At 64.6% G+C, this 55,184-nt stretch carries 58 protein-coding genes and 1 tRNA gene (2 of these 59 only partly in view); 52 read left to right on the forward strand and 7 right to left on the reverse strand.

Annotation, left to right across the window (positions count from 1 at the left end; all coding sequences use genetic code 11):
* Window positions 1–199 carry the 3' end of a methyl-accepting chemotaxis protein gene (locus BRAD285_RS12230; RefSeq protein WP_006615658.1) on the forward strand. Its footprint begins 1,901 nt before the window's first position, so 199 of the gene's 2,100 nt are visible here — the last part of the coding sequence; its start codon lies beyond the left edge, outside the window; its stop codon occupies window positions 197–199.
* Between the two features lie 306 nt (window positions 200–505).
* Window positions 506–1,732 (forward strand): CaiB/BaiF CoA-transferase family protein, encoded by a 1,227-nt coding sequence (locus BRAD285_RS12235; RefSeq protein WP_006615657.1) that lies wholly within the window; start codon window positions 506–508, stop codon window positions 1,730–1,732.
* A 162-nt stretch (window positions 1,733–1,894) separates the two neighbouring features.
* Here the strand turns inward: BRAD285_RS12235 and BRAD285_RS12240 are convergent, their stop codons facing one another.
* Complete coding sequence (locus BRAD285_RS12240) at window positions 1,895–2,131, reverse strand: hypothetical protein (protein ID WP_006615656.1); 237 nt, start codon at window positions 2,129–2,131, stop codon at window positions 1,895–1,897.
* A gap of 19 nt (window positions 2,132–2,150) precedes the next feature.
* Window positions 2,151–2,822, reverse strand: a complete 672-nt coding sequence (locus tag BRAD285_RS12245) for a TetR/AcrR family transcriptional regulator (RefSeq protein ID WP_006615655.1) — start codon at window positions 2,820–2,822, stop codon at window positions 2,151–2,153.
* Window positions 2,823–3,030: 208 nt separating this feature from the next.
* On the opposite strand from BRAD285_RS12245, the gene BRAD285_RS12250 reads away from it, so the two are divergent.
* Window positions 3,031–4,266, forward strand: coding sequence for an acyl-CoA dehydrogenase family protein (locus BRAD285_RS12250; protein WP_006615654.1), 1,236 nt, complete (start codon window positions 3,031–3,033; stop codon window positions 4,264–4,266).
* Window positions 4,267–4,544: 278 nt separating this feature from the next.
* Window positions 4,545–5,603: a phosphotransferase family protein gene (locus BRAD285_RS12255; protein WP_006615653.1), complete on the forward strand. Its 1,059-nt coding sequence runs from the start codon at window positions 4,545–4,547 to the stop codon at window positions 5,601–5,603.
* 241 nt (window positions 5,604–5,844) lie between these two features.
* On the opposite strand, the gene BRAD285_RS12260 is transcribed toward BRAD285_RS12255, so the two are convergent.
* Window positions 5,845–6,129 (reverse strand): hypothetical protein, encoded by a 285-nt coding sequence (locus tag BRAD285_RS12260; protein ID WP_006615652.1) that lies wholly within the window; start codon window positions 6,127–6,129, stop codon window positions 5,845–5,847.
* A gap of 972 nt (window positions 6,130–7,101) precedes the next feature.
* Window positions 7,102–7,887, reverse strand: coding sequence for an SDR family NAD(P)-dependent oxidoreductase (locus BRAD285_RS12275; protein WP_006611817.1), 786 nt, complete (start codon window positions 7,885–7,887; stop codon window positions 7,102–7,104).
* Between the two features lie 144 nt (window positions 7,888–8,031).
* Here BRAD285_RS12275 and BRAD285_RS12280 point away from each other — a divergent pair, with 144 nt between their 5' ends.
* Together BRAD285_RS12280 and BRAD285_RS12285 are read left to right on the forward strand one after the other, a co-directional pair.
* Complete coding sequence (locus BRAD285_RS12280) at window positions 8,032–8,739, forward strand: histidine phosphatase family protein (RefSeq protein WP_006611818.1); 708 nt, start codon at window positions 8,032–8,034, stop codon at window positions 8,737–8,739.
* A 337-nt stretch (window positions 8,740–9,076) separates the two neighbouring features.
* A complete protein-coding gene (locus BRAD285_RS12285) occupies window positions 9,077–9,844 on the forward strand; it encodes an SDR family NAD(P)-dependent oxidoreductase (protein WP_006611819.1) in 768 nt (255 codons plus the stop codon).
* A 171-nt stretch (window positions 9,845–10,015) separates the two neighbouring features.
* Here the strand turns inward: BRAD285_RS12285 and BRAD285_RS12290 are convergent, their stop codons facing one another.
* A complete protein-coding gene (locus BRAD285_RS12290) occupies window positions 10,016–11,248 on the reverse strand; it encodes a serine hydrolase (protein ID WP_006611820.1) in 1,233 nt (410 codons plus the stop codon).
* Window positions 11,249–11,422: 174 nt separating this feature from the next.
* On the opposite strand from BRAD285_RS12290, the gene BRAD285_RS12295 reads away from it, so the two are divergent.
* Window positions 11,423–11,498: transfer RNA gene (locus tag BRAD285_RS12295), tRNA-Trp, on the forward strand.
* A gap of 104 nt (window positions 11,499–11,602) precedes the next feature.
* Here BRAD285_RS12295 and BRAD285_RS12300 read toward each other — a convergent pair.
* The gene (locus tag BRAD285_RS12300) at window positions 11,603–12,835 is read right to left on the reverse strand and encodes an ABC transporter substrate-binding protein (RefSeq protein ID WP_006611821.1); all 1,233 of its coding nucleotides are present in this window, start codon (window positions 12,833–12,835) and stop codon (window positions 11,603–11,605) included.
* A 422-nt stretch (window positions 12,836–13,257) separates the two neighbouring features.
* Here BRAD285_RS12300 and secE point away from each other — a divergent pair, with 422 nt between their 5' ends.
* The 11 genes from secE to BRAD285_RS12355 all read left to right on the forward strand — a co-directional run bounded on the left by secE (window position 13,258) and on the right by BRAD285_RS12355 (window position 31,664).
* On the forward strand, window positions 13,258–13,449 hold the full coding sequence (gene secE / locus BRAD285_RS12305) for a preprotein translocase subunit SecE (RefSeq protein ID WP_006611822.1): 192 nt from the start codon (window positions 13,258–13,260) through the stop codon (window positions 13,447–13,449).
* A complete protein-coding gene (gene nusG / locus BRAD285_RS12310) occupies window positions 13,449–14,006 on the forward strand; it encodes a transcription termination/antitermination protein NusG (RefSeq protein ID WP_006611823.1) in 558 nt (185 codons plus the stop codon). Before secE ends, nusG begins: the two co-directional genes overlap by 1 nt.
* A gap of 234 nt (window positions 14,007–14,240) precedes the next feature.
* Window positions 14,241–14,669: a 50S ribosomal protein L11 gene (gene rplK, locus BRAD285_RS12315; protein WP_006611824.1), complete on the forward strand. Its 429-nt coding sequence runs from the start codon at window positions 14,241–14,243 to the stop codon at window positions 14,667–14,669.
* Between the two features lie 6 nt (window positions 14,670–14,675).
* The gene (gene rplA, locus BRAD285_RS12320) at window positions 14,676–15,368 is read left to right on the forward strand and encodes a 50S ribosomal protein L1 (RefSeq protein WP_006611825.1); all 693 of its coding nucleotides are present in this window, start codon (window positions 14,676–14,678) and stop codon (window positions 15,366–15,368) included.
* Window positions 15,369–15,447: 79 nt separating this feature from the next.
* Window positions 15,448–16,416, forward strand: a complete 969-nt coding sequence (locus BRAD285_RS12325; protein WP_035646298.1) for a 2-hydroxyacid dehydrogenase — start codon at window positions 15,448–15,450, stop codon at window positions 16,414–16,416.
* A gap of 583 nt (window positions 16,417–16,999) precedes the next feature.
* Window positions 17,000–17,518: a 50S ribosomal protein L10 gene (rplJ, locus tag BRAD285_RS12330; protein ID WP_006611827.1), complete on the forward strand. Its 519-nt coding sequence runs from the start codon at window positions 17,000–17,002 to the stop codon at window positions 17,516–17,518.
* 60 nt (window positions 17,519–17,578) lie between these two features.
* On the forward strand, window positions 17,579–17,959 hold the full coding sequence (gene rplL, locus BRAD285_RS12335) for a 50S ribosomal protein L7/L12 (RefSeq protein WP_006611828.1): 381 nt from the start codon (window positions 17,579–17,581) through the stop codon (window positions 17,957–17,959).
* A gap of 546 nt (window positions 17,960–18,505) precedes the next feature.
* Window positions 18,506–22,624, forward strand: a complete 4,119-nt coding sequence (rpoB, locus tag BRAD285_RS12340) for a DNA-directed RNA polymerase subunit beta (RefSeq protein ID WP_006611829.1) — start codon at window positions 18,506–18,508, stop codon at window positions 22,622–22,624.
* A gap of 135 nt (window positions 22,625–22,759) precedes the next feature.
* Complete coding sequence (gene rpoC, locus BRAD285_RS12345; protein WP_006611830.1) at window positions 22,760–26,959, forward strand: DNA-directed RNA polymerase subunit beta'; 4,200 nt, start codon at window positions 22,760–22,762, stop codon at window positions 26,957–26,959.
* A gap of 338 nt (window positions 26,960–27,297) precedes the next feature.
* Window positions 27,298–29,361 carry an FAD-dependent oxidoreductase gene (locus tag BRAD285_RS12350; RefSeq protein ID WP_006611831.1) on the forward strand — a complete coding sequence of 688 codons (2,064 nt, stop codon included), beginning with the start codon at window positions 27,298–27,300 and terminating at the stop codon, window positions 29,359–29,361.
* Window positions 29,362–29,576: 215 nt separating this feature from the next.
* Window positions 29,577–31,664, forward strand: a complete 2,088-nt coding sequence (locus tag BRAD285_RS12355) for an ABC transporter ATP-binding protein (protein ID WP_006611832.1) — start codon at window positions 29,577–29,579, stop codon at window positions 31,662–31,664.
* Here BRAD285_RS12355 and BRAD285_RS12360 read toward each other — a convergent pair.
* Entirely contained in the window at window positions 31,580–32,818 is a 1,239-nt protein-coding gene (locus BRAD285_RS12360; RefSeq protein ID WP_006611833.1) for an NAD(P)/FAD-dependent oxidoreductase, read from the reverse strand. The genes BRAD285_RS12355 and BRAD285_RS12360 overlap by 85 nt on opposite strands.
* Before the next feature lie 823 nt (window positions 32,819–33,641).
* Between BRAD285_RS12360 and rpsL the strand changes: the two genes are divergently transcribed.
* From rpsL to BRAD285_RS12530, 34 genes are all read left to right on the forward strand, one after another.
* The gene (gene rpsL / locus BRAD285_RS12365; RefSeq protein ID WP_006611834.1) at window positions 33,642–34,013 is read left to right on the forward strand and encodes a 30S ribosomal protein S12; all 372 of its coding nucleotides are present in this window, start codon (window positions 33,642–33,644) and stop codon (window positions 34,011–34,013) included.
* A gap of 30 nt (window positions 34,014–34,043) precedes the next feature.
* The gene (rpsG, locus tag BRAD285_RS12370) at window positions 34,044–34,514 is read left to right on the forward strand and encodes a 30S ribosomal protein S7 (RefSeq protein WP_006611835.1); all 471 of its coding nucleotides are present in this window, start codon (window positions 34,044–34,046) and stop codon (window positions 34,512–34,514) included.
* Window positions 34,515–34,547: 33 nt separating this feature from the next.
* The gene (gene fusA / locus BRAD285_RS12375; RefSeq protein WP_006611836.1) at window positions 34,548–36,620 is read left to right on the forward strand and encodes an elongation factor G; all 2,073 of its coding nucleotides are present in this window, start codon (window positions 34,548–34,550) and stop codon (window positions 36,618–36,620) included.
* 39 nt (window positions 36,621–36,659) lie between these two features.
* Window positions 36,660–37,850, forward strand: a complete 1,191-nt coding sequence (gene tuf, locus BRAD285_RS12380) for an elongation factor Tu (protein WP_006611837.1) — start codon at window positions 36,660–36,662, stop codon at window positions 37,848–37,850.
* A gap of 87 nt (window positions 37,851–37,937) precedes the next feature.
* Window positions 37,938–38,246 carry a 30S ribosomal protein S10 gene (gene rpsJ / locus BRAD285_RS12385; protein ID WP_002712302.1) on the forward strand — a complete coding sequence of 103 codons (309 nt, stop codon included), beginning with the start codon at window positions 37,938–37,940 and terminating at the stop codon, window positions 38,244–38,246.
* Between the two features lie 57 nt (window positions 38,247–38,303).
* Window positions 38,304–39,023, forward strand: coding sequence for a 50S ribosomal protein L3 (gene rplC / locus BRAD285_RS12390; protein ID WP_006611838.1), 720 nt, complete (start codon window positions 38,304–38,306; stop codon window positions 39,021–39,023).
* Complete coding sequence (rplD, locus tag BRAD285_RS12395) at window positions 39,024–39,644, forward strand: 50S ribosomal protein L4 (protein WP_006611839.1); 621 nt, start codon at window positions 39,024–39,026, stop codon at window positions 39,642–39,644.
* On the forward strand, window positions 39,641–39,940 hold the full coding sequence (locus BRAD285_RS12400; protein ID WP_006611840.1) for a 50S ribosomal protein L23: 300 nt from the start codon (window positions 39,641–39,643) through the stop codon (window positions 39,938–39,940). Before rplD ends, BRAD285_RS12400 begins: the two co-directional genes overlap by 4 nt.
* 12 nt (window positions 39,941–39,952) lie before the next feature.
* Window positions 39,953–40,786: a 50S ribosomal protein L2 gene (gene rplB, locus BRAD285_RS12405; RefSeq protein WP_006611841.1), complete on the forward strand. Its 834-nt coding sequence runs from the start codon at window positions 39,953–39,955 to the stop codon at window positions 40,784–40,786.
* Window positions 40,787–40,798: 12 nt separating this feature from the next.
* Window positions 40,799–41,077: a 30S ribosomal protein S19 gene (rpsS, locus tag BRAD285_RS12410; RefSeq protein ID WP_006611842.1), complete on the forward strand. Its 279-nt coding sequence runs from the start codon at window positions 40,799–40,801 to the stop codon at window positions 41,075–41,077.
* Between the two features lie 10 nt (window positions 41,078–41,087).
* Entirely contained in the window at window positions 41,088–41,468 is a 381-nt protein-coding gene (gene rplV, locus BRAD285_RS12415; protein ID WP_006611843.1) for a 50S ribosomal protein L22, read from the forward strand.
* Window positions 41,469–41,490: 22 nt separating this feature from the next.
* A complete protein-coding gene (gene rpsC, locus BRAD285_RS12420) occupies window positions 41,491–42,201 on the forward strand; it encodes a 30S ribosomal protein S3 (RefSeq protein ID WP_006611844.1) in 711 nt (236 codons plus the stop codon).
* A 40-nt stretch (window positions 42,202–42,241) separates the two neighbouring features.
* On the forward strand, window positions 42,242–42,655 hold the full coding sequence (gene rplP / locus BRAD285_RS12425; RefSeq protein ID WP_006611845.1) for a 50S ribosomal protein L16: 414 nt from the start codon (window positions 42,242–42,244) through the stop codon (window positions 42,653–42,655).
* Window positions 42,656–42,660: 5 nt separating this feature from the next.
* On the forward strand, window positions 42,661–42,867 hold the full coding sequence (gene rpmC / locus BRAD285_RS12430; protein ID WP_006611846.1) for a 50S ribosomal protein L29: 207 nt from the start codon (window positions 42,661–42,663) through the stop codon (window positions 42,865–42,867).
* 10 nt (window positions 42,868–42,877) lie between these two features.
* The gene (gene rpsQ / locus BRAD285_RS12435) at window positions 42,878–43,126 is read left to right on the forward strand and encodes a 30S ribosomal protein S17 (protein WP_006611847.1); all 249 of its coding nucleotides are present in this window, start codon (window positions 42,878–42,880) and stop codon (window positions 43,124–43,126) included.
* A 99-nt stretch (window positions 43,127–43,225) separates the two neighbouring features.
* The gene (gene rplN / locus BRAD285_RS12440) at window positions 43,226–43,594 is read left to right on the forward strand and encodes a 50S ribosomal protein L14 (RefSeq protein WP_006611848.1); all 369 of its coding nucleotides are present in this window, start codon (window positions 43,226–43,228) and stop codon (window positions 43,592–43,594) included.
* Window positions 43,594–43,908, forward strand: a complete 315-nt coding sequence (gene rplX, locus BRAD285_RS12445; RefSeq protein ID WP_006611849.1) for a 50S ribosomal protein L24 — start codon at window positions 43,594–43,596, stop codon at window positions 43,906–43,908. Before rplN ends, rplX begins: the two co-directional genes overlap by 1 nt.
* Complete coding sequence (gene rplE / locus BRAD285_RS12450; RefSeq protein WP_006611850.1) at window positions 43,901–44,458, forward strand: 50S ribosomal protein L5; 558 nt, start codon at window positions 43,901–43,903, stop codon at window positions 44,456–44,458. The genes rplX and rplE overlap by 8 nt, the downstream gene beginning before the upstream one ends.
* A gap of 48 nt (window positions 44,459–44,506) precedes the next feature.
* The gene (gene rpsN / locus BRAD285_RS12455) at window positions 44,507–44,812 is read left to right on the forward strand and encodes a 30S ribosomal protein S14 (protein ID WP_006611851.1); all 306 of its coding nucleotides are present in this window, start codon (window positions 44,507–44,509) and stop codon (window positions 44,810–44,812) included.
* Between the two features lie 12 nt (window positions 44,813–44,824).
* Entirely contained in the window at window positions 44,825–45,223 is a 399-nt protein-coding gene (gene rpsH, locus BRAD285_RS12460) for a 30S ribosomal protein S8 (protein WP_006611852.1), read from the forward strand.
* 13 nt (window positions 45,224–45,236) lie between these two features.
* On the forward strand, window positions 45,237–45,770 hold the full coding sequence (rplF, locus tag BRAD285_RS12465) for a 50S ribosomal protein L6 (RefSeq protein ID WP_006611853.1): 534 nt from the start codon (window positions 45,237–45,239) through the stop codon (window positions 45,768–45,770).
* Window positions 45,771–45,781: 11 nt separating this feature from the next.
* A complete protein-coding gene (gene rplR, locus BRAD285_RS12470) occupies window positions 45,782–46,144 on the forward strand; it encodes a 50S ribosomal protein L18 (protein ID WP_006611854.1) in 363 nt (120 codons plus the stop codon).
* 48 nt (window positions 46,145–46,192) lie between these two features.
* Complete coding sequence (gene rpsE / locus BRAD285_RS12475; protein ID WP_006611855.1) at window positions 46,193–46,765, forward strand: 30S ribosomal protein S5; 573 nt, start codon at window positions 46,193–46,195, stop codon at window positions 46,763–46,765.
* A gap of 45 nt (window positions 46,766–46,810) precedes the next feature.
* A complete protein-coding gene (gene rpmD, locus BRAD285_RS12480) occupies window positions 46,811–47,002 on the forward strand; it encodes a 50S ribosomal protein L30 (protein WP_006611856.1) in 192 nt (63 codons plus the stop codon).
* An 11-nt stretch (window positions 47,003–47,013) separates the two neighbouring features.
* Window positions 47,014–47,499: a 50S ribosomal protein L15 gene (gene rplO, locus BRAD285_RS12485; protein ID WP_006611857.1), complete on the forward strand. Its 486-nt coding sequence runs from the start codon at window positions 47,014–47,016 to the stop codon at window positions 47,497–47,499.
* Window positions 47,500–47,656: 157 nt separating this feature from the next.
* Entirely contained in the window at window positions 47,657–48,988 is a 1,332-nt protein-coding gene (secY, locus tag BRAD285_RS12490) for a preprotein translocase subunit SecY (protein WP_006611858.1), read from the forward strand.
* Between the two features lie 88 nt (window positions 48,989–49,076).
* Window positions 49,077–49,931 (forward strand): adenylate kinase, encoded by an 855-nt coding sequence (locus tag BRAD285_RS12495; protein ID WP_006611859.1) that lies wholly within the window; start codon window positions 49,077–49,079, stop codon window positions 49,929–49,931.
* 196 nt (window positions 49,932–50,127) lie between these two features.
* A complete protein-coding gene (gene rpsM / locus BRAD285_RS12500) occupies window positions 50,128–50,496 on the forward strand; it encodes a 30S ribosomal protein S13 (protein WP_006611860.1) in 369 nt (122 codons plus the stop codon).
* Window positions 50,497–50,624: 128 nt separating this feature from the next.
* A complete protein-coding gene (gene rpsK, locus BRAD285_RS12505) occupies window positions 50,625–51,014 on the forward strand; it encodes a 30S ribosomal protein S11 (protein ID WP_006611861.1) in 390 nt (129 codons plus the stop codon).
* A 112-nt stretch (window positions 51,015–51,126) separates the two neighbouring features.
* Complete coding sequence (locus tag BRAD285_RS12510; protein WP_006611862.1) at window positions 51,127–52,158, forward strand: DNA-directed RNA polymerase subunit alpha; 1,032 nt, start codon at window positions 51,127–51,129, stop codon at window positions 52,156–52,158.
* A 118-nt stretch (window positions 52,159–52,276) separates the two neighbouring features.
* A complete protein-coding gene (gene rplQ, locus BRAD285_RS12515; RefSeq protein ID WP_006611863.1) occupies window positions 52,277–52,690 on the forward strand; it encodes a 50S ribosomal protein L17 in 414 nt (137 codons plus the stop codon).
* 312 nt (window positions 52,691–53,002) lie between these two features.
* On the forward strand, window positions 53,003–53,797 hold the full coding sequence (locus tag BRAD285_RS12520; RefSeq protein WP_006611864.1) for an SDR family NAD(P)-dependent oxidoreductase: 795 nt from the start codon (window positions 53,003–53,005) through the stop codon (window positions 53,795–53,797).
* A gap of 8 nt (window positions 53,798–53,805) precedes the next feature.
* A complete protein-coding gene (locus tag BRAD285_RS12525; RefSeq protein WP_006611865.1) occupies window positions 53,806–54,102 on the forward strand; it encodes a DUF1330 domain-containing protein in 297 nt (98 codons plus the stop codon).
* A 21-nt stretch (window positions 54,103–54,123) separates the two neighbouring features.
* Window positions 54,124–55,184 carry the 5' portion of a chloride channel protein gene (locus BRAD285_RS12530; protein ID WP_006611866.1) on the forward strand. It continues 259 nt past the right edge of the window, so 1,061 of the gene's 1,320 nt are visible here — the first part of the coding sequence; the start codon lies at window positions 54,124–54,126; the stop codon falls past the right edge of the window.

Raw genomic sequence — 55,184 nt, forward strand, 5'->3', positions numbered from 1 at the left:
CGAGATCGCCCGCAACGTGCAGCAGGCATCGGAAGGAACCAACGCCGTGTCGCACAACATCTCCAGCGTCTCGGAAGCGACCGCCGCCACCGGCCAGGCCGCCGGCGGGGTGCTGGACTCGGTGCGGACGCTGTCGAAGCTGTCGGCCGATCTGCGCCACGACGTCGACCAGTTCGTGACCCAGCTGCGCGCGGCGTAGCGCTCTCATCCGCGCAGCGGGAGGTGAAGCCCGCCCGCCGGTCGCCCCTGCCACAGGTGTCATTCCGGGCGCGCCTAGCGCGAGCCCGGAATTCATCGGGCGGCACACTGTGCGGAGGAATGGATTCCGGGTTCGTGCTGCGCGCACGCCTCGGAATGACGACCTCACGGGCATATGTCCTTGATCGGCAAGGCCGCATGCCGAGAGCGCAGTGCTCCAGCCCGTGAAATGGTGTATCCGCGAGTGACTGGCGGCGCGCCCTGCGGGCATGTCCGCCACAAGGAATAACACTCCCGGAGGAACTCCATGTCGGCCCTGCCGCTGTCTGGCATCAAGATTCTCGACCTCACGCGCGTATTGGCCGGACCGCTCTCCGCCCAGATGCTGGCCGACCTCGGCGCCGAGGTGATCAAGATCGAACGGCCCAAGACCGGCGACGACGCCCGCGCGTTCGGACCGCCTTACCTCAGGGATCCCGAGGGCAAGGCCAACAACAACAACTCCTTCTACATCTGCGCCAACCGCAACAAGAAGTCGGTCACCGTCAACATCGCCTCGCCGGAAGGGCAGGAGATCATCCGCGCGCTCGCGAAAGACTGCGACGTGTTCATGGAGAACTACAAGGTCGGCGATCTCAAGCGCTACGGCCTCGACTACGACGCCATCAAGGCGATCAATCCGGACGTGATCTACTGCTCGGTCACCGGCTTCGGCCAGACCGGGCCGTATGCGCCGCGCGCCGGCTATGACGCGATCTTCCAGGCGATGGGCGGGCTGATGAGCGTGACAGGCCACATGGACGGCGAGCCCGGGGCAGGGCCGATGAAGGTCGGACCGTCGATCGTCGACTACATGACCGGCATGAACACCTCGATCGGCATCCTCTCGGCGCTGTATCACCGCGACGTCAATGGTGGCGGCGGCCAGCATGTCGACGTCTGCCTGTTCGACACCGTGATCGCCTCGCTGTCGCATTACGCGCAGATCTTCCTGATCAACGGCAAGTCGCCGCCGCGCCGCGGCACCTGGGGCAATGGCGGCATGCCGGCCGGCGTGTTTCGCTGCACCGACGGCGAATTGATGCTGGTGGTCGGCAACGACGCGCAGTTCGCGCGCACCTGCGCCGTGCTCGGCGCGCCGGAGCTTGCGACCGATCCGAAATTCGTCAAGAACAACGACCGCGTCGTCAACGGCAAGGAGATCATGGCGATCTTCGCCGGCCTGTTCCTGAAGAACTCGGTCGCGCATTGGCTGGAGGAGCTGGAGAAGGCTGGCGTGCCCTGCGGCCCCGTCAACGATTTCGCGCATGTCTTCGCCGATCCGCATGTCCGCTCGCGCGGCATGGAGGTCAAGGTCGAGCATCCGTTCGAGCCGCAGCTGTCGGTGATCCGCAACGCGCTGACCTTCTCCGGCACCCCGATCACCGACTACCGCGCCCCGCCGCTGCTCGGCGAGCATACGCAGGACGTGCTGGCGTCGATCGGTTATGACGAAGCGAAGATCGCGGCCCTGAAGCAGCAGGGTGTGGTGTAGCGCGCCACGCGCACGCCTTCCGTAGGGTGGGCAAAGGCGGTGCCGTGCCCTGTCGGCAGATGAGATCGCAGTGGCGCCGTGCCCACCATCTCGCCGCGCAACGCGCTGATCGACGGTGGGCACGCTGCCACCTGACGGCGGCTGCTTTGCCCACCCTACGGTTCAGTGGACGTGGCGATGCCTGTGGCGTTTCGCCTTGGGTCGGTGATAGCGCGGCTCTGCCACGTATGGAGCAGGCGGCGCCCCCAGTTGCTGCCGCGATTCCTGCAGGCGGCGCTGATAGCCGGGGGAGTTCATGATGTTGGCAGCGGCGCCGCGCGCGAGCACCGGCTCGGGGGCCGAGACGATCGCGAGCGCCGTGGCGGCGATGGCCAGGATCAATCGCAGGCGCTGCGTCATCGGGCGTGCTCCATTCTCGTCAGCGCGCCTCGCGCGCCGCGACCTTCGGCGCTGACTTTGCCGCCGGCACACGCGCGGTCAAGCCGAGCACCGCGCCGCGCACCACGCGGTCGATCACATCCTCGACATCGTCGAGATCGCATTGTCCGTCCGAGAGTTTCGTCAGCCGCTCGCTTTCGCGGATGGTGTGATGCGCCATGGCGAGCGCGAAGTGCAGGCCCCAGAACAGGTCGACCTCGGCGCTGTCGGGCAGGGCTCGCCGCATCGCGCCCGCGAATTTGCGTAAGTGGTCGATCTCCTTGGTCTTGATGCGGCGGATCGGTGGCACCGATTCGATCGAGGCGCGGATCATGAACTGCGCCACCGGGGAGCGCTGGTTCTCCGGCCCCAGGCAGCCGCGCAGGATCGGGCCGACGAGGGCGCGCAGGATGGCGCTGATCTCGGCGCGGCCGCCGCCCGCATCCTCGGCTTCACGCAATTCGCGCAATCGCTCACGGTTGAGCGCGATCGAGCGCGTCACGAACAGCTCCGCGATCAGCTCGTCCTTGGAGCCGAAATGATAGTTCACCGCGGCGAGATTGACGTTCGCCGCCGCGACGATGTCGCGCAAGGTGACGTCGGAGAAGCCGCGCTCGGCATAGAGCCGCTCGGCGGCGACGAGGATCGCAGTCCGGGTCTGGTCGGTCGCCATGGGGTCCCCGTTGCGTTTCAAACAATTGTATGAAACTATTGTTTGAGACGGCCGGAATGTCAATCGCGGTGCTTCCGCGGGGCGAGATTTCGGCACTGCAGCGACGGTGCCCGCGAGATCGTGCCGCGCAAGATCACTCTTGCGCAGGTGCATCCGGTGGATCGACACTGCGGCAAAACGCGGCCAGGAAACACCCAAGGAGAGTCCCATGGACTTCACGATGTCGGCGAAGCAGCAGGAATGGCTGGAGCGCGTGCGCAGCTTCATGACCAAGCATGTCCGCCCGGCGGTGCCGATCTACAAGCAGCAGGACGCCGAGGGCGACCGCTGGAAGGTGATCCCGATCCTCGAGGAACTCAAAGCCAAGGCGAAGGCCGAGGGTCTCTGGAACATGTTCATGCCGCCGTCGCCGCATGAGGACGACGAGTTCCGCGGCGCCGGCCTGACCAATCTCGAATATGCGCTGCTGTCGGAGGAGATGGGCCGCATCTCCTGGGCGTCCGAGGTGTTCAACTGCTCGGCGCCCGACACCGGCAACATGGAGGTGTTCATCCGCTACGGCACCAAGGAGCAGAAGCGCAAATGGCTGCGCCCCTTGATGGACGGCGAGATCCGCTCGGCCTTCCTGATGACGGAGCCTGCGGTGGCCTCGTCCGACGCCACCAACATCGAGACCCGCATCGTGCGCGACGGCGATCACTACGTCATCAACGGCCGCAAATGGTGGTCGTCGGGCGTCGGCGATCCCCGCTGCAAGATCGCGATCCTGATGGGCAAGACCGATCCGTCGGCCGCCAAGCATCAGCAGCAGTCGCAGATCCTGGTGCCGCTCGACACCCCCGGCATCAAGGTCGAGAAGATGCTGCCGGTGTTCGGCTTCGACGACGCGCCGCATGGCCACGCCCAGGTGCTGCTCGAGAACGTCCGCGTGCCCGCGGAGAACATCCTGCTCGGCGAGGGCCGCGGCTTCGAGATCGCGCAGGGCCGTCTCGGCCCGGGCCGCATCCATCACTGCATGCGCACCATCGGCAAGGCCGAGGAGTCGCTGGAAAAGATGGTGCGCCGGCTGATGACGCGCACCGCGTTCGGCAAGAAGATCATCGAGCATTCGGTGTGGGAGCAGCGCATCGGCGAGGCCCGCACCAACATCGAGATGTGCCGGCTGCTCTGCCTCAAGGCCGCCGACATGATGGACAAGGTCGGCAACAAGACCGCGCAGGGCGAGATCGCCATGATCAAGGTCGCCGCTCCGAACATGGCGCTGAAGATCATCGACGACGCCATCCAGGCGTTCGGCGGCGCCGGCGTGTCCGATGATGCGGGTCTCGCCAAGGACTACGCCAACATCCGCACGCTGCGCCTGGCCGACGGCCCGGACGAGGTGCACAATCGCGCCATCGCCCGGCTCGAGATGAAGAAATACGCCAACGAGCCGCGCCACTGAGCGCAGACTTGTAGAGTGGGCAAAGCGTCCGGCTGAGCGCGTAGCGCGCAGGCGGACGCGTGCCCACCATTTTCGAGTCCAAAGCAGGATGGTGGGCACGCTGCGCTTTGCCCACCCTACGATTCATGGCACGCTCGCCACCTCCGTCATTGCGAGCGCAGCGAAGCAATCCAGAGTCCCGACGGAACTCTGGATTGCTTCGCTCGCCGGACGCGCTCCGCGCGTCCGACGGTTCGCAATGACGGAGAGATCACACCAAGCGACCAAGGGAGTTCGTCGTGGCCGACGGCGTCAAGAAGGACGAAGAATTCTCCGGCACCAAGCCGGTCGAGGAGCGGCATCGTTTCGACGAGGCCAGGCTCGCGGCGTGGATGGCCGAGCATGTCGAGGGCTATGCCGGCCCGCTGACCGTGCTGCAGTTCAAGGGCGGCCAGTCGAACCCGACCTATCGGCTGAACACGCCGTCGCGCTCCTACGTGCTCCGCCGCAAGCCGTTCGGCAAGCTGCTGCCGTCGGCGCATGCGGTCGATCGCGAATTCCGCGTCATCGCCGCGCTCGGCAAGCAGGGCTTTCCGGTCGCGCACGCCTATGCGCTGTGCAACGACGACGGTGTGATCGGTTCGGCGTTCTACATCATGTCGATGGAGGAGGGCCGGGTGTTCTGGGATCCGACCCTGCCGCATGTCGCGGTTCCCGAGCGGCGCGCGATCTTCACCAGCAAGATCGAGACGCTGGCCAAATTGCACACCTACGATCCCGCCGCCATCGGCCTCGCCGACTTCGGCAAGCCCGGCAACTATTTCGCCCGCCAGGTCGACCGCTGGACCAAGCAGTATCGCGCCTCCGAGACCGAGCATCTGCCGGAAATGGAGAAGCTGATCGAATGGCTGCCGCGCACTCTGCCGGTGCAGCAGCGCGTCTCGATCGTGCACGGCGACTACCGCCTCGACAACATGATCTTCCACGCGACCGAGCCGCGCGTCATCGCGGTGCTCGACTGGGAGCTGTCGACCTTGGGCGATCCCATGGCCGACTTCACCTATCTCCTGATGCAGTGGATCATGCCCGGCCTCGCCGGCGTCGACCTCAAGGCGCTGAACATTCCGACGATGGAGGAGGCCGCGGAGATCTATCGCGGCGTCACCGGCACCGAGCTGCCCGATCTCAACTGGTACTTCGCCTACAATCTGTTCCGCCTCGCCGGCATTCTCCAGGGCATCATCGGCCGCATCCGCGACGGCACCGCCGCCAACGACAAGGCCATCGAGTCGGTCAAGCGCATGGTGCCGATGACCAAGCAGGCCTGGGAGTACGCGCAGAAGGCCGGCGCGGTGTAGCTCCGTAGTCTCAGTGCTACGGAGCTGATCCCGGCACGGTCGTCGCCGCGGACGCATGGCCGTAGGGTGGGCAAAGCGGCCGCCGTAGGCGGCGGCGTGCCCACCGTCTCTCCGCGAACTCATCAGCAAACTCATTGGCAAGGATGGTGGGCACGGCGCCATCGCGATCGCCTGTGAAGAAAGAGCGCGGCAGCGCCTTTGCCCACCCTACGGCCCGATCCGGTCGCCGCTGCTGTGTAGGCTAACGCCCACCACCACCACCACCACCTCCGCCGCCGCCGCCACCACCGGCCGCGGTCATCGCGCTGCTGTAGCGCGGGTCAGTCTGCTTCATGTAGATCGGCGAGCTATCGCGGCTCTGGCGACGCTGCGATTGCTGCACCTGGACGTCGGTGCCGCACGCCGTCCAGGAGGCGAGCTCACAGCCCGGCCACTGGGTCTCGCGCGCGCTGGCGCTCGTGATGGCTGCGCCGGCTGCCAGGGCGCCGATACAGGTGAGCAAAGCTAGCTTCGATCGCTTCGACATGGTGTCCATCCTTCGTTTCGGCGAGGCCGGAATGGTCCGCTTGCGAGGTTCGACGGCATGTCGGAGCGGGCGGTTCGAAGATGTGGGCCGGAAAAATCTCGCCGGCGCTCGAGTTCTCGCTTGAACCCGATCACCATTTGCAGCGACGTGACGCCGACCGGTATTGGATCCGTGTGTGACTTCGGAAGCAGCGCACCATTCGCGAGCGTACCTCCATGGCGCGGCTTGCTCTCCTGACCACCTCGTGCCTGAGGAAAAAAAGTTCGCCAGCACGATCAAAGTGATCGCGGTCTTCAGTTCGTCGACGCGAAAAAATTCAGCTTTCGCTTTTCCGAAATTTATGATTTGATGCTGTCATCCCGCCCCACCGAAGGGGCGTTGCGCGCGATCGTCACGACACGCGGGGCGGGGAGCGGTGGCCGCGATCATGTCGCAGCGTAGCCTGGCTACGCGGACGAACGTCATGGCGCGGACGTGAAGTCGCAGCGTGCTGGCACCCCGATGCTGGTGCTACGTTCGTGACGGCGCTTGCGCGCCGCGCGGGCCATGGTGGCCAACAAGCCCGGCGCACCAGGCAGACTGCGTATAAGCGTGAAGACCATCGCGCAGGGAAGGCCGGGCGTTGTCCGGCTGCACCTGTGGTACCTGCCGCCTGCATTTTTTCTCGCAGGCGGGCCGCAGGCGTCAGCCGACGCCTGGCCTTCCCTGCGCCCTTCGATTTGCGAGGGGCGGCGAACTTCGGGATCACTCGGGCGTGGATGCGCTGCGGGAATAAGCGCGCATGTCGATTTGTTTGCCACCAACTGTTCGTGTGTCGCGATGGCGCTAACTTCTTGCTCGTCATGCCCGGGCTTGTCCCGGGCATCCGCGTCGTTCCGAGCATGCCGCTCGACGTGGATGGCCGGGACAGGCCCGGCCATGACGGATGCGAGAGGAGGGGGTGGATGGGCGCCCTCGCAAAAGGCCAGAGCGTTAAATCGGCTTCCCCGCATACGGCATCGAGGCCGTCAGGCCGCCGTCGACGGGGAAGGCCTGGCCGTTGACGTAGGAGGCTTCGTCGCTGGCGAGGAACAGGGCCATGGCGGCGATCTCGTGCGGCTGGCCGGCGCGCTTCAGCGGATTGAGCTGGCCGATCTTGCCTTCGGTGCCGCGCTCCTTGGCGCCGTCGAAGATCGGCTTGGTCATGCCGGTCTCGATCAGGCCAGGGCAGACCGCGTTGATGCGCACGCCGGTGCCGGACAGAGAGTAGGCGGTGGTCTGCACCAGGCTGATGACGCCGGCCTTGCTCGCCGCGTAGGGATGGCCCGAGGCGCCGGACTTCAGGCCGGCAACGGAGGCCGTGCAGACGATCGCGCCGCGCTGCTGCCTGATCATGTGCGGCATGGCGTATTTCACCGCGAGGAACGGGCCGATCAAATTGATGCGCAGGATCTCCTGCCAGTGATCGACTGTCTGCTCGGCGATCGGCTTCAGCCCGCCGGAGATGCCGGCATTGGCCCAGATGACGTCGAGCTTGCCGTAGGTCGCGACCGCGCGATCGATGAAGCCGGAGACATCAGCCTCGGAGCCGGCGTCGGCCATGACGGCTTCGGCAATGCCGCCTTGCTGCTTGACCATGTCGACCGTCTCCTTGACGGCCTCGCTGCGATCGACCGCGATCAGCCGCGCGCCTTCCTTCGTGAACATCAGGGATGCGGCGCGGCCGATACCGCTGCCGGCGCCGGTGATGATGACGGATTTGCCTTCGAGGCGGCCCATGTTTCCTCCTGTTGTCGTTGTGATCAGTTGCGTGCCGCGCAACGGAATTCAAACGTCGTTTCAAACGTGCTGAAATCGCCAAGCGGCTTGAGACGACAGATGCCTTCACGTACAGCGAGAGACCGGCAGAGGGAAGGGTGAGCGATGACGAGTGATGGAAGCAAGCCTTCTGTGGTCACCACGCGCTGGTGGTGGGTGCGCCACGCGCCGGTGCGCAGCGACGGCGGCAACATCTACGGCCAGTCGGATATCGCCTGCGACACCTCCGATCGCGAGGTGTTCGAGGCGGTCGCGAAAATCCTGCCGCGCAGCGCAGTCTGGTATGCGAGCAATCTGATGCGCACGCATCAGACGGCGGAGGCGATCTGGGCCGCCGGCTTTCCGCAGCCCGCCACGATGATCAAGGAAGCCGCCTTTGCCGAGCAGCATCTCGGCCAGTGGCAGGGCATGAACCGCGCGGCGTTCCTGGCGAGCCGTCCGGCCGGCAGCCACTGGTTCGCCGCGATCGACGAGCCCGCGCCGGGCGGCGAGAGCTACATGGATCTGTACACACGCGTCACTGCTGCCATCGCGCGAGTGACCACTGCCGAAGCGGGCCGCGATATCATCGCGGTGGGACATGGCGGCACGATCAAGGCTGCCGTCGGCCTGGCGCTCGGCGGCCTCGTCGAGAAGGGGCTGGCATTCGACATCGACAATTGCTCGGTGACGCGGCTCGATCACATCGTGGCAGGGGAGACCAGCACATGGCGCCTGCCGATGGTCAATCAGCAGCCGTGGATGGCCGATGCCGCGCACCGCGCGATGCATCAGCCGGCGGGGCCGGAGGTCACGACGAGCAAGCTGGCGTGAGGATGGTAGGTCGCTCCATGTATCATTCGCGTCCGCGCATGCTTCGTGTATCAGCCTGCGTCGCCACACGGGCGGTGCACCCTCTCCCCTTGTGGGAGAGGGTGGTATGATCGCGCTGGCGCGATCATACCGGGTGAGGGGTCTCTTTCCGCGGTCTCCATTCGTCGAGAGAGACCCCTCACCCAACCGAGTGTGCTGCGCTGTCCTACATGCCCTCTCCCACCCTGGCGAAGCTTCGCTTCGCCTTGGGGGAGAGGGCACAGTCACTAGCACCGCGAGGTCGACGTTGCGGTGCGAATTTCCCAACCAATAACATCTAATAACTCGGAGGACTCCAATGACCCTGTTCGACATGACCGGCAAGGTGGCCGTCATCACCGGCTCCACCCGAGGCATCGGGCTCGCCATTGCCGAGCGCATGGCCGAGCACGGCGCCAAGGTGGTGATCTCCTCGCGCAAGGCCGATGTCTGCGACGCCGTTGCCAAGGAGATCAACGAGCGTTTCGGCGCCGGCACGGCGGCCGCGGTGGCCGCCAACATCTCAAGCAAGGAAAATCTGCAGAACCTCGTCGACGAGGCCAACCGCATCTACGGCCAGATCGACGTGCTCGTCTGCAACGCCGCGTCGAACCCGTATTACGGGCCGCTGGCCGGCATCTCCGACGATCAGTTCCGCAAGATCCTCGACAACAACATCGTCGCCAACAACTGGCTGATCAGCATGGTCGTGCCGCAGATGATCGCGCGCAAGGATGGCTCGATCATCATCGTCTCGTCGATCGGCGGCCTGAAGGGATCGACCATCCTCGGCGCCTACGCGATCTCCAAGGCCGCCGACATGCAGCTGGCGCGCAATCTCGCCTGCGAATACGGCCCGCACAATGTGCGCGTGAACTGCATCGCGCCCGGCCTGATCAAGACCGACTTCGCCAAGGCGCTGTGGGACAATCCGGACAACCTGAAAGCCTCGACCGCCCGCTCGCCGCTGCTGCGCATCGGCATCCCCGACGAGATCGCCGGCGCGGCGGTGTTCCTAGGGTCAGCCGCGGGCAACTTCATGACCGGCCAGACCATGGTGATCGACGGCGGCGCGACGATCAGTTGAGGGCAGGGGTTCGCCGTGTTCCGTAGGGTGGGCAAAGACAGCACGCGGCGCAGCCGCGTGATGGCGTGCCCACCGCAGTCCATCGTCGAAGGACGGTGGGCACGTCGTTTCGCGGCTTTCGCCGCGAACCGCCTTTGCCCACCCTACGCCACGATGATGCGTGCGCGTCCCTCACTCCACCGCGGCATACACCACGTCGCGGACCAGCGTGCGCAGATAGTCGCGCTGTCCCGGCGCCTGCGCCATGAACACGCAGAACAGCTCCTCCTTCGGGTCGATCCAGAAGAACGTCCCGGCGATGCCGCTCCAGAAGAAGGTGCCGGGCGAGCCGGGGAAGGGGGCGATGCCGGCGTCGCGGCGGACGGCGAAGCCGAGGCCGAAGCCGTGACCGGGCGACAGCAGGGTGCCGACCGTCTTCACCTCCGGGCCGAGATGGTCGGAGGCCATCAGCTCGAGCGTCTTGCGGCCGACCAGCCTGGTGCCGGCGAGGCTGCCCTTGTTGAGCAGCATCGCGCAGAACCTGGCGTAATCCATCGTGGTCGCCACGAGCCCGCCGCCGCCGGATTCCATCACCGGCTGCTCGGTCATCTTGAACAGGTTGACGGCCTCGCCGGTCCACGGGTCCTTGGCGAACGGCTCGGCCAGCCGGCCGGCATTGGCCTCGCTGGTGAAGAACGCGGTCTCGTTCATGCCGAGCGGCTTGAGGATGCGCTCGGACAGGAACACGCCAAGCGACTGGCCGGAGACGACCTCGATGATCCGGCCGAGGATGTCGGTCGAGCAGCTGTAGTTGAACTCCGCGCCCGGCTGGCAGATCAGCGGCAGGCCGGCCACGATCGCGGCGTGCTCAGCATTGGTGATCTTGCGGCTGCGCACCCGCGACTGCTGGTAGAGCTGGTGCACCGGCCCGGTGCCGGTGTGCTCGTAGGCGAGACCCGAGGTGTGGCGCAGCAGGTCCTGCACCGTCATCGGCTGGGCCACCGGCACCAGCTCCAGCTTGCCGCCCTTGTCGATCCCGACCTTCTGGTCGCCGAACTCCGGGATGAATTTTGCAACCGGGTCGGACAGCAGCAGATCGCCGTCCTCGGCGAGCATCATGATGCCGAGCGACACGATCGGCTTGGTCATCGAGAAGATGCGGAACAGCGAATCAGGGCGCATCGGCGTGTCCGCGTCCGGCGCCTGGCGGCCGATGGCATCGAACCAGCCGATCCGGCCACGGCGGCCGACCAGCAGGGTGGCGCCGGGGATGGTGCCCTTGTCCGCCTCGCGCTTGAATGCGTCCGAAGCCCGCTGCAGCCGCGCCGCAGACAGTCCAAGCGCCTCCGGCCGGTCATCCGGCAGCGGCGGGCTCAGGGAGCGCAGAGCGGACAGCGGCATGCTGGGGGCGGGGGACGGGGTCATGGGCTCTCCCTTGGGCAGTATTGTCTTGATTGTCTTGGGCAATGTTGTCGGTTTGCATCAAGTCTGGCGCGGAAGTTGTGGTCTGACCAGTCGATTTGCCCCAATGCACCCTTGCATTGGGGGGGAGGTCTATGCTTGAAAGCGCCCGAACCGGCGACACTGTCCCGGCTCGCTAGGAGTGTAGCTCAATTGGTAGAGCACCGGTCTCCAAAACCGGGGGTTGGGAGTTCGAGCCTCTCCACTCCTGCCAGCGAGATAGCTGCCAGCGAGATCAAGCACTTAAAGCCGAAATCGACGAAGACAGTTTGCCCGGGGCCCGCGATGCGCGAGCCCCGAACTCTTTTTGGCGGGTCCTTATTGTTTCACGTAAGGACAATTGCCGTCCTTCAGCGGCCGGAACGCCTGGTCGCCGGGCACCTCCGCCAGCACCTTGTAATAGTCCCACGGCCCCTTCGATTCCTCGGGCTTCTTCACCTCGAACAGGAACATCGAGTGCACCATGCGGCCGTCCGCGCGGACGACGCCGTTGTCGGTGAAGGCGTCACGCACCGGCGTTTCGCGCATCTTGGCGAGCACCGGCTTGGTGTCGCGGGTGCCGGCGGCCTTCACCGCGTTGAGATAGTGCAGGGTGGCGCTGTAGGTCGCCGCCTGGTTCATGGTCGGCATCCGCTTCATCCGATCGAAAAACTTCTTGCCGAAGGCGCGGGTGCGGTCGTTGAGGTCCCAATAATAGGCCTCGGTGATGATCAGGCCCTGCGCCAGCTTCAGCCCGAGGCTGTGGATGTCCGAGATGAACATCACGATGCCGGCGAGGTTCTGGCCGCCGGCGACGATGCCGAACTCCGCCGCCTGCTTGATGGTGTTGATGGTGTCGCCGCCGCCATTGGCCATGCCGATGATCTTGGCCTTGCTGGCCTGCGCCTGCAGCAGGAAGGACGAGAAGTCCTGGTTGTTCAGGGGATGCCGGGCGCTGCCGACCACCTTGCCGCCGGCCGCGCGCACGACGTCGCCGGTGTCGCGCTCGATCGAATGGCCGAACAGGTAGTCCGCGGTGACGAAGAACCAGGTGTCGCCGCCGTTCTTGACGATAGCCTGGCCGACCGTGTGCGCGTTGCCGTAGGTGTCGTAGGTCCAGTGGATGGTATAGGGCGAGCAGGATTTGCCGGTGATGTCGGAGCTTGCGGCGTCCGTCACGATCATCAGCTTCTCGAACTGCTTCGACATCTCCATGCCGGCCAGCGCGGTCGCCGAGGTCGGCATGTCGATTACCATGTCGACGGCCTCGTTCTCGTACCATTTGCGCACGATCGTGGCGGCGATGTCGGCCTTGTTCTGCGGATCGGCGCTGATCACCTCGATCGGCTTGCCGAACATGGTGCCGCCGAACTCCTCGATCGCGAGCTTGGTCGCCTCCAGATTGCCCTGGCCGCCGATGTCCGAATAGACCGACGAGAAGTCGCTGAGCACGCCGATCTTGAGCGGCGCCTGGGCGCGGGCAGGGGCGGCGGTGAGGGTGAGGGCGGCAAGGCTGGCAACGAGGCCGACGGCGGCAAGGCGCGTCAGTCCCTTGCCCGTGGCAAAGGTCATGGGTTTCCTCCTGATTATTCTTGTGCCCGCGAGCATGAGCGGCCGTCGCAGGCGCGGCAAGGGCTGGAACTGCCTCGCCACGGGCATTTCGTCGCGGCAACTGCTCAACCTGCCGTCGTGCGGAAATGCCCTGCCGCGGCACAAAAAACCGGCGCGAGGCCCGACAAGAGAGGGCTTGCCGCCGATATGACCGGGGACGCCCGGCCTGCCCATATCTTGACCTCAGGCCGGTCCGACAGTAGATATCGAGGACCTGCAGCCGGCCCGCGACATGCGGATATCCGGCGCGGCTTTTCACTCCCCGAACAAGCGAGCCCGTGGTTTTCGGCTCATCTCTCCGACAAGAGGGTGGGCAGCGGTCGGCTGTTCGGTTTTCCCAGTCAACTCTTCAATCGTCCGATGACGGACGAGGACCCCTGACGATGGCTACAAGCCCGTTCAAATTCCTGCAGGAAGTGCGCTCGGAGACCGCCAAGGTCTCGTGGCCGAGCCGTCGCGAGGTCACCATCACCACGATCATGGTGTTCGTGATGGTGGCGCTGGCCTCGGTGTTCTTCTTCGCCGCCGATCAGATCATCCGTTATCTCATCACCCTCGTGCTGGGCATCCACTGATGGCAACCGCAACGCATTCGTCCGACAAGCGCTGGTACATCGTCCACGCCTATTCGAACTTCGAGAAGAAGGTCGCGGAGTCGATCCGCGAGCAGGCCAAGCAGCGCAATCTCGAGGAGCTGTTCGAGCAGGTGCTGGTGCCGATCGAGAACGTCACCGAGGTGCGCCGAGGCCGCAAGATCAACGCCGAGCGCAAGTTCTTCCCCGGCTACGTGCTGGTGAAGATGAAGCTGACCGACGAGGCGTTTCACCTGATCAAGAACACGCCCAAGGTGACCGGCTTCCTCGGCGCCGAGAACAAGCCGATGCCGATCTCCGAAGGCGAGGCGATGCGCATCCTGAACCAGATGCAGGAAGGCGTGGAGCGGCCGAAATCGTCGGTGTCGTTCGAGATCGGCGAGAACGTCCGCGTCGCCGACGGCCCGTTCGCCTCGTTCTCCGGCGTGGTCGAGGAAATCGACGAGGCGCGTTCGCGCCTCAAGGTCGCGGTGTCGATCTTCGGCCGCGCCACCCCGGTCGAGCTGGAGTTCAACCAGGTCGAGAAGGTGGTCGGCTAAGCCAAGCCGCCGCATCTGCGGCGTCCCCGGGCTTTCCTTTTCGTCCGATCTCGTGTATCGGGCGCGCTTCGCTCCCCAATGGGGGGCGATTTCGTTCGTGGGAGGCGCGGCCGGCTTTGCCAGCCGGAATAAAGCGCGCCGGACCACGGTCCCAAACCTCGCCCGACGGGTTTTGTCGCCCGGAGGGCGGTGCGTTCGCATCAGGCAAACACGCGAACGCGTTGGAGAATCACAATGGCAAAGAAAGTAACCGGTTACCTGAAGCTTCAGGTCCCGGCCGGCGCGGCGAACCCGTCGCCTCCGATCGGCCCCGCGCTCGGTCAGCGCGGTCTCAACATCATGGAGTTCTGCAAGGCGTTCAACGCGCAGACCCAGAAGGAAGAGAAGAACACCCCGATCCCGGTGGTCATCACCATTTACGCGGACCGGTCCTTCACCTTCGAGATGAAGACCCCGCCGATGTCCTTCTTCCTCAAGCAGGCCGCCAAGATCCAGTCGGGCTCCAAGGCCCCGGGTCGCGACAAGGCCGGCAAGGTGACCAAGGCGCAGGTGCGCGAGATCGCCGAGAAGAAGATGAAGGACCTGAATTGCGACTCGATCGAGTCGGCCATGAAGATGGTCGAGGGCTCCGCCCGCTCGATGGGTCTGGAAGTTGCGGGGTAAGCGGCCATGGCTATCGGAAAGCGTTTGAAGAAGGCCCGCGAGGGCATCGACCGCACCAAGCTCTACCCGCTTGCTGATGCGATCAAGATGATCAAGGAGCGCGCCGTCTCGAAGTTCGACGAGACCATCGAGGTCTCGATCAACCTCGGCGTCGATCCGCGTCACGCCGACCAGATGGTCCGTGGCGTCGTCATGCTGCCGAACGGCACTGGCCGTACGCTGCGCGTCGGCGTGTTCGCCCGTGGTGCCAAGGCCGACGAAGCCCGTGCCGCCGGTGCCGACGTGGTCGGTGCGGAGGACCTGGTCGAGAAGGTGCAGAACGGCAACATCGACTTCGATCGTTGTATCGCCACCCCCGACATGATGCCGCTGGTCGGCCGTCTCGGTAAGGTGCTCGGTCCGCGCGGCATGATGCCGAACCCGAAGATCGGCACCGTGACCATGGACGTCGCCGGCGCCGTCAAGGGTGCCAAGGGCGGCTCGGTCGAGTTCCGCGTCGAGAAGGCGGGCATCATCCAGGCCGGCGTCGGCAAGGCCTCGTTCGGCGAGGACAAGCTGGTCGAGAACATCAAGGCGCTGGCGGATGCGGTCGTGAAGGCCAAACCGGCAGGCGCCAAGGGCACCTACGTCCAGCGCGTCGCGGTGTCCTCGACGATGGGCCCGGGCGTCAAGGTCGAGCCGGGCACCGTGCTCGCCTAAGCGGCCACGCATAGGTTAGACAGCAAGGGCGGGATCGTTGAACGATCCCGCCCTTCGCATTTTGGAGTCCGCAGCCGCGATGCCCGACAAGGTCCTGATCTATTCCCGCTTCCCCAAATCCCTGACCCAGCGCTTCGCCGACCGCTTCGACCTCCTCGACACCGGCGGCAAGCCGGCGCACGAGGTGTTTCCGGCGGAAGAGGTGGCGCAGGTGCGGGCGCTGATCACGGCCGGCGCCACGCGGTTGGGCGCGGCCGAGATGGACCGGCTGCCGGCGCTGGGGGCGATCGTCTGCTACGGCACCGGCTATGATGGCGTCGATCTGAAGGCGGCGGCGGCGCGCAACATTGCGGTTGGCCACAGCCCGGGGGCCAATGCCGCGGCGGTCGCCGATGTCGCGGTGATGCTGATGCTGGCGAGCACGCGGCGGCTGGTCGTCGCCGATACCTATGTCCGCGATGGCGGTTGGGCCGGATCCAAGCCATCGCCGCTAATGAAGCCGCCGGCGAGCTTGGCCGGTTGCAAGGTCGGCGTCTACGGCATGGGCGAGATCGGCCGCAAGATCGCCGCTCGGGTCGCGGCGTTCGAGACCGAGGTCGGCTATTTCAATCGCACCCGCTATGACGACCTGCCTTACCAGTACTTCCCGAGCCTCGATGCGCTGGCCGAATGGTGCACCGTGCTGATGATCGCCGTCCGCGCCGGCGCCGAGACGACCCACGTCGTCAACGCCGATCTGCTCAAGAAGCTCGGTCCCGACGGCCACATCGTCAACATCTCGCGCGGTTCGGTCATTGATGAGCGTGCGCTGCTGACGGCGCTCAAGGACGGCACCATCGCCGGCGCGGGCCTGGATGTGTTCGAGACCGAACCTCATGCACCGGATGAACTGACGGCACTTCCGAATGTCGTGGTGACGCCCCATATCGGCGGTAACACCCGTGAGTCGCACGTTGCGATGCAGGCCTGCGTGGTGGCCAATCTCGCGGCGTTCTTCGCGGGGAAGAGGTTGCCTTATGCGGTATCGGCGTCCTCGGCAGGCTCATAAACGACTTTAAGGACCTTCGGCCGGCGGCCGTCGCACCTCCAAATTGGTGCGATTTTTGCTGATGGGGGTCTTGGCAAGTCGTCATCGACCCGTTAAAGAACCGACTTCCGGGCGGGCTGGCTTTTGCTGGCGCGCCCGTGCGCGCATTCCGAAAGACGTGGAGAGGACCAGCATTCCTTTTGAGGATATCCGTTTGGATTTCTCGGAAGGAAGAAGGATCTTTCTGCTCTCGAAATGCCGCAGGGGAGGTCGGTCCGCCGATCGCCTCGAATCCTGTCCGAGACTGCAGGTGCCGGTGCGGAAACACAGTTTCCTCAATGGCTTAATCATTCAGCCTGCATAGACGGGTGAAGACCGGATTTCGGCATGTCCTCTGCGCGTCGTCGTGGTGGCATGCAGGTTTGGTTCGAACCTCGACACTCCGCGGGCTCTTTTGGGGCCTTCGGAAGGGCAGGCTATTCATCGCCGTTTCGCCTTGTGTGTCCTCGGGTTCTTACGTCCGGAGGTCAGGTTTGGCGGGGCGGCGGGTTTAACCCGGCGGTCCCGCTTTCGGGCGAAGGCCGCCAACCGGAGAGAGCTTGCTGTGGAACGAGCGGCAAAAAAAGAGGCGGTCGAAGAACTGCACGAGGTCTTCAAGACCACGGGCGTCGCGGTCGTCGCTCACTATTCCGGCCTCACCGTGGCCCAGATGCAGAAGCTGCGCATGCAGATGAAGCAGGCTGGCGCGTCGGTGAAGGTCTCGAAGAACCGTCTCGCCAAAATTGCTCTTGAAGGCACGGACGTCGTCGGCATCGGTTCCCTGTTGAAGGGGCCGACCGTGATCGCAACCTCGAACGATCCAGTCGCGGCGCCCAAGGTTGCCATCGAATTCGCCAAGGCGAACGAAAAGTTCGTCATCCTCGGCGGCTCGATGGGCTCAACCGTCCTGAATGTCGACAGCGTGAAGGCCCTGGCCTCGCTGCCGTCGCTGGACGAACTGCGCGGCAAGCTCGTCGGCCTGATCCAGGCTCCGGCGACCAAGCTGGCTCAGCTCGCCAACGCTCCCGCGGCCAAGGTCGCGCGCGTCATTCAGGCTCATGCCTCAAAGGGCGAAGCGGCCTGACGCCCTTCGCAAACACTCACAACCTGGTTTCGAACCGAACCACACTAAAGGACTACATCAATGGCTGACCTGCAGAAGATCGTCGACGACCTCTCGGCCCTCACCGTTCTCGAGGCCGCTGAGCTCGCCAAGCTCCTGGAAGAGAAGTGGGGCGTGTCCGCCGCTGCTGCCGTTGCGGTTGCCGCTCCGGGCGCTGCTGGCGGTGGCGCTGCCGCTGCTGCCGAAGAGAAGACCGAGTTCACCGTTGTCCTGGCTTCGGCTGGCGACAAGAAGATCGAGGTCATCAAGGAAGTCCGCGCCATCACCGGCCTGGGCCTGAAGGAAGCCAAGGACCTGGTCGAGGGTGCTCCGAAGCCGGTCAAGGAAGGCGTCAACAAGGACGAGGCCGAGAAGATCAAGGCTCAGCTCGAGAAGGCTGGCGCCAAGATCGAGCTCAAGTAAGCGCGATTGGCTCTGGAGCGTCCCGCGGCCTGATGGCGAAGCGCGGGGCGCTCCCCGACGATCTGGTGACCGGGTGGTAACATTGCCCGGTCATCATAAAGACAAAGACGTTTGCGGGGGTATCCGGATCGGCCGGAATCGTTGCAAAAGGCGTGCAACGGGGAAGTCCGCTGCAGGCCGAACACGGAAAAGTGTGGAGATTTGGGGACGTCGCTCTCGAATCTCGACTAATGTCAACCCATATTGGGTCGGCAGCACGAAAAGCCGGTTTTGGCGATGGAGTGGCGTCTCTATCGTAAGCCGTTGGGAGATAGGCAATTTCGGGCTTTTGCAGTCCGTAACGAACTAGTTCTGACGAGCGGGTGCGCCCTCGCGCCTCGCGCGTCGTTTTGCGTTTTGGCGGTCTGAAGAACAGATCTGGGACGGTTTTCGTTCCGCGCTCTGTCCCTCAGACCTTCGAAATGGATCGAAATTCAACCCGGGATGGCGGTGGCAGCCGCTGTTTCGGAAGGATCGCCCCTCCGGGCGACGACATGAGAGGCCACGATGGCGCAGCAGACATTCACCGGTCGCAAACGCGTTCGCAAGTTCTTTGGACACATCAAGGAAGTCGCGGAGATGCCGAACCTCATCGAGGTTCAGAAGGCGTCCTACGACCAGTTCCTGATGGTGGACGAGCCCACGGGCGGGCGGCCGGACGAGGGCCTGCAGGCGGTGTTCCGCTCGGTGTTCCCGATCTCCGACTTCTCAGGCACCTCGATGCTCGAGTTCGTCCGCTACGAGTTCGAGCCGCCGAAATATGACGTCGACGAGTGCCGCCAGCGCGGCATGACCTTCGCCGCGCCGCTCAAGGTGACGCTGCGCCTCATCGTGTTCGATATCGACGAGGAAACCGGCGCCAAGTCGGTCAAGGACATCAAGGAGCAGGACGTGTACATGGGCGACATCCCGCTCATGACCATGAACGGCACCTTCATCGTCAACGGCACCGAGCGCGTCATCGTCTCGCAGATGCACCGTTCGCCGGGCGTGTTCTTCGACCACGACAAGGGCAAGACCCATTCGTCGGGCAAGTTGCTGTTCGCCGCCCGCGTCATTCCGTATCGCGGCTCCTGGCTCGACATCGAGTTCGACGCCAAGGACATCGTGTTCGCGCGCATCGACCGTCGCCGCAAGCTGCCGGTGACGTCGCTGATGTTCGCGCTCGGCCTCGACGGCGAGCAGATCCTGTCGACCTTCTACAAGAAGCTGATCTACAAGCGCATCAAGGAAGGCTGGCGCGTTCCGTTCGACGCCAACCGTTTCCGCGGCTACTCCACCGTCAACGACCTGATCGACGCCGACACCGGCAAGGTCGTGCTCGAGGCCGGCAAGAAGCTCACCGTCCGTGCCGCCCGTCAGCTCCAGGAGAAGGGGCTGAAGGCGCTGCGCATGTCGGACGAGGAGCTGCTCGGCAACTACATCGCCGAGGATCTCGTCAACCCCAAGACCGGCGAGATCTACGCCGAGGCCGGCGAGGAGATCACCGACAAGCTGTTCAAGGTGCTGAACGAGCAGGGCTACAAGGACCTGCCGCTGCTCGACATCGACCACGTCAATGTCGGCCCCTACATCCGCAACACGCTGTCGGCCGACAAGAACATGACGCGTGAGGACGCGCTGTTCGACATCTACCGCGTGATGCGTCCGGGTGAGCCGCCGACGCTCGATTCCGCGCAGGCGATGTTCCAGTCGCTGTTCTTCGATGCCGAGCGCTATGACCTCTCCGCGGTCGGCCGCGTCAAGATGAACATGCGCCTCGAGCTCGATGCGCCGGACACCCAGCGCACCCTTCGCAAGGAAGACATTCTGGCGGTCATCAAGACGCTGGTCGACCTGCGCGACGGCAAGGGCGAGATCGACGACATCGACCATCTCGGCAACCGCCGCGTCCGCTCGGTCGGTGAGCTCATGGAGAACCAGTACCGCATCGGTCTGCTCCGCATGGAGCGCGCCATCAAGGAGCGCATGTCGAGCGTCGACATCGACACCGTGATGCCGCAGGACCTGATCAACGCGAAGCCTGCCGCCGCCGCGGTGCGCGAGTTCTTCGGCTCGTCGCAGCTGTCGCAGTTCATGGACCAGACCAACCCGCTGTCGGAGATCACCCACAAGCGCCGCCTCTCGGCGCTTGGACCGGGCGGTCTGACCCGTGAGCGCGCCGGCTTCGAGGTGCGCGACGTGCATCCGACGCATTACGGCCGCATCTGCCCGATCGAGACGCCGGAAGGTCCGAACATCGGCCTGATCAACTCGCTGGCGACGTTCGCCCGCGTCAACAAGTATGGCTTCGTCGAGACGCCGTACCGCAAGGTCAAGGACGGCCGCGTCACCGACGAGGTGGTGTATCTGTCCGCCATGGAGGAGGGGCGCTACCGCGTCGCGCAGGCCAACGTGCCGCTCGATGCCAAGGGCCGCTTCACCGAGGACCTCGTGGTCTGCCGTCATGCCGGCGAAGTCGTGCCGATGACGCCGGACAAGGTCGACTACATGGACGTGTCGCCGAAGCAGCTGGTTTCGGTTGCCGCGGCGCTGATCCCGTTCCTCGAGAACGACGACGCCAACCGCGCGCTGATGGGCTCGAACATGCAGCGCCAGGCGGTGCCGCTGGTTCGCGCCGAAGCGCCGTTCGTCGGCACCGGCATGGAGGGCGTGGTCGCCCGTGACTCGGGCGCTGCGATCGCGGCGCGCCGCTCGGGCGTGATCGACCAGATCGACGCCACCCGCGTCGTCATCCGCGCCACGGAAGATCTCGATCCGACCAAGTCGGGCGTCGATATCTACCGGCTGATGAAGTACCAGCGCTCGAACCAGTCGACCTGCATCAACCAGCGTCCGCTGGTGAAGGTCGGCGACATCGTCAAGAAGGGCGACATCATCGCTGACGGTCCGTCGACCGATCTCGGCGAGCTCGCGCTCGGCCGTAACGTGCTGGTCGCGTTCATGCCGTGGAACGGCTACAACTTCGAGGACTCCATCCTGCTCTCCGAGCGAATCGTGAAGGAGGATGTCTTCACCTCGATCCACATCGAGGAATTCGAGGTGATGGCCCGTGACACCAAGCTCGGTCCGGAGGAGATCACGCGCGACATTCCGAACGTGTCGGAAGAGGCGCTGAAGAACCTCGACGAAGCCGGCATCGTCTATATCGGCGCGGAAGTCCGCGCCGGCGACATCCTGGTCGGCAAGATCACGCCGAAGGGCGAAAGCCCGATGACGCCGGAAGAGAAGCTGCTCCGCGCCATCTTCGGCGAGAAGGCCTCGGACGTTCGCGACACCTCACTGCGGGTGCCGCCGGGCGTGCAGGGCACCATCGTCGAGGTCCGCGTGTTCAACCGTCACGGCGTCGACAAGGACGAGCGTGCGCTGGCGATCGAGCGGGAAGAGATCGAGCGTCTGGCCAAGGACCGCGACGACGAGCAGGCGATCCTGGACCGCAACGTCTACAGCCGCCTCGCTGACATGCTGGATGGCCGCCAGGGCATCTCCGGTCCGAAGGGCTTCAAGAAGGATACCAAGATCACCCGTGCGGTGCTCGACGAGTATCCGAAGTCGCAGTGGTGGATGTTCGCTTCGCCGAACGACAAGCTGATGGCCGAGATCGAGGCCATGCGGAAGCAGTACGACGAGTCGAAGAAGGGGCTGGAACAGCGCTTCCTCGACAAGGTCGAGAAGCTGCAGCGTGGCGACGAGCTGCCGCCGGGCGTGATGAAGATGGTCAAGGTCTTCGTCGCCGTGAAGCGCAAGATCCAGCCGGGCGACAAGATGGCCGGCCGTCACGGCAACAAGGGCGTCGTCTCCAAGATCGTGCCGATCGAGGACATGCCGTTCCTCGAGGACGGCACGCATGCGGACATCGTGCTGAACCCGCTGGGCGTGCCCTCGCGCATGAACGTCGGGCAGATCCTCGAGACCCATCTCGGCTGGGCCTGCGCGGGCCTCGGCCGGCGCATCGCGCAGACGGTGGATGCGTATCTGTCGAAGCAGGACATCAAGCCGCTGAAGGAAACGCTGAAGCGGATCTACGGCGAGGACGAGACCATCAAGACGCTCAACGACAATGAGCTGATTGAGCTGGGTCACAATCTGAGCCGTGGCGTGCCGATCGCCACTCCGGTGTTCGACGGCGCCAAGGAGTCCGACATCGAGGAGATGCTGAAGCTCGCCGGCATGGACGCTTCGGGCCAGTCGACCGTCTATGACGGCCGCACCGGCGACCCGTTCGATCGTAAGGTGACCGTCGGCTACATCTACATGCTGAAGCTGCACCATCTGGTCGACGACAAGATCCACGCGCGTTCGATCGGCCCGTACTCGCTGGTCACCCAGCAGCCGCTGGGCGGCAAGGCGCAGTTCGGCGGCCAGCGCTTCGGCGAAATGGAGGTGTGGGCGCTCGAAGCTTACGGCGCGGCCTACACGCTGCAGGAGATGCTGACGGTGAAGTCGGACGACGTCGCCGGCCGCACCAAGGTCTACGAAGCCATCGTGCGCGGCGACGACACGTTCGAGGCCGGTATTCCGGAATCGTTCAACGTGCTGGTCAAGGAAATGCGCTCGCTCGGCCTCAACGTCGACCTGCACAACTCCAAGCTCGGACCGGCGCCGACGTCGGAAGCCGCCGAGTAGTTCAAGAGATCTGGCCCGGCCGCCTGTAGCGGCCGGGTGCCGGCGCCTTCCTCCCGCGGGTCGGGGCAGGGCGCCCTCTTAAAAGAGATTTTCGAATTTGCGGCCGACCCCCGATCGGTCCGCGAGGAGAATACGATGAACCAAGAAATTATGAATCTCTTCAACCCGACGACGCCGGCTCAGGTCTTCGACCAGATCCGGATCTCGATCGCGTCGCCGGAAAAGATTCTGTCCTGGTCCTACGGCGAGATCAAGAAGCCGGAAACGATCAACTACCGCACCTTCAAGCCGGAGCGCGACGGCCTGTTCTGCGCCCGCATCTTCGGGCCGATCAAGGACTACGAGTGCTTGTGCGGCAAGTACAAGCGGATGAAGTACAAGGGCATCATCTGCGAGAAGTGCTCGGTCGAGGTGACGTTGTCGCGCGTCCGGCGCGAGCGCATGGGCCACATTGAGCTCGCCGCTCCCGTCGCGCACATCTGGTTCCTGAAGTCGCTGCCGTCGCGCATCGGCCTGCTGCTGGACATGACGCTGAAGGATCTCGAGCGGATCCTGTACTTCGAATATTACGTCGTCCTCGAGCCCGGTCTCACCGCGCTCAAGGACCGTCAGCTGCTGTCCGAGGACGAGTACCTCAAGGCGCAGGACGAATACGGCCAGGACAGCTTCACCGCCATGATCGGCGCCGAGGCCATCCGTGAGCTGCTGCGCGGCCTCGAGCTCGAGAAGCTCGAGCAGACGCTGCGTGCCGAGATGCAGGAGACCGACTCCGACATCAAGCACAAGAAGCTCGCCAAGCGCCTGAAGATCGTCGAGGCCTTCCGCCACTCCGGCAACAAGCCGGAATGGATGATCATGACCGTCGTTCCGGTGATCCCGCCGGATCTGCGGCCGCTGGTGCCGCTCGATGGCGGCCGCTTCGCGACCTCCGACCTCAACGACCTCTATCGCCGCGTCATCAACCGCAACAACCGCCTGAAGCGGCTGATGGAGCTGCGCGCGCCTGACATCATCATCCGCAACGAGAAGCGCATGCTTCAGGAAGCGGTGGATGCGCTGTTCGACAACGGCCGCCGCGGCCGCGTCATCACCGGCGCCAACAAGCGTCCGCTGAAGTCGCTCGCCGACATGCTCAAGGGCAAGCAGGGCCGCTTCCGTCAGAACCTGCTCGGCAAGCGCGTCGACTATTCCGGCCGTTCGGTCATCGTGGTCGGTCCCGAGCTGCGCCTGCATCAGTGCGGCCTGCCGAAGAAGATGGCGCTCGAGCTGTTCAAGCCGTTCATCTACTCGCGGCTCGACGCCAAGGGTCTGTCGACCACGGTCAAGCAGGCCAAGAAGCTGGTCGAGAAGGAGCGTCCGGAGGTCTGGGACATCCTGGACGAGGTCATCCGCGAGCATCCGGTGCTGCTGAACCGCGCGCCGACGCTGCATCGTCTCGGCATTCAGGCGTTCGAGCCGGTGCTGATCGAGGGCAAGGCGATCCAGCTGCATCCGCTGGTCTGCTCGGCCTTCAACGCCGACTTCGACGGCGACCAGATGGCCGTGCACGTTCCGCTGTCGCTCGAAGCGCAGCTGGAAGCGCGCGTCCTGATGATGTCGACCAACAACATCCTGCATCCCGCGAACGGCCAGCCGATCATCGTGCCGTCGCAGGACATCGTGCTCGGTCTCTACTACGTCTCGATCATGCGCGAAGGCATGCCCGGCCAGGGCATGACGTTCGGCAACATGGCCGAGCTCGAGCACGCGCTGCACGCCAAGGCCATCCATCTCCACAGCAAGATCAAGTACCGCTGGGAGGGGATGAACGAGGAAGGCAAGATCGCCAAGCGCTGGATCGAGACCACCGCGGGCCGCGTCATGCTCGGCAACCTCTTGCCGAAGCATCCGCGCGTGACCTTCGAGGTCATCAACAAGCTGATGACCAAGCGCGAAATCTCGGGCGTCATCGATCAGGTCTACCGTCACTGCGGTCAGAAGGAGACGGTGATCTTCTGCGACCGCATCATGGCGCTCGGCTTCTACAACGCCTTCAAGGCGGGCATCTCGTTCGGCAAGGACGACATGGTCGTGCCGGCCGGCAAGTGGAAGATCGTCGACACCACCCGTACGCTGGCGAAGGATTTCGAGCAGCAGTACAATGACGGTCTGATCACCCATGGCGAGAAGTACAACAAGGTCGTGGACGCCTGGTCGAAGGCCTCGGAAGAGATCGCCAAGGAGATGATGAAGGAGATCTCCGTCACCAAGAAGACGGCGACGGGGGCGGATGCCGACATCAACTCGATCTACATGATGTCGCACTCCGGTGCGCGTGGTTCGCCGGCCCAGATGCGTCAGCTCGCCGGCATGCGCGGCCTGATGGCCAAGCCGTCGGGTGAGATCATCGAGACGCCGATCATCTCGAACTTCAAGGAAGGCCTCTCGGTTCTCGAGTACTTCAACTCGACCCACGGCGCCCGCAAGGGTCTCGCGGACACCGCGTTGAAGACCGCGAACTCGGGTTACCTCACCCGCCGTCTGGTGGACGTCGCGCAGGACTGCATCATCACGCAGGACGATTGCGGCACCCATCTCGGCATCAAGATGCGTGCGATCGTCGACGCCGGCACGCTGGTGGCGTCGCTCGGCTCGCGCATCCTGGGCCGCGTGCCCTGCGACGACGTGCGCGATCCCGCCACCAACGCCGTGCTGGTCAAGGCCGGCACCTTGATGGAGGAGAGCCACATCGACGCCATCCAGCAGGCTGGCGTGCAGGAGGTGAAGATCCGCTCGGCGCTGACTTGCGAGCTGGTCAACGGCATCTGCAAGATGTGCTACGGCCGCGATCTCGCGCGCGGTACGCCGGTCAACCACGGTGAGGCTGTCGGCGTCATCGCCGCGCAGTCGATCGGTGAGCCCGGCACCCAGCTGACGATGCGCACCTTCCACATCGGCGGCGCGGCGCAGCTGAACGAGCAGTCCTTCGTCGAATCGAACTTCGAGGGCAAGGTGGTCATCCGCAACAAGGCGATCGCTCGCAACAGCGAAGGTCACCTGATCGCGATGGTCCGCAACATGGTCGTGACGATCGTCGACCCCGACGGCAGCGAGCGTGCGACGCACCGTATCCAGTACGGTTCGCGCATGCATGTTGACGACGGCGACATGATCAAGCGCGGCCAGCGCATTGCCGAGTGGGATCCTTACACCCGCCCGATCCTCACGGAAGCGGAGGGCACAATCGGGTTCGAGGATCTGACCGAAGGTCTGTCGATCTCGGAAACGCTCGACGAGTCCACCGGTATCGCCAAGCGCGTGGTCATCGACTGGCGTGGAACGCGCGGTGGCGCGGATCTGCGTCCGGCGATCGTGATCAAGGGCAAGGACGGCAAGGTGCTCAAGCTCGCCCGCGGTGGTGACGCCCGCTACATGCTGTCGGTCGACGCGATTCTGTCGGTCGACATCGGGGCGACGGTGGAGCCGGGCGACATCCTGGCGCGTATCTCGACCGAGAGCGCCAAGACGCGCGACATCACCGGCGGTCTGCCGCGGGTGGCGGAGCTGTTCGAAGCGCGCAAGCCGAAGGATGCCGCGATCATCGCTGAGATCGCCGGCACCATCCGGTTCGGCCGCGACTACAAGAACAAGCGTCGCATCTCGATCGAGCCGGTCGACAAGACCGAGGAGGCGCGCGAGTACCTGATCCCGAAGGGCAAGCACATCCATCTCCAGGATGGCGACATCGTCGAGAAGGGTGACTTCATCGTCGAAGGCAACCCGGCGCCGCACGACATCCTGGCGATCAAGGGCATCGAGGAACTCGCGGCCTATCTGGTCAACGAGATCCAGGAGGTCTACCGGCTCCAGGGCGTGCTCATCAACGACAAGCACATCGAGGTGATTGTCCGTCAGATGCTGCAGAAGATCGAGGTCACCGATCAGGGCGACACCGACATGATCTCGGGCGAGCAGGTCGACAAGATCGAGTTCGACGCGCTGAACCTGAAGGCGCAGGAGGAGGGCAAGAAGCCCGCCACCGGCAATCCGGTTCTGCTCGGCATCACCAAGGCGAGCCTGCAGACGCGGTCGTTCTTCTCGGCGGCCTCGTTCCAGGAGACCACCCGCGTCCTCACCGAGGCGGCGGTCAACGGCAAGATCGATCCGCTCGAGGGTCTCAAGGAGAACGTCATCGTCGGCCGCCTGATTCCGGCCGGCACCGGCGCCTCCATGGCCCGCATCCGCGAGGTCGCTCTCAAGCGCGACAAGCTGATTCTCGACGAGCGCGAGAAGCAGGCGGCGATCGTGCCGGCGCAGCCCGAGCCGCAGCCGCTGGCACTGCCGCCCGCAGAGTAAACACAGCGTTGCGGCAGGGCCTGACGGTGTCAGGTTCTGCCGCTCGTTCATCTGATATAGAAAAGGCCGGCGCTTGCCGGCCTTTTTTTGACAAGATTTTCTCCTGTTGCCGCGCTGCTGCCCCGTTGTTCATCTTCCCTTCAGGCACAAAGGCGCTTCTGGGAGCATCAGATCCGCTGAGCTGATGTCCGTCCACCGCGCGTGGCGATGCGCCGATTTGCTCGGGCGCAAACCCTGTGCGGGCCGGGTAGGCTATGGCCGATCGAGCCCCAAGGGTGGCAGACCCGAAACACGGACGACCGGCGCTGTCGCAGACAGCCGGAGATGGCGGAACTTCGATGCTTGACCTTGCGATTGTTGGTGGCGGTCCGGGCGGCCTGATGAGCGCCTGGTATTTGCGGCGGAAGCTCGGCGATCTCTGCAAGGTGACCATCTTCGAAGCATCCGACCGGCTCGGCGGCAAGATCGTCACGCGCAAGTTCGACACGGCGCCGGCCATGTACGAAGCCGGCGTCGCCGAGATCTACGACTACTCGATGACCGGCCCCGATCCCTTGCGCGAGCTGATCCAGCATTTCGGCCTGCAGACGATTCCGATGGACGCCTTGCAGGTGCAGCTCGACGGCGAACTGCTCGACGACGTTCCGGGACTTCGCCGCAAATACGGGCCGAAGACCGCCGCGGCGGTCGAGGCGTTTCGCAAGCGCTGCTCCGAGGTGATGTCGCCGGTCGAATATTACGAGGGCGTCGGCGCCCACGATAACGAGCACCCCTGGGCCTACAAGACCTGCGAGGAGCTGCTCGACGAGGAGGTCGAGGATCCGACCGCCAAGCGCTTCTTCAAGGTGATGTCGCGCTCCGACATCGCCACCGAGGCCCACAACACCAATGGCCTCAACGCGCTCAAGAACTTCGTGATGGATATCGACGACTACATCGGTCTGTATTCGATCCAGAACGGCAATGAGCAGCTGATCGAGTGCCTGCGCTCCGAGGTCGACGCCGACATCCAGCTCAACCACCGTGTGCTGCGCATCGGCAAGACCGAGCAGGGCCGCTATCGCCTCAACATGATGAACGGCAAGGGGCCGGAGACGCGCGAGTTCGATCTCGTGCTGGTGTGCCTGCCGCATTCCTGGCTGTCGACGGTCGGCTGGGAGGGCGAGAAGCTGCGCAAGTCGATGGTCAAGCACGTCGCCTATTTCGATCGTCCCGCGCACTATCTGCGCGTCTCGATCCTGTTTGATTCGCCGTTCTGGGGCGACAAGATCCCGGGCTCCTGGTTCATGTCGGAGGCGTTCGGCGGCTGCTGCATCTACAACGAGGGCTCGCGCCACGACGTCGGCAAACATGGCGTGCTGAACTGGCTGATCGCCGGTTCCGACGCGTTGGCGTTCGCCAACCTCTCCGACCAGGAGCTGATCGATGCCGCGCTGAAGTCGCTGCCGGCGGCGCTCGGCGATTCCAGCGCGCATTTCATGGAAGGCAAGATCCACCGCTGGCTGTCGTCGGTCAACGCGCTGCCCGGCGGCCTGCCGGTGCGCGACGTCATGACCAATCACCGCCCCGAGCCGAAGGAGCATCCGGGGATCGTGGTCGTCGGCGACTATCTGTTCGATTCGACGCTCAACGGCCTGCTCGATTCCTCGGATGCCGCGACCGACATCATCCTCACCGAGATGATGCGGCTGCGCCGCGCCAAGTCGCAGGCGGAGACGCCGCTCTCCGACAAGATCGATCGCGACTATTTCGACAATTATCGCGGGCAGGGGCCGTATGCCGAAGCCTGGTCGCACTTCACCGATCCGGACTATCTGCTCGGCCTGATCAAGATCGTCTGGAACAAGAGCAAGGGCAAAGGCTACAAGCTGCTGGTGGCCGGCTCCGCGAGCGGCGAACTGGTCGGCGCGCTGCGCGAGCGCGGCATCGATGCCTGGGGTATCGAGAACAACCGCTACATCCACGGCAAGACGCCGAAGGCGCTCAAGAAGTACAACAAACTCGGCTCGATCGCGGACCTGCCGTTCAAGACCGGGGAATTCGACTTCGTGTTTGAGACCAGCCTGTGCCATCTCGGCGACAAGCAGGTCGTGCGCGCGATTCGCGAGCTCAACCGCGTGGTCAAGACCGGGCTGGTGTTCGGCTCGATCACCTCGGACATGGCGCCGGCGCTTGTCGACCGCTACGACCTGCTGCGCGGCGTCAAGAAGCTCGGCACCTGGTGGGAATGGTCCGAGCTGTTCTTCGGCAACGGCTTCGATCTGGCGATGCACCGCCGCGACTGCACCGACGAGGTGTGGGCCGCAACTCTGGCCGCCAATAAGGGCCCGGGCCAGTGGTACGCCGACGCGGACAGCCTGCGCTACTCGTTCTTCGACAAGGTCGAGGACGACGAGGACTAGGCTTGCCTTCGGCGCGCGTCATTCTGGGGTAAGCTTGCTGACCTTGTCTGGGGCCAGCGGCCGGTCGCAACCTCGCTTGTTGCTCAGCATGGCCGGCTCGGCTGCCGGTGCGGCACCGTGTCGCGAGAATGCTGGCGGTCGACTCTCGCAGATGATAAAGCCGAGCCGCTTTCATCCGTTACGGTCATGCCGGCCGTGCAGGATCGGTTCGTTGAATGTCGCGCAAATCGTCAGTGCCGGGAAATCCCAAATCCAAATCGGCAGCCGATCCTGCTGATGAGCTGGACAAGAAGGGGGCTGCGGTCGCCGCCGGCCCGGCGGTTCCCAAACCTGGAACGGCGAAGTCGCCCGCGGGCGACAAGGCGCCCGTCATCGACGACGATGATGAGGACGAGGAGGACGACGCCGACCTCGATCTCGACGATGATGAGGACGACGAGGACCTCGTCGTCTACTCGGCCCGCGAGGCGGCCGGCGCGCTCGCGACGATCTACGGCTTCGTCTCGCCGCTGCTCGGCAAATACAAGAAGATGTTGGCCTTCGTCTCGATCGGCGTGCTGATCGAGACGCTGTTCAACGTCATCATGCCGCTCAGCCTCAAGTTCCTGATCGACGATGCGCTCGGCGAGGAGGATTTCGAGGCGCTCTACCGCATCCTCGGCGTGCTCGCGGTTGCCGGCATCTTCACCTCGATCGTCGCCGTGCTCTACGAACGCTGGGATGCGCGGCTCGCCGCCTGCATCATCTCGGACGTCCGCACGCGGCTGTTCGATCACGTGCAGAACCTGCCGGCGGCGTATTTCCAGCGCACCAAGCGCGGCGAGATCCTGTCGCGCTTTTCGGTCGACATGTCGGCGTTCGAAGGCGTGGTGAAGACCTTCGCCAACAGCGCCGCACTGCCGCTGCTCGAGCTCATCGCCGGCATCATCCTGATGCTGTTCCTCAACTGGCAGCTCGCCGCGATCGCGCTCTTGGTGTTCCCGATCACCCTGATCGGTCCGCGCATCCTGACGCCCAAGGCGGTGCAGGCCAATTACGAGCAGAAGCTCAACGAGGCCACGCTGCTCGGCGTGATCCAGGAGAACATCGCAGCCCAAGCCGTCATCAAGGCGTTCAGCCTGCACCGCAAGGTGTTCGGCTGGTTCTCGTTCCGGAACGACGCGGCGCGACGCAAGATGGCCGATGCGATGTTCCTCTCGACCATGGTCGAGCGCACGGTGACCATCGCGGTGCTGCTGCTGCACTTGGTTGTACTCGCGATCGGCGCCTATCTCGCCACCAAGGGCCAGATCACCGTCGGCACCTTCGTCACCTTCGAGAGCGCATTCTGGGAGGTGTCCTACAACATCGCCCACGTCATGCACTTCATCCCGGTGTCGATCTCCTCGGCGGCCGCGATCCGCCACATGCAGGAGCTGCTGGACGAGCCGACCCGTGGCGCCGACCGGCCGGGCGCGCCGGACCTGCCGCGCATCAGCCACGACATCACCTTCGAGCGCGTCGGCTTCCAGTACGAGGGCAGCCAGACACCGGTGCTCGACAATCTCAGCCTCAGGCTCGACGTCGGTAAGCGCATCGCCATCGTCGGTCCCTCCGGCTCCGGCAAGAGCACGCTGCTCAATCTGATCCTGCGGCTCTACGTGCCCGACGAGGGCCGTGTCACCATCGACGGCGTCGACATCCGGAAAGTCACGCGCGACTCGCTCCGCGGCAGCATGGCGGTCGTGTTCCAGGAGAACATGCTGTTCAACATGTCGCTGCGCGAGAACATCCGGCTCGGCAAGGAGAACGCCACCGACGACGAGGTGGAGGAGGCGGCCAAGAAGGCCGAGATCCACCGCTACATCATGAGCCTGCCGCAGAAATACGACACCCTGGTCGGCGAGCGCGGCGACACGCTATCCGGCGGCCAGCGCCAGCGCATCGCCATCGCCCGCGCCATCATCCGCAATCCGTCCGTGCTGTTGCTCGATGAGGCGACGTCGGCGCTCGACCAGACGACGGAAGCCGCCATCAACCGCACGCTGCTCAAGGTCTCCAAGGGCCGCACCATGATCTGGTCGACCCACCGCCTCACGTCAGTGGTGGAGATGGACGAGATCATCGTCATCTCCGGCGGCCGCGCCATCGAGCGCGGCAGCCACGCCGAGCTGTTGGCCAAGAACGGCACCTACCGCAAGCTCTGGGACGACCAGGGCCACCAGCCGAGCCGGCAGGATCAGGTCGACGACGACAGCGACGATGATGACGAGGAAGACGACCTCGAGGACGACGAGGATGATGAGGAGGACGACGAGGAATAGGCGTCGAGCGGCGTGCTCGCCAGACGGTGCTTGAGCCCGCGGCCGAGCGACACCGCGAATCGCGCCCAGCGCTGCGCCAGCCAATAAGGACTGGTGCCGATCGAGACCTCGCGGAACTGCCAGGCCTTCTGCAGCGACCACGCATCGCAAGCGGTCTTGACGGGATCGTCATAGAACGCGGCGATCTTGCCCTCGCTCATTCCGTCCGTCGCCAGCCAGCGCGGGATGTGGACGTTGCAGAGGCGCTCGACGTCGGTGAACACCTTGTCGGAGCCGGTGCCGGTGACCGGGCAGGTGGTGCAGAAGGCGTCTCCGATCAGCACCACACCGGGCATGCGGGTGCCGCTGTTGACGACGAGGTCGGCCGGCCGGACCTTGACGTCGCCGACAACGGCATAGTCGCCGGTGATCCGTCTGAGGCCGGGCAGGGCGGCATCCAGGGTTTCGACCGGATTGCGCCGGACCGCGCGGAGCCAAGGATCGTCGACCTCCCGATACGCGAACAGGTTCGCCCGCATCCGGTCGCCAATCGGGAACAGGGTGACGTAGGGCACGCGGGCGCTGGCCCGCTCCTGGAAATAGGTCATGGCCGGGAACGAGAAAGCCGGGCGGTCGACCGGCTCCAGATCGAAGCCGACCGAGATCGAATGGGCCGGGCTGGTGATCGTCCGGGTGATTCCCAGCTGATGCCGTAGGCCGACATTCAGACCGTTGGCGAGCACGACCAGCCGGGCGGAGATCGTCTCGCCGGTGGAGAGGACGACGGACTGCCGATCTTCTCCGGGGGTGACTGCAGTGGCCTTGGCTACGATTCGCAGAACCGAATCTGGAATCTCCTCGCGGACGGCCGCGACCAGCGCGTGGTAGTCGATGCCGTATTGGTGTACCGGCGCCCTATCGAGGACATAGCCGAATCGGGCGATCCAGTTCTCGGCCGCCAGCGTCGCGTCCCGCAGCGCCTTGTCCGCCGTCCCGGTGCGCCGGAAGCGCGCGATCTGCTCCGCGCCCGAGATCTTCTCGATTCGGAAGTCCGGCGGGTAAGCCGCGTGGGGATCGACCAGAATCGCCGCAATGCCGGCACGCCCGAGCATGGCCGCCGTGATCGAGCCGGCCAGCCCGCCGCCGATGATCGCGATGTCGGTGTAGTGCGGCATGGGACGCCTCGTCGAAGCGCCATCCTTGGCTTCCAATGCCGAACAAAGCCTTAGCCGCCCTGTTTCAGATTGTTGCGGAGGGTGAACGGAGAATCGGAGGAAGCAGTAGGGGGCAAAGGCGCGGCCGCGCTGCATCCGCGCCCGAGATGCCGGTGGCGCCGTGCCCACCGCCGGGCGGCTTGCTTGCAGCGAGGTGGTGGGCACGTTGCCGCCTCCGGCGGCCGCTTTGCCCACCCTACGACGTCACAATCTCCAACACCGTCAGAGGCTTGACTGGCCGACTTGAATGTATAGGTAAGCTTTGCTGGTCTTGGCTGCCTCGCAGCGATCCGTGCGCAGCCGCCCTCGACATAGAAACGGCCGGTTTGCGCGTCCTGCGGCGTCGTTTTGCTTGACTTGGGTATTTACCGCTTATAAAAGGCCGGCACTCAACGACAGGCGGTGAGCTTCGCCAGCGTCGGTACGGATCACCCGGACCGCCCTAACCAGGGCAGAACGGGCACCAACCTCGACGAATGCCGCTCAAACGCTGTCGATCATAGCTAGGCAATGCCAGAACGATTTTAGATCTCTCGAGCTCGTTCTCTTGAGACCAATTTCGGATGCATGACCTCGGTAGGCCGCCTTCAGCGCAAGCTGAAGGGTGCTGATCGCGGTCCTCTGTGGCGTCAAGCGCTTTCCGTTCAGCGATGAATGGTTGGCGCGATTTCGTTTTGCGCGGGTTTTCGCGCGATGCGGCCCGGGTGAGGCGGGGAACCTCGAACAGAATTTGCGGAATCCGGTGACGGTTTTCGTGTGAACGTTGAGAAGGGTGAAGGCCAAGATGCCGACGATCAACCAGCTGATCGCAAATCCGCGCGAAGTGCAGAAGTCGCGCAAGAAGGTGCCGGCGCTGCAGCAGTCGCCGCAGAAGCGTGGCGTTTGCACGCGCGTCTACACCACGACCCCGAAGAAGCCGAACTCGGCGCTTCGTAAGGTCGCCAAGGTGCGCCTGACCAACGGCTTCGAGGTGATCGGCTACATCCCGGGTGAAGGCCATAACCTCCAGGAGCACTCGGTGGTCATGATCCGCGGCGGCCGCGTCAAGGACTTGCCGGGCGTGCGCTACCACATCCTCCGCGGCGTGCTGGATACCCAGGGCGTCAAGAACCGTAAGCAGCGTCGTTCGAAGTACGGCGCGAAGCGTCCGAAGTAAGACGTTCGAGATAAAGCGGGAACAGATCACATGTCGCGTCGCCATTCAGCCGAAAAGCGTGAAGTGCTTCCGGATCCGAAGTTCGGGAACATCATCGTCACCAAGTTCATGAACTCGGTGATGTACGCCGGCAAGAAGTCGGTCGCCGAAGGAATCGTCTACGGCGCGTTCGGTATCATCGAGGCCAAGACCAAGCAGAGCCCGCTGACGGTGTTCGAGCAGGCGCTGGAGAACGTCATGCCGACGATCGAAGTGCGCTCGCGCCGCGTCGGTGGTGCGACCTATCAGGTGCCGGTCGAAGTTCGCTCGACCCGCCGCCAGGCGCTGGGCATCCGCTGGCTGATCTCGGCCGCCCGCGACCGCAACGAGAAGACCATGACCGAGCGGCTTTCGGCGGAGCTGCTCGATGCCTCGAACAACCGGGGTAACGCCGTGAAGAAGCGTGAAGACGTGCACCGGATGGCTGAAGCCAACCGCGCCTTCTCGCACTACCGCTGGTAACAGCGGCCCGAACGGAAATCAGGGAACAGATCCATGCCCCGCCAACACGCCATCGAAGACTATCGCAACTTCGGTATCATGGCGCATATCGACGCCGGTAAGACGACGACGACCGAGCGCATCCTGTATTACACCGGCAAGAGCCACAAGATCGGCGAAGTGCACGAAGGTGCCGCGACGATGGACTGGATGGAGCAGGAGCAGGAGCGTGGCATCACGATCACCTCTGCTGCCACCACCGCGTTCTGGAACGGCAAGCGCCTGAACATCATCGACACTCCCGGCCACGTCGACTTCACCATCGAAGTCGAGCGCAGCTTGCGGGTGCTCGACGGCGCCGTGTGCGTGCTCGACTCCAACCAGGGCGTCGAGCCGCAGACCGAGACCGTCTGGCGCCAGGGCGACAAGTACAAGGTGCCGCGCATCGTCTTCGCCAACAAGATGGACAAGACCGGTGCCGACTTCTTCAAGTGCCTGGCCGACATCGTCGACCGCCTGGGCGCGAAGCCGGTTGCGATCCAGTTGCCGATCGGTGCCGAGAACAACTTCAAGGGCTGCATCGATCTCGTGACCATGAAGGCGATCGTCTGGAACGACGAGTCGCTCGGCGCGAAGTTCGACCACGTCGAGATCCCCGCTGAGCTGGCTGACCAGGCCAAGGAATATCGCGAGAAGCTGGTGGAAGCCGCCGTCGAGCTCGACGACGATGCTCTGACTGCGTTCCTGGACGGCAAGGAGCCGGACGAAGCGACGCTGAAGAAGCTGATCCGCAAGGCGGTGCTGACCGGCGCGTTCTATCCCGTGCTGTGCGGCTCGGCCTTCAAGAACAAGGGCGTGCAGCCCTTGCTCGACGCCGTCGTCGACTATCTGCCGTCGCCGCTCGACGTGCCCGCGATCAAGGGCACCGACGACGAGGGCAACGAGGTCGTGCGCAAGGCGGACGACAAGGAGCCGCTGTCGCTGCTCGCGTTCAAGATCATGGACGACCCGTTCGTCGGCACCATCACCTTCTGCCGCATCTATTCGGGCATCCTGACCTCGGGCACCGGCGTCGTGAACTCGACCCGCGAGAAGAAGGAGCGCATCGGCCGCATGCTGCTGATGCACGCCAACAACCGCGAGGACATCAAGGAAGCCTATGCGGGCGACATCGTCGCTCTCGCCGGCCTCAAGGAAGCCCGCACCGGTGACACGCTGTGCGACCCGTCGAACCAGGTCATCCTGGAAAAGATGGAATTCCCGGAGCCGGTCATCGAGATCGCGATCGAGCCGAAGTCGAAGGCCGACCAGGAGAAGCTGGGCATCGCGCTGGCGAAGCTCGCCGCGGAGGATCCGTCCTTCCGCGTGTCGACCGATCACGAGTCGGGCCAGACCATCCTGAAGGGCATGGGCGAGCTCCATCTCGACATCAAGGTCGACATCCTGAAGCGCACCTACAAGGTCGATGCGAACATCGGCGCGCCGCAGGTGGCGTTCCGTGAGCGCATCACCAAGCCGGCCAATGTGGACTACACCCACAAGAAGCAGACCGGCGGCACCGGCCAGTTCGCGGCTGTGAGCCTCGTGGTCGAGCCGAACGAGCCGGGCGGCGGCTACGTGTTCGAGTCCAAGATCGTCGGCGGTGCGGTTCCGAAGGAATACATCCCCGGCGTCGAAAAGGGCATCGAGAGCGTGCTCGGCGCGGGCGTGGTTGCCGGCTTCCCGGTGGTCGACGTCAAGGTGGCGCTGGTCGACGGCAAGTATCACGACGTCGACTCGTCGGCGCTGGCCTTCGAAATCGCGTCGCGCGCGGCCTTCCGTGAGGCGCTGCAGAAGGGCAAGTCCGTTCTGCTCGAGCCGATCATGAAGGTCGAGGTCGTGACCCCGGAAGACTACACCGGCTCGGTCATCGGCGACTTGAACTCGCGTCGTGGCCAGATCCAGGGCCAGGACATGCGCGGCAACGCCAACGTCATCAACGCGATGGTGCCGCTCATGAACATGTTCGGTTACGTGAACAATCTGCGCTCGATGAGCCAGGGTCGCGCGACCTTCACGATGCAGTTCTCGCACTACGCTGAAGCGCCGGCCAACGTGTCGGCTGAAGTCCAGAAGAAGTTTGCCTGATTGTCGCGAGCTCAAGTTAGCGACTGAACGGAGAGTCAAATGGCCAAAGCTAAATTTGAACGTAACAAGCCCCACTGCAACATCGGCACCATCGGTCACGTCGACCATGGCAAGACGTCGCTGACGGCTGCCATCACCAAGATCCTGGCCGAGACGGGCGGTGCGACGTTCACTGCCTACGACCAGATCGACAAGGCGCCGGAAGAGAAGGCTCGTGGCATCACCATCTCGACCGCTCACGTCGAGTACGAGACCAAGAACCGCCACTACGCCCACGTCGACTGCCCCGGTCACGCCGACTACGTGAAGAACATGATCACCGGCGCTGCCCAGATGGACGGCGCGATCCTGGTCGTGTCGGCCGCTGACGGCCCGATGCCGCAGACCCGTGAGCACATCCTGCTCGCCCGTCAGGTCGGCGTTCCCGCGCTGGTCGTGTTCCTCAACAAGTGCGACATGGTCGACGATCCGGAACTGCTTGAGCTGGTCGAGCTCGAGGTTCGCGAGCTGCTGTCGAAGTACGAATTCCCGGGCGACAAGATCCCGATCATCAAGGGTTCGGCGCTCGCCGCTCTGGAAGATTCGGACAAGAAGCTCGGTCACGACGCCATCCTCGAGCTGATGCGCAATGTCGACGAGTACATTCCGCAGCCGGAGCGTCCGATCGACCAGCCCTTCCTGATGCCGGTCGAAGACGTGTTCTCGATCTCGGGCCGCGGCACCGTGGTGACCGGTCGTGTCGAGCGCGGCATCATCAAGGTCGGCGAGGAAATCGAGATCGTCGGCATCCGTCCGACCCAGAAGACCACCGTCACCGGCGTCGAAATGTTCCGCAAGCTGCTCGATCAGGGCCAGGCTGGCGACAACATCGGTGCGCTGCTCCGCGGCACCAAGCGTGAGGACGTCGAGCGCGGCCAGGTTCTCTGCAAGCCGGGTTCGGTCAAGCCGCACACCAAGTTCAAGGCTGAGGCGTACATCCTCACCAAGGAAGAGGGCGGCCGTCACACTCCGTTCTTCACCAACTATCGTCCGCAGTTCTACTTCCGCACGACCGACGTGACCGGCGTCGTTCACCTGCCGGAAGGCACCGAGATGGTGATGCCGGGCGACAACATCGCGATGGAAGTGCACCTGATCGTGCCGATCGCGATGGAAGAGAAGCTGCGCTTCGCCATCCGTGAAGGCGGCCGCACCGTCGGCGCCGGCGTCGTCGCCTCGATCATCGAGTAACAACACGAATAGGGAATGGCGGGTGGCGAATGGAGATCCATTCGCCGTTCGCTACTCGCCACTCACTACTCAAAGAAAGATACGGCAATGAACGGCCAAAATATCCGCATCCGTCTCAAGGCGTTTGACCATCGTATCCTCGATACGTCGACGCGCGAGATCGTCAACACGGCGAAACGGACCGGCGCGCAGGTTCGCGGACCCATTCCGCTGCCGACCCGCATCGAAAAGTTCACCGTCAACCGTTCGCCGCACGTCGACAAGAAGAGCCGCGAGCAGTTCGAGATGCGCACCCACAAGCGTCTCCTCGACATCGTCGATCCGACCCCGCAGACCGTCGATGCTCTCATGAAGCTCGACCTGGCTGCCGGCGTCGACGTCGAGATCAAGCTCTAAGTTTTTGGATTCACGTTCGCCTCATCGCGGACATAGAGAAGAACAGGAAGCACGCCGATGCGCTCCGGAGTGATCGCACAAAAGGTCGGGATGACGCGGGTCTTCACGGAGACCGGCGAACATATCCCCGTGACCGTGCTGAAGCTCGGCAATTGCCAGGTGGTCGGTCACCGCACCACCGAGAAGAACGGCTACGTCGCGCTGCAGCTCGGCAGCGGCAGCCGCAAGACGGTCTACATGCCGAAGGCGGAGCGCGGCCAGTTCGCGGTCGCCAAGGTCGAGCCGAAGCGCAAGCTCGCCGAATTCCGTGTCAGCGAGGACTCGCTGATCCCGGTCGGCGCCGAGATCCAGGCCGACCACTTCGTCGTGGGCCAGTTCGTCGACGTCACCGGCACCTCGGTCGGTAAGGGCTTCGCGGGCGGCATGAAGCGCTGGAACTTCGGCGGCCTGCGCGCCACGCACGGTGTGTCGATCTCGCACCGTTCGATCGGTTCGACCGGTGGCCGTCAGGACCCCGGCAAGACCTGGAAGAACAAGAAGATGCCCGGTCACATGGGTGTCGACCGCATCACCACGCTGAACCTGCGTGTGGTGCAGACGGACGTCGAGCGCGGCCTGATCCTGGTCGAAGGCGCGGTGCCCGGCTCCAAGGGTGGCTGGATCTCGGTGCGCGACGCCGTGAAGAAGCCGCTGCCGAAGGAAGCGCCGAAGCCCGGCAAGTTCAAGGTCGCGGGTGAGCAGGCTGCCGAAGCGCCGGCCGTGCAGGAGGGCGCATAAATGGAACTGAAAGTCACCACGCTCGAGGGCAAGGAAGCCGGCTCCGTCCAGCTGTCCGACGCCATCTTCGGTCTGGAGCCGCGCGCTGACATCATCCAGCGCTGCGTCCAGTGGCAGCTCAACAAGCGCCAGGCCGGCACCCACAAGGCCAAGGGCCGCGCCGAGATCTGGCGCACCGGCAAGAAGATGTACAAGCAGAAGGGCACCGGCGGTGCTCGTCACGGCTCGGCCCGCGTGCCGCAGTTCCGTGGCGGTGGCCGCGCCTTCGGTCCGGTCGTGCGCTCGCATGCGACCGACCTGCCGAAGAAGGTCCGTGCGCTGGCGCTGAAGCATGCGCTGTCGGCGAAGGCCAAAGACGGTGATCTGGTCGTGCTGGAGAACGCCACCCTCGAGGCGGCGAAGACCAAGGCACTGATCGGCCACTTCTCGGGTCTCGGCCTCACCAACGCGCTGATCATCGACGGCGCCGAGCTACACAACGGCTTCGCCGCGGCAGCCCGCAACATCCCGAACCTGGACGTGCTGCCGATCCAGGGCATCAACGTCTACGACATCCTGCGCCGTCAGAAGCTCGTGCTGACCAAGGCGGCGATCGATGCGCTGGAGGCGCGCTTCAAATGAAGACCATCGATCCGCGCCACTACGACATCATCATCGCGCCGGTCGTGACCGAGAAGGCGACCTTTGCCTCCGAGCAGAACAAGGTTCTGTTCAAGGTGGCCGCCAAGGCGACCAAGCCGCAGATCAAGGAAGCGATCGAGAAGCTGTTCGACGTCAAGGTCAAGAGCGTGAACACGCTCGTCCGCAAGGGCAAGACTAAGGTGTTCCGCGGCAATTTCGGTTCGCAATCGGACAGCAAGCGCGCGATCGTGACCCTCGAAGAGGGCCACCGCATCGACGTGACCACCGGACTGTAAGGCTGAGCTGCCATGGCACTGAAGACATTCAACCCCACGACGCCCGGCCAGCGCCAGCTGGTGATGGTCGATCGTTCGGCCCTGTACAAGGGCAAGCCGGTCAAGGCGCTGACCGAAGGCAAGCAGTCGAGCGGCGGTCGTAACAACACCGGCCGCATCACGGTTCGCTTCCTCGGCGGCGGTCACAAGCAGTCGTACCGCACGGTCGACTTCAAGCGCGACAAGGTCGACGTTCCCGCGACCGTCGAGCGCCTGGAGTATGATCCGAACCGCACGGCGTTCATCGCCCTGGTCAAGTACCAGGACGGCGAGCTCGCCTACATCCTGGCGCCGCAGCGCCTGGCGGTCGGCGACACCATCGTTGCCGGCAACTATGTCGACGTGAAGCCGGGCAACGTCATGCCGCTCGGCAACATGCCGGTCGGCACGATCGTGCACAACATCGAGGTCAAGATCGGGAAGGGCGGCCAGCTCGCGCGTTCGGCCGGCACCTATGCCCAGATCGTCGGCCGCGACCAGGACTACGTGATCGTCCGCCTGAACTCGGGCGAACAGCGCCTGGTGCATGGCCGTTGCCGCGGCACCATCGGTGCGGTGTCGAACCCGGACCACATGAACACCTCGATAGGCAAGGCCGGCCGCAAGCGTTGGATGGGCCGCCGCCCGCACAACCGCGGTGTCGCGATGAACCCGATCGACCATCCGCACGGCGGCGGCGAAGGCCGTACCTCCGGCGGTCGTCACCCGGTCACTCCGTGGGGCAAGCCTACCAAGGGCAAGAAGACCCGCACCAACAAGTCGACCGACAAATTCATTCTCTTGAGCCGCCACAAGCGGAAGAAGTAAGGAACGACGGACATGGTTCGTTCAGTCTGGAAAGGCCCGTTCGTCGAGGCGTCGCTGCTCAAGAAGGCAGATGCGGCGCGCGCGTCCGGCCGTCACGACGTCATCAAGATCTGGAGCCGCCGCTCGACTATCCTGCCGCAGTTCGTCGGCCTGACGTTCGGCGTCTACAACGGCCAGAAGCACGTGCCGGTGGCCATCAACGAAGAGATGGTCGGCCACAAGTTCGGCGAGTTTTCGCCGACCCGCACCTTCCACGGCCATTCGGGCGATAAGAAAGCCAAGAAGGCTTGAGGATTAAGCGATGAGCAAACCAAAGCGCGAACGGAGCCTCCCCGACAACGAGGCCAAGGCTGTGGCCCGGATGCTTCGGGTGAGCCCGCAGAAGCTGAACCTGGTGGCGCAGATGATCCGCGGCCGCAAGGCGTCGGCAGCCCTCGCCGACCTGCAGTTCTCGCGCAAGCGGATTGCGGTCGACGTCAAGAAGTGCCTGGAATCGGCGATCGCCAATGCCGAGAACAACCACGAGCTCGAGGTGGACGATCTCGTCGTCTCGCAGGCTTTTGTCGGCAAGGGAATCGTGATGAAGCGTTTCTCGCCGCGCGGCCGTGGCCGTTCGGGCCGAGTTTTCAAACCGTTCTCGCAGCTGACGATCATTGTTCGTCAGGTCGAGGCGAGCGCGTAAAGTCGGGCGCTGGGAGAATACGATGGGTCAAAAGATCAATCCGATCGGTCTGCGTCTCGGCATCAACCGGACCTGGGATTCGCGCTGGTTCGCCGGCAAGGCCGAGTACGGCAAGCTGCTGCATGAAGACGTCAAGATCCGCGAGATCCTGCACAAGGAACTCAAGCAGGCGGCCGTCGCCCGCATCGTGATCGAGCGTCCGCACAAGAAGTGCCGCGTCACCATCCACTCGGCTCGTCCGGGCGTCGTGATCGGCAAGAAGGGCGCTGACATCGACAAGCTGCGCAAGCGCGTCGCCGACATCACCTCGTCGGACGTCGTCATCAACATCGTCGAGATCCGCAAGCCGGAGCTCGATGCCACGCTGGTCGCCGAGTCGATCGCGCAGCAGCTCGAGCGCCGCGTTGCGTTCCGCCGCGCCATGAAGCGCGCCGTTCAATCGGCGATGCGTCTCGGCGCCGAGGGCATCCGCATCAACTGCTCGGGTCGTCTGGGCGGTGCGGAAATCGCCCGCATGGAGTGGTATCGCGAGGGCCGGGTGCCGCTGCACACGCTGCGCGCCGACATCGATTACGGTGTGGCCACCGCGTTCACGACCTTCGGCACCTGCGGCGTGAAGGTCTGGATCTTCAAGGGCGAGATCCTCGAGCACGATCCGATGGCACAGGACAAGCGGATGAACGAGGGTGGTGGCGAAAGCCCGTCGCCGCGTTCGCGCCGCGACGCGGCCTGATCGATCAGCCGCGACAAGACAGGTTTGAGGGCTCAAAGCCATGATGCAACCAAAGAAGACCAAGTTCCGAAAGGCGCATAAGGGCCGTATCCACGGCGTTGCGTCCTCGGGCGCAACGCTGGCCTTCGGCCAGTTCGGGCTGAAGGCGATGGAGCCGGATCGCGTGACCGCGCGCCAGATCGAGGCCGCCCGTCGTGCGCTGACCCGTCACATGAAGCGCGCCGGCCGCGTCTGGATCCGCGTGTTCCCGGATCTGCCGGTGTCGAAGAAGCCGGCCGAAGTCCGCATGGGCTCCGGCAAGGGTTCGCCGGAATTGTGGGTGGCTCGCGTCAAGCCGGGCCGGGTGATGTTCGAGATCGACGGCGTCAGCAACCAGATCGCGCGCGAGGCGCTGACCCTGGCCGCGGCCAAGCTGCCGATCAAGACGCGCTTCGTCGAACGCATTGCGGAGTAATGGTCATGGCCGAGATGAAGATTGCCGACATTCGCGCGATGAGCCCCGACCAGATGGACGATGCGATCGTCAATCTGAAGAAGGAGCGCTTCAACCTGCGTTTCCAGCGCGCCACCGGGCAGCTGGAGAACACTGCCCGCCTGCGTGAGGCGCGCCGCGACATCGCCCGTATCAAGACCATCGCCGCGCAGCAGCGCGCCAAGACGAAGTAAGAGGCTCGACATGCCGAAACGGACCCTCCAGGGCGTGGTCGTCAGCGACAAGCAGGCCAAGACGGTGGTCGTGCGCGTCGACCGGCGCTTCACCCACCCGATCTACAAGAAGACCATCCGCCGCTCGAAGAATTACCACGCTCACGACGAGAGCAACGAGTTCAAGCCGGGCGACATGGTCTGGATCGAGGAGAGCAAGCCGATCTCCAAGCTCAAGCGCTGGACGGTGGTCCGCGGCGAGCATAAGAAAACCGCCTGAGTCGCGCGACGCGGCCCTCCATAAGGGGCCGGTTTCGCTTTCGGGATCATAAAAGGCGCAGCTTTCCTGCGCAGCAGATGAAGAGGACGAGGTGCATCAATGATTCAGATGCAGACCAACCTCGACGTGGCCGATAATTCCGGCGCACGCCGTGTTATGTGTATCAAGGTGCTGGGCGGCTCGAAGCGCCGCTATGCCACCGTCGGCGACATCATCGTGGTGTCGATCAAGGAAGCCATTCCGCGTGGCAAGGTGAAGAAGGGCGACGTCATGAAGGCCGTCGTGGTGCGCGTCCGCAAGGACATCCGCCGCGCCGACGGTTCGGTGATCCGCTTCGACCGCAACGCCGCCGTCCTGATCAACAACCAGTCCGAGCCGGTCGGCACCCGTATCTTCGGGCCGGTGCCGCGCGAGCTGCGCGCCAAGAACCACATGAAGATCATTTCGCTCGCGCCGGAGGTGCTGTGATGGCTGCCAAGATCCGCAAGGGCGACAAGGTGATCGTCCTGACCGGTCGCGACAAGGGTCGCACCGGCGAGGTGTTCGAGGTGCGCCCGGACGCCGGCACGGCGCTGGTGCGCGGCATCAACCTGGTGAAGCGTCACCAGAAGCAGACGCAGAACCAGGAGGGCGGCATCATCACCAAGGAAGCCCCCATCAACCTGTCGAACGTCGCTTACGTCGGCAAGGACGGCAAGCCGACGCGCATCGGATTCAAGATTCAGGCGGACGGCAAGAAGGTCCGCGTTGCCAAGAGCTCGGGAGTTGAGATCGATGGCTGAGACCGCTTACACCCCGCGCCTCCGCACGGAATACGACCGCAAGATCAAGAGCGCGCTGACCGAGAAGTTCGGCTACGCCAACGTCATGCAGGTGCCGCGGCTCGACAAGGTCGTGCTGAACATGGGCATCGGCGAGGCCGTCAACGACCGCAAGAAGGCGGAGACGGCTGCGGCCGACCTGTCGCTGATCGCCGGTCAGAAGGCCGTCGTGACCTATTCGCGCGTCGCCATCGCGACCTTCAAGCTGCGTGAGAACCAGCCGATCGGCTGCAAGGTCACGCTGCGCAAGGCCAAGATGTACGAGTTCATCGACCGCCTGATCAACGTCGCGCTGCCGCGCGTCCGCGACTTCCGCGGCCTGAACCCGAAGAGCTTCGACGGCCGCGGCAACTACTCGCTCGGCATCAAGGAGCACATCATTTTCCCCGAGATCGATTTCGACAAGGCCGGGGAGAGCTGGGGCATGGACATCACGGTGTGCACCACCGCGACGACCGACGACGAGGCCCGTGCCCTTCTGACCGCATTCAATTTCCCGTTCCGGCAGTGAGCAGCTGACTTTCGAAGCTTCTCAAACGCGGATACCCAGGAGCCAAGCATGGCAAAGAAGAGTTCAGTCGAGAAGAACAACCGGCGCAAGAAGATGGCGAAGAACGCCGCTCCGAAGCGCGCCCGGTTGAAGGCGATCATCGCCGACAAGGAAAAGCCGATGGAGGAGCGCTTCGCCGCGACCCTGAAGCTCGCGGAAATGCCGCGCAACTCGTCGACCACCCGCATCCGTAACCGGTGCGAGCTGACGGGCCGTCCGCGGTCGAACTACCGCAAGAACAAGCTGAGCCGCATCGCGCTGCGCGAGCTCGGATCCAAGGGCCTGGTTCCGGGCCTCGTGAAGTCGAGCTGGTAAGGAGGGTCGAACATGTCAACGCACGATCCCATCAGCGATCTGATCACCCGCATCCGCAACGCGCAGATGCGCTCGAAGTCGAAGGTCACGACCCCCGGCTCGAAGATGCGCGCCAGCGTGCTCGAAGTGCTGAAGTCCGAGGGCTACATCCGTGGCTATGCCACGATGGAGCATCCGTCGGGCCGCAGCGAGATCGAGATCGAGCTGAAGTATTTCGACGGCGAGCCCGTGATCCGCGAGATCGAGCGCGTCTCCAAGCCCGGCCGGCGCGTCTACACTTCGGTGAAGAATCTGCCGCGCGTGAACAACGGGCTCGGAATTTCTGTTTTGTCGACGCCGAAGGGAATCATGGCCGACCATAGCGCGCGTGACGCGAATGTCGGCGGTGAAGTTCTCTTCACGGTGTTCTAAGAAGGATTGAGCCATGTCACGAATTGGCAAGAAGCCTGTGACGGTGCCGTCCGGTGTGACCGCCACCGTCGACGGTCAGACCGTCAAGATGAAGGGCCCGAAGGGGCAGCTTCAGTTCCTCGTCCATGACGACGTCGAGGTGAAGTTCGAGAACGGCCAGGTCAAGGTTGCCCCGCGCACCGAGACCAAGCGTGCCCGCTCGCTCTACGGCACCGCGCGCGCCCAGATCGCCAACCTGGTCGAGGGCGTCACCAAGGGCTTCGAGAAGAAGCTCGAGATCACCGGCGTCGGCTACCGCGCCGCGATGCAGGGCAAGAACCTGCAGCTCGCGCTCGGCTACAGCCACGACGTGGTCTACCAGATCCCGGAAGGCATCACGATCGCCGTGCCGAAGCCGACCGAGATCACGATCACGGGCATCGACCCGCAGCGCGTCGGCCAGGTGGCCGCCGAAATCCGCGCCTACCGGCCGCCGGAGCCCTACAAGGGCAAGGGCGTGAAGTACGCGGGTGAATTCATCTTCCGCAAGGAAGGCAAGAAGAAGTAACGGAGCCGGACATGTCGAGAGCAAAGGTTACGAATGCCCGGCGCAAGCAGCGCGTGAGGCTGTCGCTGCGCCGCTCCGCCGGCGGCCGTCCGCGTCTGTCGGTGTTCCGTTCGTCGAAGCACATCTACGCTCAGGTCATCGACGACCAGAAGGGCGAGACGCTCGCCTCGGCGTCGTCGATGGAGAAGGAGATGCGTTCGGCCGGCAACACCGGTGCCGACATCGATGCGGCCAAGGCGGTGGGCAAGCTGCTCGCCGAGCGCGCGGTGAAGGCGGGCATCAAGGAAGTCGTGTTCGATCGCGGCGGCTATCTCTATCACGGTCGCGTCAAGGCCCTGGCCGACGCGGCGCGCGAGAGCGGGCTGAGCTTCTAACATCATTGGATTTGGGCGCGAGAGCCCCTCAGAAGATTGGATAGCACCATGGCAGGTGAACGGGAACGAGGCGGTCGCGATCGCAAGGAGCGCGAGGAGCGCGACAGCGAGTTCGTCGACAAGCTCGTCCACATCAACCGAGTCGCGAAAGTCGTGAAGGGCGGTAAGCGCTTCGGCTTTGCGGCGCTCGTCGTGATCGGCGATCAGAAGGGCCGGGTCGGCTTCGGCCACGGCAAGGCGCGCGAAGTGCCGGAGGCGATCCGCAAGGCGACCGACTCCGCCAAGCGCAACCTGACCCGCGTCGCGCTGCGCGAAGGCCGGACCCTGCACCACGACATCTTCGGTCGTCACGGTGCGGGCCGCGTCTATCTGCGTGCGGCTCCGGCCGGTACCGGCATCATCGCCGGCGGCCCGATGCGCGCCGTGTTCGAGACGCTGGGCATCCAGGACGTGGTGGCGAAGTCGATCGGCTCGTCCAACCCGTACAACATGGTGCGCGCGACCTTTAACGCGCTGAAGCACCAGGACAGCCCGCGCTCGGTCGCTGCCCGCCGCAACATCAAGGTGTCGACCCTGCAGGCCCGCCGCGTCGGTGGCGATGCCGAGGCAGCCGCCGACTAACGAACGCGCGCCGCCACTGGCTGGCGCATCTCGGAGTTAAGGACAATGGCTAGCGCCAAGACGATCAAGATCGAGCAGATCGGCAGCCCGATCCGCCGGCATCACTCGCAGCGCGAGACGCTGATCGGGTTGAAGCTCAACAAGATCGGCCGGGTGACCGAGCTGCCGGACACGCCGGCGGTCCGCGGCATGATCACCAAGGTTCATCATCTCGTCCGCATCGTCGACGAGAAGTAAGGAGAAGGGCGATGAAGCTCAGCGATATCGCCGACAACGCCGGCGCGCGCAAGAAGCGCATGCGCGTCGGCCGCGGCATCGGCTCCGGCAAGGGCAAGACCTCCGGCCGTGGCGGCAAGGGCCAGACCGCGCGCTCCGGCGTGCGCATCAAGGGCTTCGAAGGCGGTCAGATGCCGATGCATCGCCGTCTGCCGAAGCGCGGCTTCAACAACATCTTCGCGCTCGATTTCGTCGAGATCAATCTCGACCGGATCCAGCAGGCGATCGATGCCAAGAAGCTGGACGCCGGCAGCGTGATCAACGCCGAGGCGCTGGTGAAGTCGGGCGCGCTGCGTCGCGCCAAGGATGGCGTGCGTCTGCTCGGCCGTGGCGAGATCACGTCGAAGGTCAACATCGAGGTGCATGGCGCTTCGAAGTCGGCGATCGCGGCGGTCGAGAAGGCCGGCGGCACCGTCAAGCTCTTGGCTCCGGCCAAGGACGAAGGCGAAGCGGCGTAACTTCTGCGTCATCGCCCAGTCCCAGGCTTCAGCCTGATCGGGCAGGGCGATGGACAGAATGCGTCTGCGCACCAGATAATATCCGACGTCTGCCCAAGCCCCGCGAGCCCTCGCGGGGCTGATGCGGTCAAGAACGGGCGGCGGGAGAAAGCTAGATATGGCCTCAGCAGCGGAACAACTTGCGGCAAACCTCAATTTCGGCGCGCTTGCAAAAGCCGATGAGCTGAAGAAGCGCATCTGGTTCACCCTCGGCGCGCTGCTGGTCTACCGCCTCGGCACCTATATTCCGCTGCCCGGCATCGACCCGAACATCTGGGACTCCGTGTTCCGCAGCCAGTCCGGCGGCATCCTCGGCATGTTCAACATGTTCGCCGGCGGCGGCATCCACCGCATGGCGATCTTCGCGCTGAACATCATGCCGTACATCTCGGCATCGATCATCATTCAGCTGCTCACCACGGTCTCGCCGCAGCTCGAAGCCCTCAAGAAAGAGGGCGAGGCGGGCCGCAAGATGCTCAACCAGTACACCCGCTATCTGACGGTGATCCTGGCCGCCGTGCAGTCCTACGGCATCGCCGTAGGCCTCGAGGGCGCCGGCAACGTCGTCGCCGATCCCGGCCTGTTCTTCCGCCTGTCGACCGCGATCACGCTGACCGGCGGAACCATGTTCCTGATGTGGCTGGGCGAGCAGATCACCTCGCGCGGCATCGGCAATGGCATCTCGCTGATCATCCTGTCCGGCATCGTGGCGGAGCTGCCTTCGGCGCTCGCCAACATGCTCGAACTGGGCCGCCAGGGCGCGCTGTCGACCGGCCTGATCCTGATCGTCATCGTGATGGCGGTCGCCGTGATCGCCTTCATCGTGTTCATGGAGCGCGCCCAGCGCCGGCTCTTGATCCAGTATCCGAAGCGCCAGGTCGGCAACAAGATGTTCGAGGGCCAGTCCTCGCATCTGCCGCTGAAGCTCAACACCTCCGGCGTCATCCCGCCGATCTTCGCCTCGTCGCTGCTGCTGCTGCCGACCACGGTCGCCAACTTCAACGCCGGCAAGGGGCCGGAGTGGTTCCAGTGGATCACCACCCAGCTCGGCCACGGCCGGCCGCTGTTCCTGGTGCTGTACCTGGCGCTGATCCTGTTCTTCGCCTTCTTCTACACCGCCATCGTCTTCAACCCGACCGAGACGGCCGACAACCTCAAGAAGCATGGCGGCTTCATCCCGGGCATCCGGCCGGGCGAGCGCACTGCGGAATATATCGATTACGTGCTGTCGCGGATCACCGTGCTCGGCGCCATCTATCTGGCGATCGTGTGTCTGATTCCGGAAATTCTGATTTCCTACGCTTCCGTCCCGTTCTACTTTGGTGGCACTTCGCTTCTGATTGTGGTCAGCGTTACGATGGATACCGTGGCGCAGGTTCAGGGTTATCTGCTCGCCCATCAATATGAGGGGCTGATCAGAAAGTCGAAGCTGCGGGGTCGCCGCCGCTGAGTGCGGCGGATCGCGGCCCGGGAGCCAAAAAGCTAAGAACAAGGTGTGCGGGAGGTCGCTCACCGTGTGCCGGGGGGCGGGACATTCAATGAGACTGATTCTTCTGGGACCGCCCGGTTCGGGCAAGGGAACGCAGGCGCAGCGCCTGGTGCAGCGTCATGGCATCGTCCAACTGTCGACCGGCGACATGCTGCGCGCCGCCGTCGCCGCGCAGACGCCGATCGGGCTGAAGGCCAAGGACATCATGGCCGCCGGCGGGCTGGTGCCCGACGAGGTCGTGGTCGGCATCATCGCCGACCGAATCGAGCAGCCTGACGCCGCCAACGGCTTCATCCTCGACGGCTTCCCGCGCACCGTGCCGCAGGCCGAGGCGCTGGATGCGCTGCTCAAGCAGAAGCAGATGAAGCTCGACGCAGTGATCGAGCTCCGGGTCAACGAGGGCGTCCTGCTGGAGCGCGTCGAGCGCCGCGCCGCCGAGACCCGCGCCCGCGGCGAGGCGGTCCGGGCGGATGACACCCCGGAGGTGCTGACCAAGCGCCTGGCCAGCTACCGCGACCAGACCGAGCCGCTGATCCACTATTACTCCGACCATCGGATGCTGGCGACCGTCGACGGCATGATGCCGATCGAGCAGGTCACAGAGGAGATCGGCCGAATCCTGGCCGCCGTCGGCAAAAGCGGCAGCCGGGCGGCCAAGAAGGCGAGCCCGGCCAAGCGCAGCGCCAAGGCGCCGAAGGCCGCAGCCAAAACAGCGCCAGCGAAATCGGCCAAGACGGCCGCCAAGACGGCTCCGAAGGCGGCTACCACGGCGAAAAAGGCCGGAAAGTCACCCAAAAAAGCCGCTAAGGCCGCTCCTAAGAAGGCACCCAAGGCTGCCGCCAAGGCGGCCAAGGGCACCCGGAAAACCTCGGCCAAGGCAGCAAAAAAGCGCGCCAAGGGGTGACCGAATCTTGTAGGGGCGGTTGACGACCGCCGTGTGAATCCATTAATAAGCCCGCATCCAAGTCGGATAGTTTTCCCAGAGATGCCGGGCCCCAGGAATCGAGGGGTGGGCGTCTTGTTCGCGTTTGCGGACACCTGCCCGAGATAGCGACAGAGAAGGCCGGTCCGTCCTTGGATCGGTGACAGGAGAGAAGTCCGTGGCCCGTATTGCCGGTGTCAACATCCCGACCAACAAGCGCGTCCTGATCGCGCTCCAGTACATCCATGGCATCGGCCCGAAGATCGCGGGCGAGATCGTGGAGAAGGTGAAGATCGCGGAAGATCGCCGCGTCAACCAGCTGAGCGACCAGGAAGTCCTGCAGATCCGCGAAATCATCGACCGCGACTACGTCGTCGAGGGCGACCTCCGTCGTGAGACCGGCATCAACATCAAGCGGCTGATGGACCTCGGCTGCTATCGCGGCCTGCGTCATCGCCGCGGCCTGCCGGTGCGCGGCCAGCGGACCCACACCAATGCGCGTACGCGCAAGGGTCCGGCCAAGGCGATCGCCGGCAAGAAGAAGTAATTGGCGAATTGCAGATGTGCGGGTAGCGGGTAGGGGAAGCCCTTCTCGCTATTCGCCATTTACCATTCGCTCGTTTGGTGTAGCCGCTGGCATTACGGCGGCGTTGAGATCTCGAGAAAGGTACTTATATGGCCAAGGAAGCCGCACGTGTCCGCCGTCGTGAGCGCAAGAACATCGCCTCCGGCGTCGCCCATGTGAATTCGTCGTTCAACAACACCACCATCACCATCACCGACGCGCAGGGCAACACCATCGCCTGGTCGTCGGCCGGCACGATGGGTTTCAAGGGATCGCGCAAGTCGACCCCGTATGCCGCGCAGGTTGCGGCGGAGGACGTGTCCAAGAAGGCCCAGGAGCACGGCATGCGCACCCTCGAGGTCGAGGTGGCCGGTCCGGGCTCCGGACGTGAATCGGCGCTGCGCGCGCTGCAGGCCGCGGGCTTCACCGTCACCTCGATCCGCGATGTGACGACCATCCCGCACAATGGTTGCCGTCCGCGCAAGCGTCGTCGCGTCTGATCTGAAGGAGGCGGACAGCATGTCCGCCTCGTCTTGCTTTTGAACCATTTCGATTGCCGCGATCCGATGCGCGGTTCTCCAACGCCAGTCAGTCGACCCCACGGACTGGCCCATGGGTGAAACAGTGACGATCCAGAAGAATTGGCAAGAATTGATTCGGCCGAACAAGCTCCAGGTCACGCCGGGCTCCGACGCGACCCGTTTCGCCACCGTGGTTGCCGAGCCGCTGGAGCGCGGCTTCGGCCAGACGCTGGGCAACGCACTGCGCCGCATCCTGCTGTCGTCGCTGCAGGGCGCGGCCGTGCAGTCGGTGCACATCGACGGCGTGCTGCACGAGTTCTCCTCGATTGCCGGCGTCCGCGAGGATGTCACCGACATCGTTCTGAACATCAAGGACATCGCGATCAAGATGCAGGGCGAAGGCCCGAAGCGCATGGTCGTGAAGAAGCAGGGTCCGGGTGCCGTCACCGCCGGTGACATCCAGACCGTCGGCGACATCGTCGTGCTCAACCCCGACCTGCCGCTCTGCACCCTGGACGAGGGCGCCGAGATCCGCATGGAGTTCACGGTCGCCACCGGTAAGGGCTATGTCGCCGCCGATCGCAACCGCCCCGAGGACGCGCCGATCGGCCTGATCCCGGTCGACAGCCTGTTCTCGCCGGTCCGCAAGGTCTCCTACAAGGTCGAGAACACCCGCGAGGGCCAGATCCTCGACTACGACAAGCTGACCATGACGATCGAGACCAACGGCGCGATCTCGCCGGAGGACGCGGTGGCCTATGCCGCGCGCATTCTGCAGGATCAGCTCAACGTGTTCGTCAACTTCGAAGAGCCGCGCAAGGAAGTCGCCCAGGAGATCATCCCGGACCTCGCCTTCAACCCGGCCTTCCTCAAGAAGGTGGACGAGCTCGAGCTGTCGGTGCGTTCGGCCAACTGCTTGAAGAATGACAACATCGTCTACATCGGCGACCTCGTGCAGAAGTCGGAAGCGGAGATGCTGCGCACCCCGAACTTCGGCCGCAAGTCGCTGAACGAGATCAAGGAAGTGCTGGCCCAGATGGGTCTGCATCTCGGCATGGAAGTGCCGGGCTGGCCGCCGGAGAACATCGACGAGCTGGCCAAGCGCTTCGAGGATCACTACTGAGCGGCTGGCGGGTAGCGATCCTACCCGCCACTCGTAACGACCGGGCGAACGCAGGCAGCCCACCTGAGCAACATGTCCGACGAACCGTCGCGGCAGATTGAAATGAAGGACTAACACAATGCGTCACGGCAAGGTTCATCGGAAGCTCAACCGCACCGCCGAGCATCGCAAGGCGATGTTCGCCAACATGTGCGCCGCGCTGATCAAGCACGAGCAGATCGTCACCACGCTGCCGAAGGCCAAGGAGCTGCGGCCGATCGTCGAGAAGCTCGTCACCCTCGGCAAGAAGGGCGGTCTCGCGCTGCGCCGTCAGGCGATCGCCGAGATGCGCGACGTCGACCAGGTGAAGAAGCTGTTCGACGTGCTGGCGCCCCGCTACAAGGACCGCAACGGCGGCTACACCCGCATCATCAAGGCCGGCTTCCGCTACGGCGACAACGCCGCGATGGCCGTGATCGAGTTCGTCGATCGCGACGTCGACGCCAAGGGCCAGGACTCGGGTCCGGTGCAGGAGACCTCGGAAGCCGCGTAAGCGACGCTCCGATCTAACTTTGCAAAACGGCGCCTTCGGGCGCCGTTTTCGTTTGTCGTGCTTCGCTTGTAGGGTGGGCAAAGGCGCATCCGCGGTCTCTCCTCGCGCGAGCTCTTGGTGGCGCCGTGCCCACCGTCTTAGCCAGAATTCGCGGATCCACGGTGGGCACGCGGCCGCCTGCGGCGGCCGCTTTGCCCACCCTACGATTCTCCGCTCGGGCTACCGTCAAAAGGATCAGCTCTGCGTGCAGCGCGTTGGGGTCGGCGCATCGGCGACCTACATGCGTTCCTCCAGCACAATGGAGAGCTGCTCATGCACATCGATCTCTCGGGTAGGACCGCGCTCGTCACGGGTTCCACCGCCGGCATCGGCTTTGCCATCGCCAAGGGACTGGCTGCGTCCGGCGCGGAGGTCGTCCTCAACGGCCGTGCCCAAGGCCGCGTCGATGAGGCCGTCGCCAAGCTGAAGCAGGCGGTCCCTGGCGCGAAGGTCCGCGGTGTCGCCGGCGATGTCGCCCAGGTCGACGGCGGCAACGCCATCGTCACGGCGGTCCCGGAGGTCGACATCCTCGTCAACAATGCCGGCATCTTCGAGCCGAAGGACTTCTTCGAGATTCCCGACGAGGACTGGAGCCGCTTCTTCGAGGTCAACGTTCTCTCCGGCGTCCGCATGGCGCGCGCCTACATGCAGGGCATGCTGAAGCGCAACTGGGGCCGCGTCATCTTCATCTCCTCGGAGTCGGCGCTGAACATCCCGACCGAGATGATTCACTACGGCATGACGAAGACGGCGCAGCTCGCGATTTCCCGCGGCCTTGCCAAGCTGACGCGCGGCACCGGCGTCACCGTCAATTCGGTGCTGCCCGGACCGACCATGTCGGAAGGCGTCGAGACCTTCGTCAAGGATCTGGCACGCCAGAACGGCCAGTCGGAGGAGGAGGCGGCCTCGTCCTTCGTCAAGCAACACCGGCCGGCGTCGCTGCTGCAACGCTTCGCCAGCGTCGACGAGATCGCCAACATGGTCGTCTACGCGGCCTCTCCGCAGGCCTCCGCCACCAACGGCGCCGCGCTGCGCGCCGAAGGCGGCATCGTCGACACCATCGCCTGAGGCCTGCGATGACGGCTTACGTCCTCTCCGAGGTCGAGGTTCGGGATGCCGAGGCGATGCAGCGCTACCGCGATCTCGCGGCGCGCTCGATCACGCAGTATGGCGGCCGCTATCTGGTCCGCGGCGGCTCCGCGGAGGCTGTCGAGGGCGGCCCGCCGGCGAAGACGCTGATCATCGTCGAGTTCCCATCGATGGCGCGGTTGCGCGAATGGTATGCGTCGCCCGAATATGCCGAAGCCCTCGGTGAGCGCTGGAAGGCGCTGGACCGGCGGCTGATTTTCGTCGAGGGTGCTGCACCTGCGTAGCGCCCCGACCGACGCCGCCCGATGTTGACGATCACTCCCCGCCGCAAGCGCTGGCTGAAGCTGACCTCGGCGCGCTGGCAGCGGCGGGTGCTGTTCGTCGCCGGCGGCCTCGTCGTCGGCGCCGCCGCAGTGGCCCTGGCGAAGCTCGCCGACGAGGCGCAGCTCGCCTTCAACTGGCTGCTGTCGCAGTCGCGCTACGCCTCGCTGATCGTCACGCCGGCGGGCTTCGCGCTGTCGGTCTATCTGACCCAGCGCTTCTTCCCCAACGCGCAAGGCAGCGGCATCCCGCAGGCGATCGCCGCGCGGCATCTCACCGACACGAGCGCGCGCAGCCCGCTGGTGTCGATCCGCATCGCCATCGGCAAGGTGCTGCTGACCTTGCTCGGGCTGTTGTGCGGCGGCTCGGTCGGCCGCGAGGGCCCGACGGTGCAGGTCGGCGCCTCCATCATGTTCGCGCTCGGCCGGCTGTCGCCACGCCGGCAGCCGGGACTGATCCTGGCCGGCGCCGCGGCCGGCGTGGCCGCCGCGTTCAACACGCCGCTGGCGGGCATCGTGTTCGGCATCGAGGAGATGAGCCGTGCTTTCGAAACGCGGACCTCGAGCCTCGTCATCGCCACTGTCATCGCCGCCGGCCTGACCTCGCTCGCGCTGATGGGCAACTACGCCTATTTCGGCACCACGCCGATCGCGTTGGGCAAGGGCATCGACTGGCTCGCCGTGCCGATCTGTGGCGTCGTCGGCGGTGCGGCCGGCGGGCTGTTCAGCCGCATCCTGATCACCATGGCCCGCGGGCTGCCCGGAGCCGTCGGCCGTGCCATCAAGAGCCACCCCTTGCCGTTCGCGCTCGCCTGCGGGCTGGCGGTGGCGCTTTGCGGCCTCGCCTCGGGCGATACGGTGTATGGCACCGGCTACGCGCAGGTGAAGGCGGCGCTGGAGACCGGCACGCCGCTGTCGGCCGATTTCGGCGTGCTGAAATTCCTTGCCACCACCTTCGCTGCGATCAGCGGCATGCCCGGCGGCATCTTCGCGCCGTCGCTCGCGGTCGGCGCCGGCATCGGCGCCAATGTCGCGAGCCTGTTCCA

The organism is Bradyrhizobium sp. ORS 285, assembly GCF_900176205.1.
Lineage (GTDB): Bacteria > Pseudomonadota > Alphaproteobacteria > Rhizobiales > Xanthobacteraceae > Bradyrhizobium.

Excerpts from the sequence above, each read along its gene's own strand:
- BRAD285_RS12235 (WP_006615657.1), top strand. The coding sequence starts at position 506 with ATGTCGGCCCTGCCGCTGTCTGGCATCAAGATTCTCGACCTCACGCGC.
- rplQ (WP_006611863.1), top strand. The coding sequence starts at position 52,277 with ATGCGTCACGGCAAGGTTCATCGGAAGCTCAACCGCACCGCCGAGCAT.
- secE (WP_006611822.1), top strand. The coding sequence starts at position 13,258 with ATGGCTACAAGCCCGTTCAAATTCCTGCAGGAAGTGCGCTCGGAGACC.
- BRAD285_RS12300 (WP_006611821.1), bottom strand. The coding sequence starts at position 12,835 with ATGACCTTTGCCACGGGCAAGGGACTGACGCGCCTTGCCGCCGTCGGC.
- BRAD285_RS12260 (WP_006615652.1), bottom strand. The coding sequence starts at position 6,129 with ATGTCGAAGCGATCGAAGCTAGCTTTGCTCACCTGTATCGGCGCCCTG.
- rplA (WP_006611825.1), top strand. The coding sequence starts at position 14,676 with ATGGCTATCGGAAAGCGTTTGAAGAAGGCCCGCGAGGGCATCGACCGC.
- BRAD285_RS12525 (WP_006611865.1), top strand. The coding sequence starts at position 53,806 with ATGACGGCTTACGTCCTCTCCGAGGTCGAGGTTCGGGATGCCGAGGCG.
- rpsS (WP_006611842.1), top strand. The coding sequence starts at position 40,799 with ATGGTTCGTTCAGTCTGGAAAGGCCCGTTCGTCGAGGCGTCGCTGCTC.
- BRAD285_RS12280 (WP_006611818.1), top strand. The coding sequence starts at position 8,032 with ATGACGAGTGATGGAAGCAAGCCTTCTGTGGTCACCACGCGCTGGTGG.
- rpsH (WP_006611852.1), top strand. The coding sequence starts at position 44,825 with ATGTCAACGCACGATCCCATCAGCGATCTGATCACCCGCATCCGCAAC.
- BRAD285_RS12495 (WP_006611859.1), top strand. The coding sequence starts at position 49,077 with ATGAGACTGATTCTTCTGGGACCGCCCGGTTCGGGCAAGGGAACGCAG.
- rplR (WP_006611854.1), top strand. The coding sequence starts at position 45,782 with ATGTCGAGAGCAAAGGTTACGAATGCCCGGCGCAAGCAGCGCGTGAGG.
- rplP (WP_006611845.1), top strand. The coding sequence starts at position 42,242 with ATGATGCAACCAAAGAAGACCAAGTTCCGAAAGGCGCATAAGGGCCGT.
- BRAD285_RS12325 (WP_035646298.1), top strand. The coding sequence starts at position 15,448 with ATGCCCGACAAGGTCCTGATCTATTCCCGCTTCCCCAAATCCCTGACC.
- rplV (WP_006611843.1), top strand. The coding sequence starts at position 41,088 with ATGAGCAAACCAAAGCGCGAACGGAGCCTCCCCGACAACGAGGCCAAG.
- BRAD285_RS12520 (WP_006611864.1), top strand. The coding sequence starts at position 53,003 with ATGCACATCGATCTCTCGGGTAGGACCGCGCTCGTCACGGGTTCCACC.
- rpmC (WP_006611846.1), top strand. The coding sequence starts at position 42,661 with ATGGCCGAGATGAAGATTGCCGACATTCGCGCGATGAGCCCCGACCAG.
- BRAD285_RS12350 (WP_006611831.1), top strand. The coding sequence starts at position 27,298 with ATGCTTGACCTTGCGATTGTTGGTGGCGGTCCGGGCGGCCTGATGAGC.
- BRAD285_RS12245 (WP_006615655.1), bottom strand. The coding sequence starts at position 2,822 with ATGGCGACCGACCAGACCCGGACTGCGATCCTCGTCGCCGCCGAGCGG.
- rpsK (WP_006611861.1), top strand. The coding sequence starts at position 50,625 with ATGGCCAAGGAAGCCGCACGTGTCCGCCGTCGTGAGCGCAAGAACATC.
- tuf (WP_006611837.1), top strand. The coding sequence starts at position 36,660 with ATGGCCAAAGCTAAATTTGAACGTAACAAGCCCCACTGCAACATCGGC.
- rpsE (WP_006611855.1), top strand. The coding sequence starts at position 46,193 with ATGGCAGGTGAACGGGAACGAGGCGGTCGCGATCGCAAGGAGCGCGAG.
- rpsC (WP_006611844.1), top strand. The coding sequence starts at position 41,491 with ATGGGTCAAAAGATCAATCCGATCGGTCTGCGTCTCGGCATCAACCGG.
- rpoC (WP_006611830.1), top strand. The coding sequence starts at position 22,760 with ATGAACCAAGAAATTATGAATCTCTTCAACCCGACGACGCCGGCTCAG.
- fusA (WP_006611836.1), top strand. The coding sequence starts at position 34,548 with ATGCCCCGCCAACACGCCATCGAAGACTATCGCAACTTCGGTATCATG.
- rplE (WP_006611850.1), top strand. The coding sequence starts at position 43,901 with ATGGCTGAGACCGCTTACACCCCGCGCCTCCGCACGGAATACGACCGC.
- rplN (WP_006611848.1), top strand. The coding sequence starts at position 43,226 with ATGATTCAGATGCAGACCAACCTCGACGTGGCCGATAATTCCGGCGCA.
- BRAD285_RS12250 (WP_006615654.1), top strand. The coding sequence starts at position 3,031 with ATGGACTTCACGATGTCGGCGAAGCAGCAGGAATGGCTGGAGCGCGTG.
- BRAD285_RS12510 (WP_006611862.1), top strand. The coding sequence starts at position 51,127 with ATGGGTGAAACAGTGACGATCCAGAAGAATTGGCAAGAATTGATTCGG.
- BRAD285_RS12360 (WP_006611833.1), bottom strand. The coding sequence starts at position 32,818 with ATGCCGCACTACACCGACATCGCGATCATCGGCGGCGGGCTGGCCGGC.
- BRAD285_RS12285 (WP_006611819.1), top strand. The coding sequence starts at position 9,077 with ATGACCCTGTTCGACATGACCGGCAAGGTGGCCGTCATCACCGGCTCC.
- rpsJ (WP_002712302.1), top strand. The coding sequence starts at position 37,938 with ATGAACGGCCAAAATATCCGCATCCGTCTCAAGGCGTTTGACCATCGT.
- BRAD285_RS12400 (WP_006611840.1), top strand. The coding sequence starts at position 39,641 with ATGAAGACCATCGATCCGCGCCACTACGACATCATCATCGCGCCGGTC.
- rplC (WP_006611838.1), top strand. The coding sequence starts at position 38,304 with ATGCGCTCCGGAGTGATCGCACAAAAGGTCGGGATGACGCGGGTCTTC.
- BRAD285_RS12240 (WP_006615656.1), bottom strand. The coding sequence starts at position 2,131 with ATGACGCAGCGCCTGCGATTGATCCTGGCCATCGCCGCCACGGCGCTC.
- nusG (WP_006611823.1), top strand. The coding sequence starts at position 13,449 with ATGGCAACCGCAACGCATTCGTCCGACAAGCGCTGGTACATCGTCCAC.
- BRAD285_RS12275 (WP_006611817.1), bottom strand. The coding sequence starts at position 7,887 with ATGGGCCGCCTCGAAGGCAAATCCGTCATCATCACCGGCGCCGGCAGC.
- rpsL (WP_006611834.1), top strand. The coding sequence starts at position 33,642 with ATGCCGACGATCAACCAGCTGATCGCAAATCCGCGCGAAGTGCAGAAG.
- rplK (WP_006611824.1), top strand. The coding sequence starts at position 14,241 with ATGGCAAAGAAAGTAACCGGTTACCTGAAGCTTCAGGTCCCGGCCGGC.
- rplB (WP_006611841.1), top strand. The coding sequence starts at position 39,953 with ATGGCACTGAAGACATTCAACCCCACGACGCCCGGCCAGCGCCAGCTG.
- secY (WP_006611858.1), top strand. The coding sequence starts at position 47,657 with ATGGCCTCAGCAGCGGAACAACTTGCGGCAAACCTCAATTTCGGCGCG.
- BRAD285_RS12355 (WP_006611832.1), top strand. The coding sequence starts at position 29,577 with ATGTCGCGCAAATCGTCAGTGCCGGGAAATCCCAAATCCAAATCGGCA.
- BRAD285_RS12290 (WP_006611820.1), bottom strand. The coding sequence starts at position 11,248 with ATGACCCCGTCCCCCGCCCCCAGCATGCCGCTGTCCGCTCTGCGCTCC.
- rplO (WP_006611857.1), top strand. The coding sequence starts at position 47,014 with ATGAAGCTCAGCGATATCGCCGACAACGCCGGCGCGCGCAAGAAGCGC.
- rpsN (WP_006611851.1), top strand. The coding sequence starts at position 44,507 with ATGGCAAAGAAGAGTTCAGTCGAGAAGAACAACCGGCGCAAGAAGATG.
- rplX (WP_006611849.1), top strand. The coding sequence starts at position 43,594 with ATGGCTGCCAAGATCCGCAAGGGCGACAAGGTGATCGTCCTGACCGGT.
- rplD (WP_006611839.1), top strand. The coding sequence starts at position 39,024 with ATGGAACTGAAAGTCACCACGCTCGAGGGCAAGGAAGCCGGCTCCGTC.
- rplL (WP_006611828.1), top strand. The coding sequence starts at position 17,579 with ATGGCTGACCTGCAGAAGATCGTCGACGACCTCTCGGCCCTCACCGTT.
- rplF (WP_006611853.1), top strand. The coding sequence starts at position 45,237 with ATGTCACGAATTGGCAAGAAGCCTGTGACGGTGCCGTCCGGTGTGACC.
- rpsG (WP_006611835.1), top strand. The coding sequence starts at position 34,044 with ATGTCGCGTCGCCATTCAGCCGAAAAGCGTGAAGTGCTTCCGGATCCG.
- rpsQ (WP_006611847.1), top strand. The coding sequence starts at position 42,878 with ATGCCGAAACGGACCCTCCAGGGCGTGGTCGTCAGCGACAAGCAGGCC.
- rpoB (WP_006611829.1), top strand. The coding sequence starts at position 18,506 with ATGGCGCAGCAGACATTCACCGGTCGCAAACGCGTTCGCAAGTTCTTT.
- rpmD (WP_006611856.1), top strand. The coding sequence starts at position 46,811 with ATGGCTAGCGCCAAGACGATCAAGATCGAGCAGATCGGCAGCCCGATC.